This window comes from Pseudodesulfovibrio thermohalotolerans (assembly GCF_021353295.2).
Lineage (GTDB): Bacteria > Desulfobacterota > Desulfovibrionia > Desulfovibrionales > Desulfovibrionaceae > Pseudodesulfovibrio > Pseudodesulfovibrio thermohalotolerans.
Map to the genome: position 1 here is coordinate 3,774,055 of NZ_CP120635.1, position 57,336 is coordinate 3,831,390.

Consider the following 57,336-nt stretch of genomic DNA (forward strand, 5'->3'; position numbering starts at 1 on the left):
TTCTTGCTCATGGCTCCACCCCCGGGAGGTTTTCATTGCGTCATTCAAAGTGATGACAGAGCGCGGCTTGCCGGTCAAGACCCGTATTGTCCGGGCCTTACGGCCGAATGCGGGGTGACATCCAAAGGAATATGGCGGTATGGTGCGGCCGGAAGGTCCTGAACCCACGGCTCGGCCACAGACACGGGAGTTCTCATGGCAACCACCGAACATCCAACCGGCAAGCGGTTGGCGGCTCTTTCCCTGGCCGCCATGGGCGTGGTCTTCGGCGATATCGGCACCAGCCCCCTGTACGCCCTGCGCGAATGCTTTCACGGCGAATACGGCATCGCGGTCAGCCCGGAGAATGTGCTGGGCGTCCTGTCCCTGATCTTCTGGACCCTGATGCTCATCGTGTCCTTCAAGTATCTGACCATGGTCCTGCGCGCCGACCACGATGGGGAAGGCGGGGTTCTCGCCCTGACCACCCTTGTCCGGCCGCGCCGGGAGCACATGACCAGACGGGCATGGTTCCTGGTCGTGATCGGGCTGTTCGCGGCCTGCCTGCTCTACGGCGACGGCATGATAACCCCGGCTATTTCGGTCCTGAGCGCGGTGGAGGGACTGGGGCTCGTCACGCCCCTGTTCAAACCGTATGTCCTGCACATCACCCTGACCATTCTTATAGGCCTGTTTTTGTTGCAGCACCACGGCACCGCCCGTGTCGGCACCCTGTTCGGGCCGGTCATCCTGGCCTGGATGACCTGTCTGGCCCTTATCGGTCTGAATCAGGTGGTCCGGAATCCCGGCGTGCTCGTCGCCGTTTCTCCCTGGCACGGTCTGCATTTCCTCCTGGCAAACAAGCTCCACGGGTTCGTTGTTCTGGGCGCGGTTTTTCTGGTGGCCACCGGAGCCGAGGCCATCTATGCGGACCTGGGCCACTTCGGCCGCCGCCCCATCCGGCTGACCTGGTTCCTCGTGGCCCTGCCCGCCCTGCTGCTCAATTATTTCGGGCAGGGGGCGCATCTGCTGGCCGTTCCCGGGGACGCCTACCATCCGTTTTACGCCATTGTGCCGCAATGGGGGATCATTCCCATGGTAGGGCTCGCAACTATGGCCACCATCGTGGCCTCTCAGGCGGTCATCACCGGGGCCTTTTCCCTGACTTCGCAGGCGGTGCAGTTGGGCTACCTGCCCAGGCTGCGCGTCGAGCACACCTCTGCCTCGCACATGGGCCAGATCTACGTGGCCCCGGTCAACTGGCTGCTCATGATCTGCACCGTGGGCCTGGTCTTGGGGTTCCGGACTTCCAGCAAGCTGGCCGCAGCCTACGGCGTGGCCGTCACGGCCAGTATGCTTGTTACCGCCACCCTGTTTTATTTCGTCATGCGCAATCAATGGAAATGGAAGCTGCCCGTCGTTGTTCTGGTCACGGGACTGTTCCTTACCGTGGACTTCTCCTTTTTCGCCGCCAACATGACCAAGATCACCCATGGCGCGTGGTTTCCGCTGGTCATCGCCCTGCTTATCCTGGGCGTCATGCTTACCTGGGAGCGGGGCGGGGAGATTCTGGCCGAGCGGGCCCGGGGGCTGACCCGGCCCCTGGAAGGATTTTTGTCGGAAATAGCGGACGCGCCGCCCAGGCGCGTTCCGGGTCAGGCCGTGTTCCTGACCCGCAGCCACAATACCGTGCCCGTGGCCATGATTCAGAACCTGCGCCATAACATGGTCCTTCACTCGGAGGTCTATTTCCTCAACATCCGCACCGAGCAGATTCCCCGCGTGCCCAACTTCGAGAAAATCGAGGTGGAGCGGTTCGGCTCGGGCATCCAGCGCGTCATCGCCCATTTCGGTTATATGGAAAGTCCCACTGTGGACGTCATTTTCTCCCTGTGCCGCGACAAGGGGGTGGACCTGGATATCGACAGGGCCAGTTTCTTCCTCGGCCGCGAAAAGCTGACCGTGGGCCCATCGCCAGCCATGAGCCGCTGGCGTTCCAATCTCTACCGCTTTTTGGCCCGAAACGGCATGGACCCGGCCTCCTTCTTCAACATCCCCGCCAACCAGGTCATCGAAGTCGGAGCCCGGCTGGAGATATGACCTGACGTTGGGACGTTTCACGATCCGTTTGACGGCAAAATATGGGAATGGCCCTTCTCTTCGTCCAACCTGCTGAAGGCGGCATAAAAAGTTTGGGAAAATGAGGGGATGGGGGGCCGGGGAAGGCGCGAAAAACAAGAAAGGCGCGCCCCCGTTGCGGGGGCGCGCCTTGTGTCGTTGTATCGGACCGGCGCGGCGTTACATGACGCGGCAGCCGTCTTCGGTGACGAGCACCTGGTATTCCCAGCGGATGCCGCCCCAGCTGGGGTCGTAGAGGCCGGGCTCGACGGTGACGACCATGCCGGGTGCGAGTTCGCCCTGGCCCACTCGGGAGAGGGAGGGCGGCTCGTGGGTTTCCAGGCCGACGCCGTGTCCCAGGCCGTGGGTGAACATGGCTTCCACTCCGTCCTTTTCGAAGACGGCGTAGGCGGCCCTGTAGGCTTCCACGCAGGAGAGGCCCGGACGGATGATGTCGATGGCCGCGGATTGGGCGGCGCGTACCTGGTCCATGGTCTTGCGGAAGCGGTCGGACTGCTTGTCGCCCACCCAGAAGGTCCGGGTCTGGTCGGAGTTGTAGTCGTGCAGCCTGCATCCGGTGTCGATGAGAACCATGTCGTTTTCACGCAGGAGGGTATCGCCGGGGATGCAGTGGGGCAGGGCCGCGTTGGGGCCGACGCCGACGATGGTCGAGAAGGCCAGTCCCTGGGCACCGTGCTCACGGAAGAATTTTTCCACCAGCCAGGCTATTTCCTTTTCGGAGCGGCCGGGGATGAGCTCGCCTTCGATGTATTCGAACAGCTCGTGGTTGAGGCGCATGGAATCGTCCATGCGTCGGATTTCGTCCTCGTCCTTGATGATCCTCAGGGATTCGACGATGTTGTCCGTGGGGATGAGGGCGAATTCCTCGGACAGCTTGTCGTAGTCGAACAGGTGCAGGGCCTTGGGTTCGAAGCCCATGGCGGTTACGCCGCGGCCTTTGAGGAAGTCCGCGACTTCCTTGTGCTTGCGTGCGGCGTAGATGCAGAGTTTGCTCTCGTCCCAGACCTGCCGGGCGGCGTCCAGGTAGCGGGGGTCGGTGAACAGGTAGTCGTCGCCTTCGGTGACCACGAGCCAGCCGGACGATTCGTTGCACTGGGCGTCATGCAGCTCGAAGCCGCTGAGGTAGTACCGATTGGCCGCCAGCGACACGAGCATGGCGGACAGGCCGCGGGCGTGCATTTCGCTCTTGAGGGCCACGCGACGTTTTTCGAAAAAGGATTTGTCCATGATGTCCTAATCCAGTGTGTAGGTTTTCTCGGGAGTGCCGACGACCATACGCTCGGCCCATTCCACGCCCTGCATGACCGAGTGATCCATGTTGGAGACCTCGTATTTCCAGCCGCCGAAGCGGCCGCGGGAGTGGATGCCCAGGGCTTCCAGGCCCGGTTGCAGGATGCGGAGCGCGCCGTCGCGTTCAAGGCACGGCACGGGATAGCCGTAGTCCACGGCGATCTCCCAGCGGGTAAGGATGTCCTTCATCCTTTCCCCGCGCAACAGGGAATTGTTTATCAGACCCTGCACCGTGCGGTCCATTAATTCATGGACGTTTTCCGGCTTGTGCGCGGAGAACGACGTCTCGCACATGAAGGCCGTTTGTTTGCCCGGGCGGGCCGTGTTGTTGGGCGAGTAGTTGTGGAAGTTGGTCACCCGATAGAAGGGCGCGTCATCCTCCGGGAAATACATCCAGCAGCGGGAGTCGGGAGTTGCGTCGGGCTCGGCGTCGAGTCCCACTCCGGCCACGTAGACCGAGTTGTGCGTCAGCCGGTCGGCGGCGTCGGTGAAGGCGTCGGCCGGTTCGGTGAGCCAATCCCTGGCGAGGATGTCCAGGGGCGCGGTGTTGAGCAGGGTTTCGTATTCCACGGTCAACCCCTGTTCCGTGGACGCGGTTTTGGCTCGGGCGTCGATGCGGCTCACGGCCTGGCCGTATTGGATGCGGTCCGCCATGCGGTCGGCCAGCCGCCGGAAAATTTCGCCCGTACCGCCGTGGAGCGGAAATTTGAAGGTGTTGTTCGGCCCCCAGGCCACGTCGTCGCGTTCCAGCACGATGTTGCGCAGGACCGATTTCAGGTCCACGACCGAGACCCGTTCGCCGATCCAGCCGTATTGCATGAGTTCAGGCGGGGTGGCCCAGACCTTGAAATTATACGGGTTCATGAAGTGGCGGGCTATGCCCCGGCCGAACACGGCCTCGATCCACTGGCCGAAGTTGCCGGGCCGGGTCTCCGGCCGGTTGCCCGGCAGCAGGCCCTCCACGCAATCCCACCGGGCCTGCTTGGGCAGATGGCGGATGTTGTTCTGGAACGGATAGGGCACCCAGGTCCCGTTGGAGCGGACCCATGATTCGCGCTGGTGCTCAAGACGCTCGTCGCCGAGCAGCGAATCCATGAGCCGGTCGAAGTAGTCGTAGTGGGAGAAGACCACGTGGCCGCCGATGTCCCAGGTGAAGCCCTTGTGGTCCTTGAAGCTGGCGGCCAGCCCTCCCGCGTAGGCGTTGCGTTCGAGCACGAGGAAGTCGTTCTCGCCGAGTTCCCGGAGCCGGTGGGCCGCGCCCAGGCCCGTGGGGCCCGCGCCGATAATGAGATATTTCGTTTTCACAGTGCGCCTTCTTTCGCGTGAGGAAGTTCTTTCCGGTCGTGGAACCGTATCAAGTTTGGTGCCAGCCCGGGCCCTGCTTGTCAAAACGCCGGGGGAAAAGGAAAGTTGCCGACCGGGTGGATTATGGCCGCCATGGGCGGGTCCCACTTGCCAATCCCGGGGCAGGGGCTTACCTTGAATTCATGACCAGAAAATTCGATCCGGAACTGTTGTATGTGGAATGTCACCGTTGCGGCCAGCCTGTCCTCTGGAAGCGCGGCATGACCACCAAACTCCTCAAACTGGCCAAGATCGATCCGTCCACCCTGGATGAGCGGTGTGTGATTATTTCGGAAGGGTGCCCCAACTGCGTGCCCAACGAGACCACCTTCACCACCCAGGTCATTCGCCTGAACCGGGAAAAGGACGGGCGATCCTCCATGCCGGCCGTGACCAACTAGGACAGGCCGACATACGGCGTGACAAGCGCCTGCATTCCCGGAACCTACCGGGAATGCAGGCGCTTTCGCTTTTTTTCCGTTTTGGCGCAACGCATGGCGCGGCACCGCGCACCCTCCGTTTGCTTTTGCTTGTCATTTGATGCCCTATCAAGGGTCATTCTCTACCGAAGGGGACTCCGCCGGGTGTTTTCGGCCATGAGTTGATATTTATAATAGGCTGTTTTCATGGAATAAAAAAATAGTTCATTGCAGCCCGTCCGCACTCTTCCGCCCCGCCCTTCCGTCAAGCTGTTTTTTTATGCCTCATGGCTCCGCTCGGTACCCGATTTCCTCCCGGCCGGGAAACCGGGGCTATGCTTCTTCGCAATCACGGGGCGGTCCCCCGAAAAACAAGGAGCCGACGACACATGAGCATAGCAACCCCTGCCATCACGAACTTCACGGCGGGCGAGATTTCGCCCCGGCTGGAGGGCCGGACCGATCTGTCCAAGTATTTCAACGGGTGCCGCACCTTGCGGAATTTCCATGTCCATCCCCACGGCGGAGCGTCGCGGCGGCCGGGCTTCCGGTTCGTGGCCGAGTCCCTCAGCCAGGACAAGCCGGTCCTGCTCATCCCCTTCGAGTACAACGCCGAGCAGACCTATATGCTCGAATTTGCCGAGGACCCGTCCGGGCAGGGACTCATGCGCGTCTTTTCCGGCCACGGCATGGTTCTGTCCGACGGAACGCCATACATTCTGGATATTCCTTATACGGCAAACGAGTTCGACAAGCTGCGCTACGCACAGTCGGACAACAAGCTCATACTGGTGCATCCGGACCACCCGCCGCGCGAGATGACCCGCGTGGACCACGCCGAATGGACCATCGAGGCCATGGAATTCCTCGGGCGGCCCGAGGCCTGGAGCGAGGGCGACTATCCTTCCGACGTGTGCTTCTTCGAGCAGCGGCTGGTCCTGGCCTCGACGCGATCCCGCCCGGCCACACTGTGGCTTTCGCGTACCGGCGATTTCCGGGATTTCCGTCTGAAGACCCGCGAAGTGCCCATGAGCGGTTGGCGTGACCTGGAGATCGGGGACGGCAACAGCGACGGGGTGCGCGACGGCAAGGCCGGGGACACCATAACCATTCAGGCCGGTTCCGGCTTCGAGGCGAGGGACGCGCTCAAGGGCCAGCACCCGGACGGTTCCACGCGCTATTACCGCTACAAGGGCGAAAGGAATTTTACGGCCATCACCGCGAAGATATCGGTCGGCTTTGCCGCCGAGCCCTCGGGCAATCAGATCGAGGCGATCTGGAACGGGGAAGGGGAGTTGAACGGCGCGGCCTGGGATTGCTTCGAGGTGGGCGACAGGACCGACGCCCCGGCCGGAGAGGAGCCCCTCGGCGACGACGCCGTGGAGGTCACGTTATCGGGCCGTCAGGCCAACGGCATCGAGTTCATCGTACCCCGGCGCGTCCTTTGGATAGGCACGGCGGGCGGGGAATGGACATTGAGCGCCTCGTCCAGCGACCCGCTGACGCCCGACAACGTCAAGGCCTCCCAGGAAGGGACGAGCGGAGCCTCTTCCACCCGGCCCGAGAGCGTGGGGTTCGCCACCCTGTATATCCAGCGGGCCGGGCGCAAGATTCGCGAGATGTCCTACCGCTTCGAATCGGACGCCTATGTCTCCCGGGACTTGACCCTGCTCTCCGAGCACATCTCCGAGGGGGGGCTGACCCAGCTCGCCTTCGTTCAGGAGCCGGACTCCGTCCTTTACTGCGTGCGCGGGGACGGGGGGATGGTCGCCCTGACCTACGTGCCGGATCAGGAGGTGGCGGCCTGGTCGCGGATCGTCACCGACGGCGTGGTGGAGAAGGCCGCCTCGGTCTACAACGATGCCGACAAGCGCGACGAGCTGTGGATATCCGTGGTCCGCATGGTGAACGGCGAGCCGCGCCGGTTCATCGAGTATCTGGAAGCTCCGTTCGACGGAGACATCAAAAACGCCTTTTTCGTGGACAGCGGGCTGACCTATCGCGGAGAGCCCACGGACACCGTAACCGGCCTTTCCCATCTGGCCGGACGGACCGTTTCCGTGCTGGCGGACGGGGCCGTCCAGGCCGACCGGACCGTGGCCGCGGACGGTTCCCTGACGCTGGATCGGCCCGCTTCGGCCATTCACGTCGGGCTTCCCTATCGTTCCGTGCTCCAGCCCATGCGTTTGGACGCGGGCAGCCAGCGTGGCACCGCGCAGACCAAGAAGAAACGCATCACCAAGGTCGCCGCCCGGTTTTACGAAACCCTCGGCGGACTCATCGGCCCGGACGAGGCGCGTCTGGAGCCGGTCTATTTTCGGTCTCCGTCCACGCCCATGGGGCAGGCGCCGGAGCCGTTCAGCGGCGACAAGATCGTCAATTTCCCCAAGGGATGGGATCGCGACGGGCTGCTCACCATCGTGCAGGAACAGCCCCTGCCCATGTCGGTGCTCATGATCGTGCCCCAACTCGTTATTAATGAATAACCGGGAAAACCATAACCATAAAGAGAGGATAACCATGGGAACCAATGCTTCCACGCAGTCCATGCAGACGCTCCAGCAGGGATTGGACCTGTTCAAGGACGTAACGGACTTCCTGGGCGACCGGACCGCTGAAAAGAGCGGCAATTCGGAGGCGGAAAACCGGGCCGCGCTCATCGAGACGGATGCGGCGGGCGAAGCCCAGGACCTGAGGCGGCGGACCAAGCAGGACGCCGACGAAATCAGGGAAACCCGGGAGCAGGCGCGCGGCGAGGCGGGTGCCCGCTGGGGCGGCTCCAACCTGGCCATGTCCGGGTCAAAGGCGCTCATTCGGGATGCGAAGCGCCTTCAGGACCGGCAGGAAGAGGAGGACGCCCTGTTCGAGGGCGAGATGAACGCCCGGTCAAGGCTGCGCGCCGCAAACAAGCAGGCGAACATGATGCGCATTGCCGACGGAGGGTCGCCTTCGCGGTCCATCTTGTCCCAGGGCTCCAAAATTTACGGGAGGAATTAGCCGTGACCGTTTCATCCACCGAGACAAAAATCCTTTACGCGGGCAACGGCTCCACGGCGGCCTTCGCCATTCCGTTCATGTTCCTGCGCAACGACGACATCGACGTTCTGCTTGTTGACGCCCACGGCGTGGAATGGGTCATGTCCGAGGGCACCGATTACGGCCTCACCGGGGCTGGCGAACAGGCGGGCGGCGTCTGTTCCGTTGTCCAACCGCCCGAGTCCGGCCAGACACTGGTTATCCGCCGTGAGCCGGACATGGTCCAGGAGGTGGACTATGTGGAGAACGACGCCTTTCCCGCGGCCACGCACGAGGCCGCCCTGGACAAGCTGACCATGATTTGCCAGGCCCTGGCCGAAAAGCTGGACCGCGCTCTGACGTTCCGCGTCTCCACCGCCGTGAGCGGCGTCAACCTGCCCAAGCCGGACCCGGATCGGATGCTCGGCTGGAACAGCGCCGGTAGCAACCTTGTAAACAAGGACGTGATGACCCTCGGGGCCATCACCACGCCCGTGCCCATCAGCCAGGGCGGCACCGACGCGGACAATCCCACCGAGGCCCTGTTCAACCTCGGCTTCGGTGCGGCGGGTCTGACCGTGGCCGGGTGCGAGGAGGAGACGGAAATATTGGCCGCCATCGGGGCCGAGCCCGTGGATGCGGAGATTCTCAGGTCCTGCTCGCCGGGGCTGCTCAAGGCCGTGTACGGCGATGAGGCCCAGTCCCACGAAGGCCGAAGCCTCGCCGGGCTGGTCGTGGTCCGCAACCACGTCACCTGGTCCCTGACCGGCGCGAGCCAGTTCAGCGACGTGGTCCTGCCCTATGACGGAACCTATGTCTTCCATGTCTATCCCCTCGGCCATGATCTGGTTCTGGCCGCGAGCTACAAGCTCGACGGGCAGTTGCCGCCCATCAACCCCGCGGCTGGAGAAATCCGTATCGCCGTGGAGCAGTTCAACTCGCGCAAGACCATCGTGTCCCTGCAGAACATGGAGGCGTGACCATGCTGACCCCCAAGGAAACGGGTTCGGGCGGCGGTTTCGCCTATCCGATCCGGTTGGAGCACTCCGCTCTTTGCGAGGCCGGTTTCTCGTCCACAGGCGAACCAGCGGTCAACGCCACCATCGCCCTGGGATGGAAGCCGACCGCCGTGAATGTGGGCAAGCCGCTTTGCGACCCGACCCATCACTATTTGTTGACCATTCGTAAGGAAGGAGACGCGGTTTCGGTACTTAAGCAGGGCGTGGAGCTGGGCGGCTATGCCACGTCGGCCGCCACCTACGCCGAGTTGGTGTCCGAGGCGTTGACCGCCTACGCCGGGACCACGGCCGGGTATTATTCCCGGTTGGCCATTGTCGAGGAACTTAGGGAGCCGTCGGCCTTTTTCAAACAGGTTCCGGCCGCGCCCGGGCTATGGGTCCCCATTGGTATTTCCGGGCTTCCCCTGCATATCTTGCTCGACTTCTCCGACGCGGCGAACCTCGGGCGCGATGCGTCGGGCAACGGCAACGGCTGGACGCTGACGGACGCCGTTCAGTCTCTGGACACCCCGACGAACAACTTCTGCACCCTGAACCCGCTGGACAACGGGACAACGGGCGCGCTGTCGGGCGGCAATCTGACCGCCTCGGGCGACGCCAAGGTCACGCTGCGGCCTGCGTCAGGGAAGTGGTACTACGAAAGGAACGGCGAGGGCGTCTCGTACGATGCCGACGCAAACGGCCGATTTGATCCGGTGCTGACTGCCGGGACCTACAATTTCGGGGCCGCCGCGTGGGAGGGCGCAGGTCCCGTCGACGATGAAAAGCCGCTGTGCGACGCCAGCCTGCCGGAACCGGCCGTTCTCGACACCGGCAAATACCTTGCGACGGTCCTCAGAACCGGCACGGGTACGGAGACGTCCATCGCCCTCGGCTTTCGGCCGGACGCCGTATTCATCAAGGCGCGTTCAACGGCGACGCATCATGCCGTGTTCGACTCGGAACGAGGCGCGGCACGGTATGTGACGCCCGACGTCGCCGCTGTCGAGACTGCGGACGAGCAGTCGCTGATGTCGTTCAATGTTGACGGCTACAACCTCGGCTCTTCCGCTGTGGTTAACGCAGAAGGCGTGGAGTTTCGAGATATCGCGATCAAGGCCAGCCCGAAAATCGGGTTTGATGTCGTCAAGTGGGACGGCGACGGAACCACCGCCAGATTCATTCCCTACGATCTTGGGGGGCGGCCTGCGTCGGTCATCATGATGAAGTGCCCGCAAACAAACGGGGGCTGGAGTGTGTACCACAAGGATCTCGGCCTCGGTAAGTTTGTATGCCTTGACACGAACAACCGCGTCTCAAGCATGGCGAACAGGTTTTACGACGTGTCGGCGGACGGGTTTGTCCCCGAGAACACGCCGACCTACTTCAACAAGGTCGGAGAATCCTACGTCGCCTACTGCTTTGCCGATTCCGACGTGTTTTCCGCGTTTTCCTGGATAGGCAGCGGCGGGGCCAACGGGCCCTACGGCTATACCGGCGGCAAGCCCGAGAACGTGTTCTTCGGCAAGAACGTAAACTATACCGAAAGATCGTGGATTGAATTCAATGCCATTCAGAATCCGGCGAGCGAGCTGAGCACGTATTTGCGGTGGGATGGCTCGAATGCGGAAGCGACCATGTCCAACGTAACCTTGTGGACTACATCCAACGGCTTGAGAGCGAGCGGAACGTCCATAGCCTTGAACGGCTCGGGACATCAGGTGATATATCTCGTTTTTACTACGCAACACAAATACAGGAACGCTTTGTAAGGAGGCGAACAATGTGGAGATACCCGGACGGAACCTATCGGCAGAATCCCCCGGCCAGAGTTGAATACGGCGGCTATATGCGTGACTTCGCGGACCTTGACGCCGCCCGGCGCGACGAGATCGGCTACAATGAAGCCATGCCGCTCAAGCGCGAGCCGTACACGGACTATGAAACCGAGTGGGCCAGGGGCGGGGACCTGATTTACAGGGAGGCGGCCGTGAGCGTGACCGTTGACGAGGCGGCAAAGGCCGAGGCCGAGGCCCTCGAAGTCAGGGCCGAGCGCGACCGGCGGCTGGCCGAAAGCGACTGGACCCAGCTCGCGGACGCGCCCCTGGACGAAGCGGAAAAGAGCGGCTGGGCCGTCTTCCGCCAGGCGTTGCGCGACGTGCCGCAGCAGGGCGGGTTCCCCGGCTCCGTGGAGTGGCCGGAGAGCGTGACGGCCTAGGCGTCGCCAAACCATACACTCGTTCCAGGCATCCCGCCTGGACTTGGGGCGCGTTTCCTTGCGGAGGCGCGCCCTTTTTCTATTCGGCGGTCAGGCGGATGATCTGTTCTCGGAATTCGGGATGGGAGGCGATCAGTTCGCTTCGGCTGCCGTGGGCGTAGTCGACGTATTCGAAACCCGGGGCCACGGTGCAGCCCATGAGGGCGAAGTCCGCGCCCGGCAGCAGGCGCAACCCCTGCCAGGAATTGCGCGGCACAACGATCTGGGGGTGTTGCCCGGCCATGACGTCGTTGCCCAGGACGAGCCGTTGGCCGGACCCGTCCGGGTGGAGCTGGAGCATTTCGCACGGGCCTCCGGCGTAGAAATGGAATATTTCGTCGGATTGGAGCCGATGCATGTGCGAATAGGTGTCGGGCGTGAGCAGATAGTAGATCGCCGTGCCCAAGGCGCGGGGCCCGTCATAGCGGCCCGGCAGAACCTCCCGGGGAAGGCTCTCGTCGGCCCGGTGGGTCTCCAGGAACCAGCCGCCTTCCTCGGGGTGCGGGGTCAGGCCGAGCCGTTCAATGATCTCTCGGGCGTTGGGTGCGCTCATGCCGTCTCCTACCCGTTGTAATGCGGCGGCGGCACGTCGATCGGCCCGCCGTTTTCCATTTCCTCGTCCATGTTGCGGACCTTTTGGGCCAGCCGTTCGACCAGCCGCTTGAGACCGTCGATCTGCTTTTGCTGGTCGAAGATCTGGTCGCTCAGTTTTTCCATGGTCCGGTCCTGGAGGGCTATAAGGCTCTCCAGCCGTTCGATCTTGTCGTCCATGTGATCCTCCTTTGGGGGACCGAGTATGCGTCATGGGCCAGGGGAAGGCAATGGCCGAGGACTTCGGCCGCCCGGCGGGGTCAGCTTCGGTTGGTCAGGTAGACGCCGCTGAGAATCATGCAGCCGCCCACGGCCAGGGAGAGGTGGATGGGTTCATCCAGGAGCAGAAAGCCGGTGATGACCGCAAAGGCCGGGACCATGTTGATGAAGATGCCCGCTCTGGACGCGCCGATGACGTTGATGGCCCGGTAGTACCAGTAATAGGCCAGGGCCGTGGCCAAAAAGCCCAGAAAAACGACGCATCCCCAGTCCACGGGACGGAGACGGACGAGGTCCTCAGCGAGCCCCTGGAACAGGGCGAATGGCAGGAGCATGAGCGTGCCGGTGAAGCTTGACCAGGCCACCGAGGTCAGCGGCGGCAGTCGTTTCATGACGGATCGGCCGCCCAAGGTGTAGGCGGTCCAGCTGGCCACGCACCCGAGAATCATGAAGTCTCCCCGGCTCACGCCTCCGGCCAGAAGGGCGATCGGGTCGCCGTCGGCAATGACTATGGACACGCCAACCAGCGAGAGGATCGCCCCGGCGACGCGCAGCGGGCCGAATTTCTCCCCGTAGAACAGGGCGGAGATGGCGGCGATGCACACCGGAGTGCAGGCCACTATGAGCGCGGCCCGCCCGGCCGGGATGGACTGGAGCCCGGTAAAGAAGAAATGGCTGTAGGCGAACACGCCTGTCGCGCCCAGGAAGGTCACCGGCAGAATCTGGTCGCGCTTGAGCCTCGGCAGTCGCCCGTCGGCCCGCCAGCACATGAACAGCAGAATAAGCGAGGCCAGTCCGAAGCGCAGCACGGCGGCGGTCATGGGATGCACGGACTGGGCCAGGACGCGCCCGGCTACCCAGGTGCCGCCCCAGAGCATCATGCTCAGCACGAGCAGGATGTAGGTGTAGCTCAGAGAGTGTTTCATCGTCGGCAGTGTATACGCCTGATACTTCAAATTATCCACCCCCCGGCCGTGGGGTTCCCCGTCTTGGCCAAAAGGGCGGGAAGCTAGGCGCTGCCGCCTTTTTTCGTCCCGGCGTAAAGCTCGTATTCCAGCAGTCGGCATTCAATTTTCGCGTTCCAGAAGACGCGCCGCCGCCGGGTGCGCAACCCCACGCATTTTGCCAGGTCCATGTTGCCGGTGAAGATGTAGCCGGTCTTGCCGCCGCACCGCTGCTTGAAGAAGTCGCCGATCCCCCGGTACACATCCTTGAGCATGTTCATGTCCCCAAGCCGCTTGCCGTATTCCGGGTTGAGCATGACCACGCCCGGGCCTTCCGGGACCTCGGTTTCAGTGAAGTCGCAGACGGCGAACTCGATGAAGTCGCCCACCCCGGCCAGGCGGGCGTTGTCCCGGGCCGCCTCGATGGCTTCCGGGTCGTGGTCCGTCGCGATGATCCGGCCCTTTATCTCGGGAATCTCCGCGTCTTCGGCCGCGCCGAGCAGTTCGTCCCACGCGTCCGGCTCGTAGCCTTTGATGTGCATGAAGGCGAACTCGTCGCGCAACAGCCCCGGAGCGCCGTTCATGGCCATGAGCGCGGCCTCGATGGGCAGGGTGCCCGAGCCGCACATGGGCGCGATGAAGTGCCCGCCCCGCCGGGCGGTTTCGGGCCAGTTGGAAGCCAGGATGCAGGCCGCGGCCAGGGTCTCCTGCATGGGGGCCTTGTGCGGCCGCTTGCGGTAGCCGCGTCTGGGCAGCGGTTCGCCCGTGGTGTCCAGATAGAGCGTCGCCCGGTTTTCGCGCCAGTGCAGGAACAGGCAGACACCGTGCGTGTCCGGGCCGGAGTCCGGGCGCACCTTGAAAAGTTCCATGAAGCGGTCGGCTACCGCGTCCTTGACCCGCAGTCCGGCGAACCGCGAATCGTTGACCGTGGTGTCGCGGACGGACGCGTCCACCCGGAAATGGCTGTCGACCGGGATGTATTCCTCCCACGGAATGGCCTTGGCTTCGCGATACAGCTCGTCCGCATCAAAGGCGCGGAACCGCTTCAATTCGAAAAGCACCCGGTGGCCCGTGCGAACCCACAGGTTGAGGCTCATGCAGTCGGCCAGGGAGCCTCGAACCTCAACCCCGGCGTCGAGGGGAGTGGATTGTTCGTAGCCCAATCCGGCCAGTTCGGCCTGGAGGTATTCGGGCATGTCCCTGGGGCAGGTGACAAGAATGGGGGCAGTGTCGGAAAATTTTGTCATGATGGTCTCGGACCAGGGCTAGAGAGGGCGCATGTCCCACTCGTCTGCCGGGTCGTCTTCGGGTTGGGGGGTGTCGGACCGCCCGGATGGGCGTCTTTTGTTCACGCCGGGTCGGCTCTGGGTCGGGGACAGGGCGAGGAACAGGGCCAGCCCCGCCACCGCGCCCGTGGACGGCTCGTAGAACAGGGGCGTGGAGACGCCCTGGACAAAAAGAACGGCGGCCAGTCCCGCGCCCATACGCGTCAGCCGCCGGAAAACCAGCGTGAACAGCCCGATCAGGCAGACGGCGGGCAGTACGGCTCCCCAGCCCAGGGTTAGCCGCAGCCAGAAGGACGGCACCTGGGAAAGGTGCGCGCCGAACAGGGTTGGCGACCCCGTGACCCGTTCCCAGACGGGAATCATCTCGGGCGGGAAGGTGAAGGGCAAGGCGTGGTCCAGCGGCAGTCCGGTGAGCAGGATGAGTGGGTTCTGCGCGAACAGGGACAGGGACTTGGCCCAAAGCCAGTAGTCCACGTACCGGCTCAGGTCCGAGGGCGTGATCGGCAGCCGGAAGGTGACGGTCAGGGCCGCGAAGCAGGCCAGGAACACGGAAGTGCGGTACCAGCGTCCCCCCCTGCCGAAACAGAGATATATCCATCCGGCCGCGAACAGCCCGGTGCGTGACAGGGTGGCCAGGATGCCCGCCAGGATCAGCGCGCGGTAGATCGGCGCGCCCTGGTCGGGCTCGTACAGTCCGTTGTCGGCGGGTCCGGGCCGGAGCGAGGCGCACAGACAGATGAGGAGCAGGCCCGCCAGCAGGTCGGCGTTTCCGATCCAGCGCAACGAAGGCGCGGCCCGGTAGATGAACGCCTCCACGCCGAGGTCGAGCGCGCAGAGCAATCCGAGCACCGCGCCGAACCGCTGGAAATCCGCCCGGTCGGGCAGGCCGAAGGTGATGACCCAAAGCCAGCAGAAGCAGAGCATGACGGCCGGGACCAACTCGGGAATTACGGGCGTGATGGCCGCCAGTTGGCGGAGGATGTCCTTGTGATAGAGGACCGCGATGGAGCAGAGGACGGCGAACATGCCCAATTCCAGGAAAAAGCGGGGCCGCAGGCGTTCCCCGGACCGCCGGAAGAGAATGGCGTGCACCGTGCCCAGGGCCGCCAGGAGCAGCCAGGGCAGGAACGGGGAGCTTTCCGGGCCGGGACCGGCGAACCGCGAGAGCAGGGTTCCCAGAGGCACCGCCGCGCAGGCCAACGCCAGGGGCACCGCCGCCAGCCTGGATCGGGTCCGTTTCTTGGGCTGTTCCTGTACCATACGCTCCGTCAGTTACCTTTTTGGGCACGCCAGGTAAAGGCGGCCGAGGCCCCTTCCCTTCGGTTTTTTTCAATGATTTCCAACGACGGCTTTCCCGTGCTTATAAAACCGCCTTATCCCGTCGCTTTTGATTTTTCTAGACAATTTCTTGAAATGATTATGTTATCTCTACTTATGTGGGATGATTTTGTTAACACTTTAATATTTTTTGAAAATATTGTTCATTGAATGGAAATGGTTTAATATTGGCGGGTCTTGCCAATTCCTGGTTGCGCGTAAAGAGACTGGAGAGTCCATGCAAAAGGTCGTGTCCATCCCACTCGTAAAAGCGGTTTTTTTCTGCTTCATGTTGTCCGCCGCCGGACCGCTGTTTGGTTGCGCCGTGGTCGCGCCGCTGTTGAGCGTGGGCGGGCTCGCCTATGCGCCCCTGCAATACGTGTCCACCGCCTACACCATCGGTTCGTTCTCCTACGAGTATGCGGCCAACGACAAGACGCCCGACGAGGTTATCGAGGGCAACTACCACGCCATCGTCAGCGGCGAGGCATTTGATCTGCCGGACTACCTCCGTCCCGAGATCGCCGGGCCCGTAGCGCCGGTCATGACTGCTGAGGCTGCTCCCTCCGCCGGGAATCCCGCCCTGTCCGAAGAGGCCCGCCGCAAGCGCATCGAAAATCTGCTCGGTCAACGCCGGGTCCAGTTCCAACGTCTGGAACTGCGCCGCATGGCATTCCTGCGCGCCAACCCGAATCCCCAAGACCTGACCTTCAAGACCGCTATGGCCGCCAGCCCCGATCTGGTCCAGGCCGCCGAGTCCGAAGTCTCGCTGGATTGATGGCGCAGGCCTGCGCGGTCGTGGCCTTTGGCCTGAGCGCTGCCCGAAACCGCCGAAGCGTCCTTTGAAAAGGCGCGCCGGACTCTCTGAAACTTTTTCAGTCGTCTTCAGCGAAGTGGTTTTGCCGTGGCTCGTTTGGTTTTTTTCCCCTTCCTTTAGTCCCTATTTGGCCTGAACGGTCAGTATTTCCTCCCAGACCGTGGTGTACCGGGGCGAGCGCATTTCGCGTTTCATTCGCCATTTTTGTTTGATGCCCGAGGCCGCGAAGGACACGGTGTCGCGTTCCCATCGCGTGTTGACGTCGTCCACGGCGCGCATGAGCGGGCCGTCGTGCGGCCGGTGCGCAGGGGGCAGGGCGAGGAGGTTGAGCCAGCGGCCTCGTTTGCCCTTCCGCTTCCCTCCGAAGTAGCTTTCATCGACTTCAAATTCGCCAAAGTCCATCCCTTCACAGGCCTTTTCTTCGGCTATGATTTCCCTGAGCCGGTGAAAGTAAAAAGCGGCTGTTTTGACGTTCACCCCAACCAGATCAGCAGCACAGCGGGCAGTGGTGCCAGCCACGAAATGCTCGATCAGACGGAGCTGCTTGTTCTGACTCAAGCGACTTTTTCGCATTGCCATACCGATAACCCAGAGGAGTTATCTGGTACAGCCCCAAACACTATGAAAAATGAACGTTGTCTTTCTCTTCAAAAAAAACGCGAATCGGACGGGGAAAACGGCGGAAGGCGTCGCGCGAAGAGGCGCATTGTCCGGTCCGTTTTTCCCGCCCGATTCGCACATCGGCACGGCAATAGTCGTTCGGTCCCGACTTTTCAGCCGCACCTACCCGAGCGAAGCGAGGGCAATGGGGGTGCAGGGGGCTTTGCTCCCTGCCGGGTCTAGGGCAGCGCCCTGGTCTCTCCGAAGGAGACCGCCGGTAGGCCCGCCGGAGGCATGCATTCTTCCTCCGTCTGCGTCCGGGCCTGCGCCTACGCTCCCGGCGACCTCTCTTCCCAGTCCGGCATTCTCAACACGGCGTAGAAGCCGTTCGACAAATGCCCGTGCATGGTGTCGTAGACAGCCTCTTCAAACACAAGGGTATGGAAGTCGAAAAAAAGCGCCTCCATATGATCCCGGTCGTGATGGCGAAGTGTGCCGCCGTCATCCACGTCGAAAATGCCATAGATGCCGTATTTTTCCTGACCAAGCTGGTATCGGTCGAGGTTGCGGCGGTCGCGGTTGAGCAGGAAGTCATTGACGTACAGCACACCACCGGGCCTGAGGACACGCTTCAGCTCAAGGAGAGCGCCTGCCTGGGCGGCGGTATCCGGCATACAGGTGAAAACCGCGAGCATGACGGCGGCGTCAAAGCTGTTGTCGGCGTAAGGCAGGGGGCCGCCCGGATAGGCGGCCAAATCAAGCCCCGGATGTTCCTCGCGGCCGCGCCGGACAAGCGGCTCGGAAAAATCGATCCCGGTCAGGGCGGTGTAACCCGCCTCGGCCAATTGGGCCATGACACGGCCATAACCGCAGCCGAAATCCAGGATGCGAGCGTTCCGGTCGGGAACATACTCGGTGAACACATCGAGTTGAAACGGAGTGGTGAAGTGCTTGGCCGCACATTTGTCGGTCCAATAACGTCTAGGGTCCGGGATGGGAAAACTCCTTGCTAAAGGGTCAGCCGGACGGTGTAGAGATTGCGCCCGCGCTGGACGCGCATCATGACCGTCTTCTGCATTCGATTTCGCAGAAAGGCGTTGAGCAGGTCCGCGCCCGTTGCCAGGCTGCGGTTGCCGATCTGGTGGATGATGTCGCCCTGCTTGAGACCGAGCTTGGCGGCGGCGGAACCGGGAACCACGCCGGTCACTGCCGCGCCGGGTCCGGAGGCCCTGTCCGCAAGACCGAAGCCCCAGCGGCTGCGCACGAGGTCCAGGGCCATGTCCTTGTCAAGAACCTGGGGCCTGAGGTCGAGGCGGCTCCGCTTCCCGTCGCGCAGGACATCCAGGACGACGGATTCGGATTTGGTCACATTGCCCAGCCGGTTCAGGTAGTCGCTCTTGTTGGCGACTATCCGGCCGTTGAAGCCCAGAACAACATCGCCGGGCTTGAGGGACGCTGCCGCCGCCGGGGTGCCGGGATGGACCTCGGTGACAAGCATTCCGTTGAGATTCTTGAGGTCGAAATAACGGGCGACGGCCTGGTCCACATCCTGGCCGAACAGGCCGAGCCAGATGGGCGACACGTGACCGGAGTCGAGCAGCTCGGCGATGACGTGCTTGGCCTTGTTGATGGGAATGGCGAAACCGATGCCCTCGGCCCGGGCCTGGATGGCCGTATTGATGCCGACGAGTTCGCCGTTGATGTTCAGGAGCGGACCGCCGGAGTTGCCGGGATTGATGGCCGCGTCCGTCTGGATAAAGCTGCCGAAAGCCCCGCCGCGTGTCTTCATGGGCCGGTTCAGAGCGGAGACCACGCCCGTGGTCACGGTGTTGGAATAGCCGAAGGGGTTGCCGATGGCGATGACGGTCTCGCCGATGTAGATGCCATCCGAGTCGCCCATGGAGACCTGGGGCAACCCTCCGCCGTCCTCAAGCTTGAGCACGGCCAGGTCGAAGTCGGAGTCCGAGCCAACCAGATCGGCCTTGAACTCGCGGCCGTCCTTGAGGCGAACCGCAATTTCCCCGCCCGAGGCAACGACATGAGCGTTGGTCAGAACCAGCCCCTTTTCACCGTCGATGATTACGCCCGAGCCGAGGCTTCGGGACTGGCGCGGCTGCTGTCCGTAGAACTCGTTGAAGAATTGATCGAAAAATGGATCGCCGAAAGGCGAACGCCCTCCGCCTCGGGCAACGGAGGTGACAGTGATGTTGACCACCGAGGGGCTGACGGCCTGAACGGCGCGGACCACGGGGGTACGGCGGTCCGCGGAAAAGGCCGGAACCGAGACGAAAACGAAAAAGAGAAGGAAAAGCGGAAAAAGGGAAAGATATCGCTTCATGCTACCTGCCTTGGGCCATCTCCCGAAGGCGCGCGATGCGGTCCTCGATGGGAGGGTGGGTGGCGAACAGGGATGCCGCCCTGCGGCCGCTGAACGGGTTGACGATAAACAGATTCTCCGTGACCGGATTGCCCTGGAGCGGCACCTGCTTCGAGGCGGCGTCGAGCTTGGCCAGCGCATCGGCCAGATCGTTCGGGTTGGAAAGCTTCGCACCCGTGGAATCGGCCAGGTATTCGCGGGACCGGGAAATGGCCATCTGGATCAGGGTGGCGGCGACAGGCGCGAGAAAGGCCATGGCCAAAGCAGCCAGCGGGTTGCCCCCTTCGTCATCACGGGAACCGCCGCCGAAAATGGCCGTCCACTGGAGGATGTTGGCGATGAACACGATGGCCCCGGCCAAAACCGCGGCAATGGTCTGGATGAGGATGTCGCGGTTGACGATGTGCCCGAGTTCGTGGGCGAGCACGCCCTTGAGTTCGTCGGGGTCGAGGATATTGACGATGCCACGGGTCACGGCGACCACGGCGTTCTGCGGGTTGCGGCCCGTGGCGAACGCGTTGGGCGCGTCCTGGGGAACGAGCACGATACGGGGTTTGGGGATGCCCGCGGCCCGGGCCATCTCCTCAACCACCCGATGGATGTGCGGGGCGTCGCCGGGCGACAGGGGCTGCGCCTTGTACATGCGCAGGACGATCTTGTCCGAATACCAATAACTGCCCACGTTCATGAGCATGGCGAAGCCGAACGCCAGGAACAGGCCCGCACGGCCGCCCAGGGCCCCGCCCAGGGCCATCAGCAGGCCGGTCAGCAGGCTCAGGAGCAGCAGGGTTTTTATCTGGCTGGTCATAATGGTTCTCTCCTCCGACATCGATCATGGTTGCGAATTACAATAGATAGGAATTCGGCCACAAAGGTCAAGCCTTTGCGACTCCCCGCGCGGACGAGACCGCCGATCCCGTTATTTATTGTTATGGTACTGAGAAAAAACGCAGATACAGTTTGCCCACCCGGCAAAATCGTTATACTACGATAGGGCAATGGCCCACTGTAGAATCCGCGAGGTCGAGACCATGAAAGCATGTAATTCCGAGGGCGGCGCGCCCAAAACAACCGAAATTTCCACCGTCGGCGTCGCCAAGATAGCCAATCCCATCAAATTCGGCCGCTTTGTCGAAGAAGACAACGCCGTGCTGGTGAACATCACCCGCCGTAGCGTGGAAGGGACCGCCAAGAGCCGCAAAAAGCCCGAGCACATCTATTTCGAACCCGCCGGTCCCAGGGACAAGATATACTACGACCCGAGCAAGACCAAGTGCGCGATTGTCACCTGCGGCGGCCTGTGCCCCGGCCTGAACGACGTCATCCGGGCCATCGTCATGGCCGCCCACCACGAATACAAGGTCCCGTCCGTGCTCGGCATCCAGTACGGCCTGGCCGGATTCGTGCCCGAGCAGGGCTACGACGTCATCGAGCTGACCCCGGACTTCGTCTCGCGCATCCACGAGTTCGGCGGCACGGTGCTGGGCTCCTCGCGCGGACCCCAGGACCCCGAGGTCATCGTGGACGCGCTGGAGCGCATGAATGTCTCCATCCTTTTCATGATCGGCGGCGACGGGACCATGCGCGCGGCCTCCAAGGTAGTTGCCGAAATCGGGAAGCGCGGGTTGTCCATCTCCGTGGTCGGCCTGCCGAAGACCATCGACAACGACATCAACTACGTCTCCCCCTCCTTCGGCTTCGATACCTCGGTGGAAACCGCGGCCATGGCCATCAAGGGGGCGCACGTTGAGGCCACGGGCGCGCCATGGGGCATCGGCCTGGTCAAGGTCATGGGCCGCAGCGCGGGCTTCATCGCGGCCCAGAGCGCCCTGTCCTGCCAGGAGGTGAATTTCTGCCTCATCCCCGAGGAGCCGTTCGACATCCACGGCGAAAACGGTTTCCTGGCGGCCCTGGACGGTCGCATGAAACAGCGCGGCAACGCGGTCATCGTGGTTGCGGAGGGCGCCGGGCAGGACCTGCTGGAGGCAACCGGCAAGGAAGACGCCTCGGGCAACGTCCAGTTGAGCGACATCGCTTCCCTGCTCAAGAAGGAAATCCACGAACATTTCGCGAAACAGGGTATCGAGACGACGCTCAAGTACATCGACCCGAGCTACATCATTCGTTCGGTCCCGGCCAACGCCAACGACCGCATCTACTGCTCGTTCCTGGGCATCCACGCCGTGCATGCGGGCATGTCCGGCCGAACCGGCCTGGTCATCTCGCGCTGGAACGGCCGCTACGTGCACATTCCCATGAGCGTGGTCATCAAGGGCAAGAAGAGCATCAACACCTGTTCGAACTACTGGCGGGCCGTGCTCGAATCCACGGGACAGCCCGTTTCCATGAAAAACGGTTAATGTGAACAATAATTATTCTTGATTTGTTCAGTTGACGGTTGTATGCATCTTTGAATGTTGATAATTATCGGTTCGAGGTATGACCTGGCAATATCCACAAGGGGGTTTGTATGGATGTGCTGATGCTTTCACGGTTGCAATTCGCCGCAGCCACCATGTTTCACTTCATTTTCGTGCCGCTGACGTTGGGACTGTCCGTCCTCATCGCGTGCATGGAAACGGCCTATGTGCGCACCGGCAACGAGACGTACAGGAAAATGGCCAAATTCTGGGGAAAACTCTTCCTGGTGAACTTCGCATTGGGCGTGGTCACCGGCATCACTCTGGAATTCCAGTTCGGAACCAACTGGTCCCGATACTCCGCCTACGTGGGCGACATCTTCGGCTCGCTGCTGGCCATCGAGGCCACCGCCGCGTTCTTCCTTGAGTCCACCTTCATCGGCGTCTGGCACTTCGGCTGGGACAAGCTCTCGCCCAAGGCCCACGCCATCGTGGCCTGGCTCGTTGCGGGCGCGTCCAACCTGTCCGCCATCTGGATTCTCATCGCCAACGGCTTCATGCAGAATCCCGTGGGCTACACCCTGCGCAACGGACGGGCCGAGTTGACCGACTTCTTCGCGGTCATCACCAACAAGTACGCGTGGCTCGAATTCTTCCATGTGATCCCGGCTTCCCTGCTCCTGGCCGGCTTCTTCATCGTCGGCATCTCCGCGTGGCACCTGATGCGCAAGAGCCACACCGACTTCTTCCAGAAATCCTTCAACATTGGTATCAGCGTGGCCCTGGTCTTCGCCCTGTTCACCGCGGCCGAAGGCCACATCCACGGCAACAACCTGTCCGACACACAGCCCGCCAAGCTGGCGGCCATGGAATCCCATTGGGAAACCCAACGGCAGGCGCCCATGTATCTCCTGCTCATCCCGGGCGAGGACGGCAACGTGTTCGAAGCCCTGCCCCTGCCCGGCGTGCTAAGTTTCCTGGCCTACAACGACTTCAACGCCGAAGTGACGGGACTGAGCGACATTCCCAAGGAAGACCGGCCGCCCGTGGTCCTGTCCTTCCTCTCCTTCCGGCTGATGGTCGGCCTGGGCACCCTGTTCATCATGGTTGCCGCCTTCGGCTTCCTGATGCGCAACAGGCTGGACAAGTTCCCGATGTTCCTCAAGGTCCTGCCCTACTGCATCCCGCTGCCCTACCTCGCGATTTGGGCCGGTTGGACCCTCACCGAGGTAGGCCGCCAGCCGTGGATCGTGTACGGGCTCATGCGCACCTCGGACGCGGTCTCTCCGGTGGGTACCGCCGAAGTCGGGTTCACACTCGTGCTCATGACCCTGCTCTACGCCCTGCTCGGCGCAATCGGCATCTGGCTGATGGTCAAGCTGGCCAAGAAGGGTCCCGAGGACCACTCGCCCATCCAGGTCTAACTTCAGCGAATAAAGGAGAAAATCTATGGAAACTTTGATGGAAACCGGTTCGCTGCACTATTACCTGGCGATGATCTGGTTCATCCTCTGGGGCGTGCTCTGGGCCGTCTACTTCATCCTCGACGGCTTCGACCTGGGCGTGGGCACCCTGATGCCCTTTCTGGCCCGGACCGAAACCGAGAAACGGGCCATTCTGAACTCCACCGGCCCCTTCTGGGACGGCAACGAGGTGTGGCTCATCGCGGCCGGCGGCGTGACCTTCGCCGCCTTCCCCTACGCCTACGCGCAAATGTTCAGCGGCCTGTACCTGGCGCTCATGCTGCTCCTCTTTACCCTGATCGTGCGCGGCGTGTCCTTCGAGTTCCGCTCCAAGGTGGAAAGCCCCGCCTGGAAGAAAATATGGGACACCGCCCACGCGCTGTGCTCCTTCCTGCCCGCCCTGCTCCTGGGCGTGGCCTTCGGAAACATCTTCCAGGGCATCCCGCTCGACGAGACCGGGTTCTCCCAGGCCGGCCTGCTCGGCCTGCTCAACCCCTACGGTATCTCGGGCGGCATCCTGTTCGTGACCATCTTCATGATGCACGGGGCGTTGTGGCTGTGCATCCGGACCACCGGCGAGCTCAAGCAGCGCGCTGAAAACATGGCCACCAAGCTGTGGCCCGGCGTGGTCATCCTGACCGTCCTGTTCCTGGCCTACACCGCCGTGTCCACGCAGTTGTTCAGCAACTATATGGTCTACCCGGTGCTCTTCGTCATCCTGCTGCTCCCCGTGGCCGGACTGGTGCTCATGCGCACCTACCTCGGCGCGGGCCGATACTGGATGGCCTGGGCCTCCAGTTGCCTGTACATCGGCGGCACGGCCCTGTTCGGCGTGATCGGCATCTTCCCGGCCATCATCCCGTCCAACCCCAATCCGGCCAACAGCCTGACCATCATGAATTCCGCGTCCAGCCCCCTGACGCTCCAAATCATGCTCGGCGTGGCCGTTGTCTTCGTGCCCCTCGTCATCGGCTACCAGTTCTGGGTCTACAAGCACTTCGCCACGGCCATGACCGAGGACGACCTGCACTACTAGGAAGCACCCCTTCCCCGACCGAAAGACCGCCCGGTCCGGCAACCCGCCGGACCGGGCTTTTTCGCGTCCGCCTCCGGCCCCTCTTCCGCGAACTCATTCATCTTGAAAACGGATAGGGAAGCCGCCTTCGGCGGAATGGACGGAAGACTTCGCCTCCGGCGGCCAAAGGGGCGAGCCCCCTTTGGAAACCCTCTGTCGCCGTCGGCGAAGGACTTCCTCCAACCAAAGCCGCAGGGGCTCGGCTTTTCGCTTCTCTTCCCAAGCGGTGGAAACCTTCTCGCGTTTTTTAGCCTCTTTTTGTTTTGTCAAGATTGACATTTTGTTTATTTTTGTCGAAAATGTTTTATCTAGATCAACACAAAGGGTTTTCACATGGCTTCTTGTCTCTATGCGGACCTTCCGGCCGGAAGTTGGGTCAGGTCGGTGGCCCGGCCGGATTTCGGTTCCCGCCGGATTCCCGTCGCCCGCCGAGGAATATCTGGAAAAACGGCTGGACCTGAACGAACACCTGGTGGCGCGGCCGGAGGCGACCTACTTCGTGCGCGTTTCCGGCGACTCCATGATCGGCGCGGGCATCCACCACGGCGACCTCCTGGTGGTGGACCGCTCGGTGGACCCCAGAACCGGCAACGTAATCATAGCCCTCGTTGACGGCGAATTCACGGTGAAACAACTGCGTCGGACGCCGCTGGGCCTGGAGCTTGCCCCGGAGAACCCGGAATACACGGCCATTCCCCTCACCGACGACACGGACTTCCTCGTGTGGGGCGTGGTCCTCCATGTGGTGCACAAGGTATAACAACCATCAGAGGAAGAGCCCGCAGCCGGACTGTCCCGGTTTCGCGGCAAAGACCGGCGGGGAGGGCGGCAGCGCCACCGCAAACCCAAAAAACCAAAGGCCGGGACATTTCATGCCCAAAAGCTACGCCCTGATCGACTGCAACAATTTCTACGCGTCCTGCGAGCGGGCGTTCCGGCCGGAGATGGCTGAACGGCCCGTGGTGGTTCTGCCAAACAACGACGGCTGCGTGATCGCGCGGTCAGGAGAGGCGAAAGCCCTGGGCATCGCCATGGGCACGCCGTACTTCAAGTGCCGGAGAATGCTCGAACGGAACGGAGTGGCGGTGTTTTCCTCCAACTACGCGCTGTACGGCGACATGTCGGCGCGGGTGATGCGAATTCTGTCGCGGTTCTGCCCGGAAGTGGAGGTCTATTCCATCGATGAGGCGTTCTACGACCTGACCGGCGTGCCGGGCGGGGCAACGACGTATGCGCGCCGGTTGCGGGCCACGGTGCTGGCCTGGACCGGCATCCCGGTTTCCGTGGGCATTGCCCGGACAAAGACCCTGGCCAAGCTCGCCAACCGGTTCGCCAAGGAACAGGCGCGGAGCCGGGGCGTGTTCGACCTCGACGCCAGCCCGGCCCCGGACCGCGTGTTCGGATGGACCGACATCGGCGACGTGTGGGGCATCGGCCCCCGGCACGCCAAACGGCTGCGGGCCATGGGTGTGGACAATGCCCTCAAGTTCCGGGACCTGAAACGGGACTGGGGGCAAAAAAAGAGGGGCTGACATAGATAACTATGCTGTGTTGTGACTTTTTATCCATTTTTTCAGGGTAGATAGCTGTTCTTTTGGAGAGCCGTAATTAAACCTGAATTCGCACTCTTTCAAATACAACCAAAAATGATCTCGAGGTATGCCATTGTATTTCCTCAAGTGACGCTTGGCTTGATTCCAAAAGTTCTCGATGCCATTGATGTGGTTGTGACCATCGACATACTTCTTCAAGTGATTAATTCGATAGTGTTTAAATGCAGATACATCGAGTACCTTGTAAGACGACACCCCATCCGTATACACAACGCTATCTGGATGCACTTGGGAGTCGATGATTTCCTTCAAGGTCTTTGATTTTGTGTTGGGCAAAATTTGCGCATGGACTCTTCCATTGCGCTTAAGGACACCAAACACGGCGACCTTTCCCGCAGCACCTCGGCCACGAATGCCGCGCCTGTAACCTCCAAAATAGCTTTCATCCACTTCGACCTCACCGGAAAACATATCCACTGAGGGCGTCTGCTCTGCTATAATATTCCGTAACCTAAGGTAAAAGCTTATAGCAGTGTTGCGGTTAACGCCGACCAACTTACTGGCAGTTCGGGCTGGGGTACCAGCAACGAAATGCTCAATGAGTCGACCGGAAGTGCGCCAGATAAACGCGATCTCTTAAACCTCATGGTTTCCCCTAATACGGAGAGAGATCTCTATGTCAGCCCCAAAAGTTTAGGAGAGTCCAGAGAACCCTTTTCAAAGGGTTCTCTGGCGGGGCCCGGGGCAGCGCCCTGCCTTCTTCCCGACACCCGGTCGAGATCCAAAAAAAAGGGCTGCTCAATGCGAGCAGCCCTTTTGTGTCGGTAATCCGAAGCCTTGCTATTGCAGGATATCGGGCCTGGCGATGTCGACCTTGGCGTTCTTGCTGAGGTCGTCCATGAAGGCGGCGAGGGTTTCGCTGCGGTAGTTCTGGCTCGCCTGGTCCATCCAGAATTGCTTCTGTTCCTTCCAGGTCTTGTCCGGGGACGGGATGCGCTCGTTGAGGCGGGCCACGACGGCGCCGCCGTTGGGCATGGTGTAGACGAGCTTGAGCCAGTTGTCGCCCTTGGCCTCGAAGGCTCCCTTGGCCAGCGGTTGGCTCTGGCCTAGCTCGGCGATGTTGCCCTGGCGGTTGAAGGGCTTGCTGGTCTTGATGCGCGAGGCGTATTTCGCGGCGGCGGCCTTGGCGTTGGGGCCGGTCAGCTCGGCGAGGATCTTTTCGGCCTCTTTCTGTGCCAGCTCCGCGCCCTTGCGGCTCTTGAGGGTGTCGATGATGGTCGGGCGGACCAGGTCGAGGGCCATGACAGAAGCCGGGATGTCCTCGATCTTTTCCACGAGCATGTAGCCGCCGTTGATGGACACGGGGCTCTTGTACGCTTCGCCCGGGGCGAGGTCTGCCACCGCCTTGGCGGCGTCGGCGGACATGCCGAAGGTCTGGGCCAGGAACTGCGCGGGCATGGGATCGGTGGCGACGGCCTCGATGCCGAGCTCGGCGGCGATGTCGTTCAGGCTCATGCCGGAGACGAGCCGGTCGGTGGCCTGATCGAGCAGTTCGTTGACCTTGTCGGAACCCTTTTCCTGGGCCAGACGGGTCTTGATCTCGTCCTTGGCCTCTTCAAGGGTCTTGGTGGTCCCTTCCTTTTTGTCCTCGACCTTGATGATGTGCCAGCCGAAGCGGGTCTGGACCGGCTTGGAGACGTCGCCCTTGCCCAGGGCGAAGGCCGCGTCCTCGAACGCCGGAACCATGGAACCCTTGCCGAACCAGCCCAGGTCGCCGCCATTGGAGGCGCTGGGGCCGTCGGAGTTGTCCACGGCGAGCTTGGCGAAGTCCGCGCCAGCCTTGGCTTCCTCGTAAATCTTGTCGATGCGCGCCTTGGCCTTTTCCTTGTCGGCGTCGGAGTCGGAGCTCTTGACCGCGACCAGGATGTGGCGGGCGTGGATTTGTTCGGGCTCCTGCAGGGAGTCCTTGTTGGCTTCGAAGTAGGCCTTGATCTCATCGTCGGTGACGGTCTGGAATCTGGCCAGGTTCTCCGGGGTGAAGGTGAGGGTCCGCAGCGAGGTCTGGGCCGGGATTTTGAAGCGGTCCTGGTTCTCGTCGTAGTAGGCCTTCACTTCGGCCGCGTCGACATGCACCTGATTACGGAAGTCGACGGGCAGGGTCTCGATGTAGTCGATGCGCACCTGCTCGGCGATCCAGTCGAAGAGCTGGCGGGCCTGGGCCTCGGATACGTCGGCCGAGGCGGCCACGGCGTCCTTGACCTTCTGCATGGTCAGATCGCGGCGGTAGCTCTTTTCGAACTCGGCCGGGGTCATGCGGATTTCCCTGAGTGCCGCCTGGTAGCGGTCGTTGCTGAATACGCCCTTGGCGTCCTTGAAGGCGGGCACGGCGGCGATGCCGGCGGCCACTTCCTTGTCGGAAGCGCGGATGCCGAGCTTCTCGGCCTCGCCGAGGAGCAGCTTCTGGCTTATGAGTTCGCCAAGGACCATCTGCTTGAATTCGGGCGACCGAAGCTGCCCGGCGGGCAGATCGGGATTCGAACGGCGGAGGTTTTCCGATGCGCGCATGAACATCGATTCGTATTCGGCCCTGGATATGGCCTGCCCGTTGACCGTGGCCACGGTCGGGTCGCCCGAGTTGTCCAGCCCGGACATGCCGAAGGCGAAGACGAAGACGATGATGATGATGGCGAAGAGTATCTTGACGATCCAGCCGGACGCGTTTTCGCGCATTATTTCTAACATTTTTGCTCCGATAGCTATGATGAACGGGGTGTCTCCCCCATATGGGGAGACACCGTCGTGCCGGTCTTAGGACTTGCCCTCCCGAACGGCGTTCAGGAGACCACCTGCCTGGATAATCTGTAGTTCCTTTTCGGTCAAATCATTTGTGACCGCAACGGTTGCGCCGGAACCGGAGACCATGTTCACGGTTCCGCCGGGGGTGATTTCCGAGGCCGGGATGGTCAGGTCGGCTCCTTCGTCCATGCGGTCGTAGTCTGCGGGGTCGACCAGAAGCAGGGGCAGGATGCCGAAGTTGATGAGGTTGGCGCGGTGGATGCGGGCCAGGGACTTGACCACGACGGCCTTGACGCCCAGGTGGCGAGGGCCCAGGGCCGCATGTTCGCGGCTGGAGCCCTGTCCGTAGTTCTCGCCGCCCAGGATGATGCCCTTGCCGTGTTCCTTCATGCGGCCCACGAATCCTTCGTCCACGCGGGAGAAGATGTACTGGCTGATGGCCGGAATGTTGGAGCGTAGCGCGGTGATCTGCGCGCCAGCGGGCAGGATATGGTCGGTGGTGATGTTGTCGTCGACCTTGAGCAGAATCTTGGCTTCAATGGTCTCGGGCAGCTTGTCGAAGTCTTCCAGGGCCACGATGTTGGGGCCGCGCAGGACTTCGACGGACGAGCCGTCCTCGGGCGGGAAGACGAACAGGCCGCGGATGGACGGGACGTCCTCCGGCAGGGCGACGCGCTCGGGCGCGGGGCCCCAGGTGGCCGGGTCGGTGAATTCGCCGTCCAGGGCGAGACGGGCCGCGGTCTGGGCGGAGACCAGGAATATCTGGCCGTCCTGGGTGCCGGAGCGGCCCTCGAAGTTGCGGTTGAAGGTGCGCACGGACACGCCTGCCGACACCGGGGAGCCGCCCATGCCGATGCACGGGCCGCAGGAACATTCGAGCAGGCGCGCGCCCGCATCCAGCAGCGGTTCGATGAGCCCTTCGCGGGCGAGCATCTTCATGACTTGCTTGGAGCCGGGGGAGATGAGCAGATCGGTCTCGGGCGGGGTCATTCTGCCGCTCAGAATCTGGGCGGTGTTCTTGAGGTCCGAGTAGGACGAGTTGGTGCAGGAGCCGATGGCTACCTGATCGATCTTCTTGCCCGCCAATTCCTTTACCTTGCACACCTGGTCCGGCATGTGCGGCTGGGCCACCATGGGCTCCAGCTCGGACAGGTTGATCTCGACGACCTCGTCGTATTCTGCGTCCGGGTCGGCCACGAGTTCGATCCAGTCGTGGGCGCGGCCCATCTTGGTCAGGAAGTCGCGGGTGGTCTCGTCGGACGGGAAGATGGAAGTGGTCGCGCCCAGTTCGGCGCCCATGTTGGTGATGGTCGCGCGGTCGGGCACGGACAGGGAGGCCACGCCGGGACCGGCGTATTCGAAGACCTTGCCCACGCCGCCCTTGACGGTCAGGCGGCGCAGCAGTTCGAGAATGACGTCCTTGCCCTGGGCCCAGCCGGTCAGTTCGCCGGTCAGCTCGACCTTGACCACCTTGGGCATGGGGATGAAGTACGGTTCGCCCGCCATGGCCAGCGCCACGGAGAGGCCGCCCGCGCCCATGGCCATGGCTCCGATGCCGCCCGCGGTGGGGGTGTGGGAGTCCGAGCCGATGAGGGTCGCGCCGGGCTTGGCGAAGTTTTCCAGGTGCAACTGGTGGCAGATGCCGGTGCCGGCGGGCGAGAATACCGCGCCGGACTTGGCGGCCACGGTGCGCAGGAAACGATGGTCGTCGGGGTTGCGGAAGCCCATCTGCAGGGTGTTGTGGTCAACGTAGCTCACGGACAGGTCCGTGCGGACCCTGCCGATGCCGATGGCCTCGTATTGCAGCCATGCCATGGTGCCGGTGGCGTCCTGAGTCAGGGTCTGGTCTATGCGCAGGCCCACCTCTTCGCCGGGAACCATGTTGCCGGAAACGAGGTGCTTCTCGATGATCTTGCGGGTGATGTTCTTGCCCATGCTCTCTCTCCTGGAATACGGGGGTCTCTCTCTCGATGCCGTCCGGGTGCGGTCGTTCCGGATTATTATCCTCCAGGCCGCGCCCCGGACAGGGTGGTCCTTGTCGTAAAATGAAGCGGGGCTCAGAAAAGGAAGCCGTTCTTGAGGCCCTCGGAGGGCTCCAGCTCCTCGATACCGAGCTTGATCCTGTTTATCTTGTTGGTGCGGAACTGGATCTCCACGTCGAGGCGCAGCTTTTTCTGCTGCATTTGGAAGATTTCCTCGTGGCGGTATACGCCCTTGGCCGGATCTTCCTCTTCGCGAAGCCGCCGTACGGCCTGTTTTGTCTTTTCCAGGTCCAGACTCAGTTCCGCCACCTCCGCCTCAAGGACGTTGACGTCATCGCTGAGCCGTTTCTCACCGGATTTTGATTCTTCTTCTTGTGTCATCCTTCTTCTCGCGTTCCGGTTTGGGTTTCATCTTGCCCGTGGGCAGGGAGTTATAGAAGTTCCAGAACTCGGGCCAGGTGGCGGTCACCTCGCCGTGGTTTTCGAGGACGATGCCGGGCACGGCGAAGGAGGCCAGGGCGCAGCCCATGGACCAGATCGGGTCGGGGCTGAACCAGGTGCCGTCCCAGCGCGGATTGCCGGATTTGAGCTCGATGACGTCGCCGTCGATTTCGTAGCTCGCGCCCATGCGGTCCAGAAGCTCGATGGCCACGTCGTTGTTCGCGCCGGACAGGCGGGCGTGGCCCGCCTTGAGCGCCAGGGCCAGGGCCATGGGCATGAAGTCGGAGGATGCGCCCAAGGTGATGGCCGGGGCTTCGGGCAGTTCGCCTTCCATGGAGGCCACCACGTTCTCGGTGGCCTTGTCGATGCGCAGGCCGAGCGCCTTGAGCTGCTCCAGCACCCGTTCGGCCTGTTCGCCGGCGGGCCATGCGCCCTCCACGTTTATCCGGCCGCCGCACAGCAGGGGCAGGGCCAGGAGCATGGCGTTCAGGGGTACGGAAAGGGGCAGTTGCGGCTTCGGGTCGATGGACGGGACGCCGTCGGACACGGTTACGGAATCCTTGCCGAGCTTGGCCTTGATGCCGCAGGCGTCGAGCACGGATACGGCTTCGGCCACGCGGTCGCGGGCCTCGGAGGTGAGCCCCTTGATGGTCAGTCCGCCGGGATAGGACCAGGCGGCCAGGGTCAGGGCGGCTGCGAAATCAGGGTCGATGAAGCCGGGCAGGCTCACTTCCGCGTCCATGGCTCCGCCGCACTCCAGGCGGACCGGCAGGCCCGGGTTGTTCGGGTTCATGGGTACGACCCGCGCGCCCAGGGACGGCAGCACCTTGTTCAGCGACGAGGCGTCCAGGAGTTGCAGGGAGGGCTTGCCCGTGAACTTGCACCGCCCGGCGTGGCCCAGGGCCAGGCAGAGCAGCATATAGAAATTGAACTTGTCTTCGCCCACAAAGGCCATGCTGCCTTCGAACTGGAGGGTCCGGCCGCCGTCGTTGCGGATGAAGTCATCGTCCCAATGGATGGGCGCGCCCACCTGCTTGAGGGCCTTGGCCAGGTCCTTGTTCGGGGCGTTCATGGTCACCGGGGCCAGGGTGACGGAGGCTCCCGCGCTCGCGGCCATGGCCAGCATCATGCGGGTGAAGCGGAACGAGCGGGGGCCGGTGATGCCCGCCGAGATGGGTTCCACGCGCGGGGCGAGCTTGTAGCCTTCGCCCTCGAACTTCTTGCGCGCGTCGGCCAGGGAGAACTGGTTGAGCAGGGTGAAAAGCTGCTTGGACAGCTTGGCGTCGAGGCCGAGACGGCCGGATGCCCTGTCGAAGGAGCCGCGCAGCAGCTTCTCCAGCTTGGGGTCGACCAGGGACTTCTGGCGGGATTTGCGCCATGCCCCTTCCTTGCGGATGAGGAACGCGCGTTTTTCCAGCAGATGCAGGATCTGGTCGTCGATGTCGGAAATATCGTTGTAGCGGCGGCCGGTGACCTCGTCGGACTTGGACGGGCCGTCTTCGTCTCGGGCGGGCGCTTCCGGCCTGCGGCCGAAGAAATCGCGGTCGTTGCGCTTGTTGAACTTGCGCGGGCCGCGGCGTTCGTCGCGTCGCGGTCGGTTCATGTCTTTGCGGGGGGATTCGTTTGCGGCGCCCTGTTCGGCGTCCTTGCGGGGACGGTCCTCGAAGGGACCGTCATCTTTGCGGATCTTGATCATCGTCTTTCCGTCTTCCTTATTTGTGATATGGTTCCCTGTGAAAGGGAAAGGCTTCTCTAGCCTGAAAACGCGCGATTTGCAAGGCCCGGCGCGCTGTCCGCCCCGATGGGAGGGCGTCGCATCCGTGCTGGACATGACGCGGCGCAACAGGCAGATTGTATAGAGTCGGTTCTCTATTTCGGACCCGGACCGGCGCGATCATGCGAAACACCGTAATTCTCTGGAGGTTGAAACCATGAAGAAAGTTTTGATAGCCGCGTTGATGGCCTGCTTTCTGGCCGCCGGATACGGCTGCGCCACCAAGGCCCAGCAGGGCGCGGCCGTTGGCGGCCTGGCTGGCGCGACCATCGGCTCGCTGACGTTCAAGGACAAGCTCCTCGGGGCGGTCGTTGGAGCGGGCGTGGGCACGCTGTTCGGCTATATCGTGGGCAATGAATGGGACAAGTACGACGAGGCGCAGGTCCAGAAGACCCTGGAGACCGGCAGGTCCAACCAGGCCAGCGTCTGGACCAATCCCGACACCGGGGCGAACTACTCGGCGACCCCGAGTCCTCCCTATGTGGCGGAAAACAAGGTCTACCGCGATGTGTATATCAAGGACGAAAAGGATGGCGACACGATCATGGCCAAGGCCTGGCGCGACGATGACGGAGTCTGGCATCTGAAGCAGTAGCCGTCCGAGATAAATGGACAACGAACAGGGGCTGCCCACGGGGCGGCCCTTTTTTTCGCGTGGAACCGACGCGGCCCCGCGCCATTGGCCGAAAAAGAGGGGGGCCGGCGGAAACCGACCCCCCCTGAACGGCCGGCATAACCGGCCCGCTTATGTATCAGATTACTTCATGTCCTGACCGGAAGCGGCCTTCTGCATCTTGACCTCGACCTTTTCGGTGAGGTTCTCGTAGTAGTCGCGGAGGATGACCAGGACTTCGTCACGGCCAAAGTGATCCGGAACCTCGGCGCCTTCGGACAGTGCCTTGCGGAGCTTGGTGCCGGACAGGATGACGCGGTCTTCCTTGGTGTGCGGGCAGGTGCGCATGGAGGCCATGCCGTCGCACTTGTAGCAGTAGAAGGTCCAGTCGATGTTCATCGGCTGGCAAAGCAGGGCCTTGCCGGGTTCGGGGCAGGCTTCGTTGACGTAGGGGATCTTCTTGAAGATGTCCTGGGCCTCGAACAGGCCGTAGAAGTCGCCGACGCCGGCATGGTCGCGGCCGATGAGCATGTTGTTGATGCCGTAGTTCTGGCGGAAGGTGGCGTGCATCAGGCCTTCACGCGGACCTGCGTAACGCATGTCGAGCGGGTAACCGGCGTTGATGACGTTCTCGGGCACGAAGTAGTTGTCGATCAGGGTCTGGATGCACTTGATGCGGACTTCACCCGGGATGTCGCCCGGCTTCAGGTTGCCGATGAGGGAGTGGATGACCACGCCGTCGCAAACTTCGATGGCGATCTTGGCCAGGAATTCATGGGAGCGGTGCATGGGGTTGCGCAGCTGCAGGGCGGCAACCTTGGACCAACCGCGCTTTTCCATCTCGGCGCGAATCTGAGCGGGGGTCTGGTAGACGCCCGGGTAACGCTTGGCGTAGTCGCCCTCGGACAGGACCTTGACGGGACCGGCCAGGTTGTACTTGCCCTGAGCCATGACCATCTGGACGCCGGGGTGGTCTTCCATGGCGACTTCCCAGAACTTGTCGTCAGCGGAATCTTCGCCGTGGCCCTTGTAGACCAACTCGCATTCCCACTTCTTGTCGGCTTCGGTCATCTCGTACTTTTCTTCGATCTTCATGGTCGCGTAGACCACGCCGTCCTTGGCCTTCAGGGCCACTTCGTCACCGACTTTGACGTCTTCGTCGTCAGTGTCGAGAGTGATGGGGATGGGCCAGAAGGTTCCATCGGCCATCAGGAACTTTTCGCAGACGCCGGCCCAGTCAGCCTTCTTCATGAAGCCGTTCAGCGGAGAGAAGCCGCCGATGCCCATCATGATCAGGTCGCCCTTGGCGCGATCGGAAATATCGAGGGTCTTCAGGCCTTCGGCTTTTTTGATTTCAGCTTCGAGCTCTGCGCCTTCGAGCAGACAGCAAACGAGACCTTTTCCACCGTGGGGTGCTACGAGGTTAGACATTTAAGCCTCCTAAGTTTTTAGTCAGTGATTCCATAGCCTTCATTCATGGCGTGCCGCCTTGGCCGCTTGCAAGACCATGAGTAATTCCCATTTAGAGGGTCCGCCTTTATTGGCTGTTTGTGAAAGTCGTGTCAAGCTGTTTTTTCTGCCCGTACTGCAACAATTTGCCGCCGGAAGGGGGTTGAGGACGCCGGGTAGACCTTCTCGGGAAAAAGTCTAGAAAAAATGGGTTTTTTCTCCGTATTTTTCTCCTGTTATTTCAGCATGTTGATTTGTCGCTATAATATTACCGGATAAATTTAAAAAAGGCTTGCAATTCTTTGTTTGTTTAAACTAAAAACGGTAAGGGTTTCAATAGTCGTTTTTTTGCGGCCCGCTTTGCGCTGGCGGTACGTGTGAATGCTTGCCGGGCGGGCGTTTCCCGGCAACAAGTCCAAACCCCGAGCTTTGGTGACATTATACGCTTGTTCAAAAATTCACTTTCACGTTGACAAGGGTGTTGCGTCTTGCTACTCCCAAATTCCGCCCGGTTAAAAAGGGCGTCGATTTTCGTTTAGGTAGAGGATGTCGGTTATCATGAATAATAAAACCCTATTTAGGAGGAGAAGTTATGCCGACCTTTGTTAACCCGGAAAAATGTGACGGCTGCAAGGGTGGCGAAAAGACCGCTTGCATGTACATTTGCCCTAACGATCTGATGATCCTGGATCCCGCCGAAATGAAGGCCTACAACCAGGAACCGTCCGCTTGCTGGGAATGTTACTCCTGCGTGAAAATTTGCCCCCAGGGCGCTATTGAAGCCCGTCCGTACGCCGACTTCGCCCCTATGGGTGGTACCTCCATCCCGATGCGTTCCGCTGAAGACATCATGTGGACCATCAAATTCCGTAATGGCAGCGTGAAGCGCTTCAAGTTCCCCATCCGCACCACTGCTGAAGGTTCCATCAAGCCCTTCGACGGCAAGCCCGAACCTGGCGATCTGGACTCCGAGCTCCTGTTCACCGAGACCGCGCTGGTTGATCCGAAGACCGCCGTCATGGAAGAGGCCTCCGTCACTGACGCCGACCTGAAGAAAGAGTGGAAGCTGGAAGACTACGCCAGCCTGGTCTAGTCCCGGTTTGCGAGATCTTGTCTAATTTAGACTACTTGAATCACTTCAAATATTAGGAGAAAAACTATGCCTCTGCTTCCTATCAAAGAAGCCTCCAAGGGTGTTGCTCTCGCCGAGCCGGAAATCATCGAACAGCACGTTGATATCCTGTTGGTCGGCGGCGGCATGGGTTGCTGCGGTGCCGCCTTCGAGGCCGTCCGCTGGGCCGACAAAGTAGATCCTTCCCTGTCGATCATGCTTTGCGACAAGGCCGCTCTGGAGCGTTCCGGCGCTGTTGCTCAGGGCCTGTCCGCCATCAACACCTACTGCGGTGAGAACGATGTCGACGATTACGTCCGCATGGTCCGCACCGACCTCATGGGCATCGTCCGCGAAGACCTGATCTTCGACCTGGGCCGTCACGTTGACGACTCCGTCCACCTGTTTGAAGAATGGGGCCTCCCCGTTTGGGTCAAGAAAGACGGCAAGAACCTCGACGGCGCCAAAGCCAAGGCCGAAGGCCTCGCCATCCGCGACGGCGCTGCTCCGGTCCGTTCCGGCCGCTGGCAGATCATGATCAACGGTGAGTCCTACAAGTGCATCGTCGCCGAGGCCGCGAAGAACGCCCTGGGCGAGGACCGCTACGTCGAGCGTGTCTTCATCGTTAAGATGCTCCTGGACGCCAACGAGCCCAACCGCATCGCCGGTGCCGTCGGCTTCTCCACCCGTGAAAACAAAGTTTACGTCTACACCTGCAACGCCGCTGTCGTGGCTTGCGGCGGCGCCGTCAACGTCTACCGCCCCCGCTCCACCGGTGAGGGCATGGGCCGCGCCTGGTACCCGGTCTGGAACGCTGGTTCCACCTACACCATGTGTGCTCAGGTCGGCGCTGAAATGACCATGATGGAAAACCGCTTCGTCCCCGCCCGCTTCAAGGACGGTTACGGCCCGGTCGGCGCTTGGTTCCTGCTCTTCAAGGCCAAAGCCACCAACTACAAGGGTGAGGACTACTGCGAGACCAACCGCGCCATGCTGAAGCCTTACGAGGATCGCGGCTACGCCAAGGGTCACATCATCCCCACCTGCCTGCGTAACCACATGATGCTCCGTGAAATGCGTGAAGGCCGCGGCCCGATCTTCATGGACACCAAGACCGCCCTGCTGAACACCGTCAACGGCGACCTGTCCGGTCCCGAGTGGAAGCACCTCGAGTCCGAGGCTTGGGAAGACTTCCTCGACATGTGCGTCGGCCAGGCCAACCTGTGGGCCGCCACCAACTGCGCTCCCGAGGATCGCGGTTCCGAGATCATGCCCACCGAGCCGTACCTCCTGGGCTCCCACTCCGGTTGCTGCGGCATCTGGGTTTCCGGTCCGGACGAGGCTTGGGTTCCCGAGTCCTACAAGGTCAAGGCCGACAACGGCAAAGTGTACAACCGTATGACCTCCGTCAACGGCCTGTTCACCTGCGCTGACGGCGTTGGCGCCTCCGGCCACAAGTTCTCCTCCGGTTCCCACGCTGAAGGCCGCATCGTCGGTAAGCAGCTGGTGCGCTGGTGCGTGGACCACAAGGACTTCAAGCCCGCGCTGAAGGAAACCGCCGCCGACATGGCCAAGGAAATCTACCAGCCCTGGTACACCTACGAAGAGAACAAGACCGGTTCCACCGATCCCGTCGTGAACCCGGCCTACATCACCCCGCACAACTTCATGATGCGCCTCATCAAGTGCACCGATGAATACGGCGGTGGCGTTGGTACTCTGTACATGACCTCCAAGGCTCTGCTGAACACCGGCTTCTGGCTGCTCGGCATGATGGAAGAAGACTCCAAGAAGCTCGCCGCTCGCGACCTGCACGAGCTGATGCGCTGCTGGGAGCAGTTCCACCGCCTGTGGACCGTCCGCCTGCACATGCAGCACATCGAGTTCCGCGAAGAATCCCGTTACCCGGGCTTCTACTACCGCGGCGACTTCATGGGCCTGGATGACTCCAAGTGGAAGTGCTTCTGTAACTCCACTTACGATCCCGCCACTGGCGTGACCACCGTCTTCAAGAAGCCCTACGTCAAGATCATCCCCGACGCCTAAGCTTAGGTAATGATCACCCCGAGAGCGCGGGTCCCCGGACCCGCGCTCTCTTAAGAATCCGGGGCTAAAATGGTCTGAATCCGGGCCGGGAAAACCGCTCCCGGTCCGGGTTTAGGCCATTTTGTGGCTTGAGCCTAACTTTATTCGGGAGGAGTTAAGAGAATGTCGAATAATAGTATTCTCGTAGTAGGCGGAGGGTTCGCAGGAATCACCGCCGCCCTCGAAGCCGCCGAAATCGGCTACGAGGTGTACATCGTTGAAACCAATCCCTACCTGGGCGGACGGGTAGCGCAGCTGAATCAGTATTTCCCCAAGCTGTGCCCTCCTTCCTGTGGTCTTGAGATTCAGTTCCAGCGCATAAAAAATAACCCCAACGTCAAGGTCATCACCATGGCCGACGTCACGTCCGTTTCCGGCTCGGCCGGCAACTACGACGTGCAGATCACGCAGCGGCCCCGCTACGTGAACGAAAAATGTACCGCCTGCGGCGATTGCGAGAAGGCCACCAAAAGCATGGTCAGCTCGGAGTTCGATTTCGGCACCGGGACCCGCGGCCTGGCGTACAAGACCCATCCTTTCATGTTCCCCATGCGTTACGTCGTGGACGCCGAGAACGCGTCCGAGACCGAGCTGGCCGCCATCAAGAACGCCTGCCCGTATGACGCCGTCGATCTCGACGACGCGCCCAAGACCATCGACCTGGCCGTCGGCGCCATCGTCGTGGCCACCGGCTGGAAGCCTTATGACGTCGCCAACCTGACCAACCTGGGCGGGGGCAAGCTGAAGAACGTTGTCACCAACATGCAGTTCGAGCGTATGTGCGCTCCCAACGGCCCGACCGTCGGCAAGATCAAGCGTCCCTCCGATGGAGCCGAGCCGCAGAAGATCGCCTTCGTGCAGTGTGCCGGTTCCCGTGACCAGAATCACCTGAACTACTGTTCGTACATTTGCTGCATGGCTTCCCTCAAGCACGTCCGCTATGTCCGGGAGCGTTCCGACGCGAGCGCAACGATCTACTACATCGACCTGCGCACCCCCGGCCGCTACGACAAGTTCAAGACCCTCACCGAGGCTGACGACAAGCTTAGCCTGGTCAAGGGCAAGGTGGCCGCCATTGTCGAAGACCGCGACGGCAACCCCATCGTCACCGTGGAAAACGCGCTGACCGGCATCAAGACCGACGAAAAGTACGACATGGTAGTGCTCGCCACCGGTATGCAGCCCAGCTGCGCCGGACTGCGCGTCCCGGCCGGATCGATCGACGGTGACGGTTTTGTCATCGACGGCGAGGGCATCATCGCCGCCGGTTGCGCCAAGCAGCCGCTCGACGTCATGAAGACCGCCCAGTCCGGCACCGCTGCCGCGATGAAGGCGATTCAAACCGTGGTAGGGAGGTAACCAATGGCTGAAAAGCTTGGAGTATATATTTGTGGAGGCTGCGACATCGGGGCCAATCTCGATGTCGAAGGACTGGCTCAGTTCTGCGCCAACGGCAAACACTCCTCCGCCGTTGTCGCGGCCAAGTCCAATCCGGTGCTGTGCAGCCCCGAGGGCAAGGCCATGATTGAGGCCGACATAGCTGAACACGGACTGGACGGCGTGGTCTGCTGCGCCTGTTCGCCCCGCGCCAAGTGGGACGTGTTCAAGTTCGGCGACGCCGTTCAGGTGGAGCGCGTCAACCTGCGCGAACACTGCGTCTGGTCCTACGAGGAAGATCCGAAGTTCCCCGGCCAGATGGAAGTCATCGCCAAAGACTATTGCAATATGGGAGTCACCAAGCTGATAAACAGCCGGATTCCCCAGCCCGAACTGCCCGACGCCTACAAGACCGTGCTGGTCGTCGGCGGCGGTTTCACCGGCCTGAACGCGGCGCTCAACGCCGCCAGCCTGGGGTACGAGGTGGTTCTGGTCGAGAAGGCCGACAAGCTGGGCGGCAAGGCCGCGACCATGTACAAGTCCTTCCCGCTGGGCGCACCTTATTCCCAGCGCGAGCAGCAGATTCATATCGATGAACTGATCGCCAAGGTCGAGAGCAACGACAAGATATCCGTCATCACCGGTGCCACCCTGGATTCCCTGGCCGGCGCTCCGGCCCAGTACAAGGCCACCATCGCCGGCAAGGAATACGAGATCGGCGCGGTCGTCATGGCCACCGGCTGGGTTCCCGGCAAGGGCGAGTTCCTGGCTCCGCTCGGTTACGGCTCCATCAAGAACGTGGTCACCGCCGCCGAGTTCGAGGCCATGGCCGCCAACGGCGGCATCAAGACCGCCGACGGCCGGACCCCGTCCTCCGTGGCCTTCATCGTGGACACCTCCCTGCTGACCAAGGATGTCTCCTACGGTCCCTGCGGCGAAGCCTGCGAGGAAGAGCTGCCCTGCGACGAGAACACCGATGAGGGCGCTTGCGAAGACTTCGTCTACGAAGACAAGGAATCCGCCAAGCACCTGGCATACTCTTCCGAGCTGACCTCCCTGGTGGCGTTGAAGCACGCCAACTACGTTCGCGAGCTCGCCCCCGACGCCGTGGCCTACGTGATCTACGATCACATGATGGTTCCCGGCATCAACGAGAAATACTACCAGGCCGCTCAGGACGATCCGGGTGTCATGCTGACCAAGGGCACCGTCACCGGAGTCGCCGAGGCCGGTTCCGCCGTGATCGTCAAGGCCAAAGACACCTTGATCGGCCAGGACGTCGAGCTGGTTGCCGACATGGTCGTGGTTCCCACCGCCATCGTCCCGACCACCGCCGCCAACCCGACCATGAACTTCGTCTACCGGCAGGGCCCGGCCTTCCCGGACCTCGAACTGTTCGACGGATTCGCGGATTCCAACTACATCTGCTTCCCGTATGAAACCCGCCGCACGGGCGTCTATGCCGCCGGTTGCGTGCGCCAGCCCATGGGATTGGGCCTCGCTGCCGAGGATGCGGCCGGTGCCGCCCTCAAGGCGATCCAATGCATCGAGTCCGCCAACCGCGGCGTGTCCGTGCATCCCCGGTCCGGCGACCTGAGCTTCCCCGAGTTCAACTTCACCCGCTGCACTCAGTGTAAGCGTTGCACCGAGGAATGCCCCTTCGGCGCGCTGGACGACGACGAGAAGGGCACTCCGATGCCCAACCCGACCCGTTGCCGCCGTTGCGGTACCTGCATGGGTGCCTGCCCGGAACGCGTCATCAGCTTCGCCAACTACGGCATCAGCCAGATCGGCCAGGCCATCAAGGAAGTGAAGGTTCCCGACACCCTGGACGAGGGCGGTCCCCGCATCATCGTTCTGGCCTGCGAGAACGACGCCTACCCGGCCCTGGATATGGCTGCCATGCGCGGCAAGTCCTGGTCCCCGTATGTTCGTTTCCTGCCTGTGCGCTGCCTCGGCTCGGTCAACGCCATCTGGGTCGCCGACGCCATGTCCAAGGGTATTGACGGCGTGATGTTGCTTGGCTGCAAGTACGGCGACGACTACCAGTGCCACTTCGTCAAGGGTTCCGAACTGTGCAACCGCCGCAAGGAGAACATCGCCGAGTCCCTGGGACGCCTCGGTGTCGAGCCTGAACGCGTCGAACAGTACGAGATCTCCATCGACATGTACGACAAGGTACCTGAACTGATCGACGAGTTCGTCAACAACATCACCACCAACTTCGGCCCCAACCCGTTCAAGGGTTACTAGGAGGTACGGCATGTCAAATACCGTCAAGGTACAACCGGACCTTAAGTTCGTAAAAGAGTTGCAGGCAGTAGGCGGCGACTCTCTGAAGAAGTGCTACCAGTGCGCCACCTGCTCGGTGGTCTGTCCCCTGTCCCCCGCCGACAGCCCGTATCCCCGCAAGGAGATGGTCTGGGCCCAGTGGGGTCTCAAGGACCGCCTGGTCAATGATATCGACATCTGGCTGTGTCACAACTGCGGCACCTGCTCCGACCTGTGCCCCCGCGGCGCCAAGCCGGGCGACCTGTTGTCCGCTCTGCGCAACATGGCCTATCGCAACCTGGCTCCGCTGCCGATCATCGGCAAATTGATGTCCAGCTCCAGCGGCATCCTGCCTCTGGCGGCCGTTCCGGCGATCATCTACGGAATCATCTGGATCATCATGGCCAGCGTCACCGGCTCCATGTTCCCCACCTTCGAGTGGGACGCGGCCAACCACGCATGGAAAGCCGTTGAGGACGGCGCGGTCGTCTTCGGCGGCCTGTTCCCCGGCGACTACACCATCGACCCGATCTTCATCCTGGTCTCCCTGTTCATGCTCTGGGGCTTCTACGCGGGCGTCCGGAACATGCTCAAGGCCTTCGATTCGCAGCCCAAGACCTTTATCGTGGGCCGCAAGGATGAGCCGAGCTTCATCGCTTGCCTGATCGACACCGTCAAATACGAGATCCTTCAGCATACCCAGTTCCTGGATTGCAGTGACGAGGAATCCGACGAACTCGACGTGCGGCGCGCCATCGGCCACCGCGGTCTCATGTTCGGCTTCATCGCGCTCATGATCGTCACCGGCGTCGTCGCCGGCGGCCATTGGGGCGGCTGGTTCTTCCGCCAGATCGGCATGGAAGGCCTGGGCGACATCCTGGCCTCCATCGGCCATACGCCGATGCCGCTGTGGTCCCCGATCAAGCTCCTGGCCTTCGTCGGTGCCGGACTCGGCATCTACGGCCTCATCGCCGTGACCAAGCGCCGGGTGAACCTGGACCAGGCCAAGCAGTCCTCCAGTTGGTATGACTGGTACCTGCTGGCCCTGATCTGGACCATCTTCCTGACTGGTATCGGTGCTCTGGTGTTCCGCCTCCTGGGCGTGGGCCTGCTGGCCTACCCGATTTACTACGTGCATCTGATCGGCGTGTTCATGATGCTCGCGTACCTGCCGTGGTCCAAGCTGGGCCACCTGGTCTACCGTACCGTGGCCCTGTCCTATGCCAAGAAGATTGGCCGCATCCCCATGGGCGCCGACAAATAGTCGCCTGGGTGAACATAAAAAAGAAGCTTACTTAGTTAAGGAGGCATCAAATGGCTGAAGCTAAGGTATTCCCCATGAACGCTTTCGTGTCTGTTCTGCGCGGCGAGGCCGCCGACCAGACTCAGCTCGATATGCTGGCTTACATCACCCAGGCTGAAACTCTGGACGCCGACGTCGCCCCCGTGGCGCAGGCTTTGTCCAAGGCCTGGATTTATGAACAGGAACCCGGCCTGACCTCTTACGCCGAAGGCGACATCTCCAAGCTCGGCAGCCAGGTCAAGATCGAGGCTCTGCCCGAGGCCGAGGCTGTTCGCGCCAAGGCCGTCCTGGACATCCTGGCCGGTCTGAAGGAAGAGAACGCCGCTCTCAAGGCCCAGGTCGCGACGCTGGAAGCCGAGAAAAAGGAACTGGCCGACAAGATCGGTCCCATGGAAGCCAAGATCAAGACCATCGACGCGCAGAACGCCGCCGGTGAGCAGAAGGTTTCCGTGGCCTCCAACAAGCTCGATGAGATGACCAAGAAGCTCAACGACCTCATGGCCGAAGTGGAAAAGGTCAAGAGCCAGGGCGTCGTGGTCGCCGGTGTTGCCGGTGAAGCTGGTGCCGCCGAGGAAGGCGGCATGGCCGCAGGACCCGAGGTCGGCGGCGAGCCCGAGGCTGATTTCGGTCTTGGCGGAGACGCGTTCGGCGGCGACTGGTAGTCCCGGACCATCCGACGAAAAAACAAGACCCCGCGCGATTTCGCGCGGGGTCTTTTTTTGCGCCGTCGATCCGGGAGCGGCAGCTTGGGATAGCGGGCCGTCTGCACATTTTTCGACCCACTTTCCCAAGCCTCGATACGTCGAGAGCCGCTGTTTGGGGGCTGCGCTCCCAAAGACGCTCCAGACGGCTGAACGGCCCGTTAGGTTGGTTTTGTTTCTTAGAATCAATGAGTTCAGGGGAAGGAGCGGGCATCGGCTCGAATTGTGTTCCCAGGTGTGTCAAAAATCGCTGTTCGGTGGTTCAGGCCTTCAAAAATGATCCAGACGGCTGAAATCCCGGTCCTGATTTTCTTTGATGAGGCGGAAGAGGGCAAGCTATGGGCTGATGGCTTGCGGAATCCCATATCGAAACGAAAAACCCGAAATGCAACGTCCGCCGAAGGCGGCAGAAAAATTTGGGAAAAGGAGAGGATAGGGGGCTAGGGGAAGGGAGGGAAAGAAGGTTCATTCCGGGTACATAGGTAACACATTAGTCCGGGAACATGGGTAACACTTTGGGCATGGAAGCCTGGAGGTGCACATGCCCTGGAAAGAGGTGAAACCTATGGATGCGAGATGGAATTTTGTCATGGAGGCGATCCTGCGGGGTGAGCCTATGGTGTCCCTGTGCCGGAAGTATGGAATCATCCGGAAGACGGGATACAAGTGGCTGAACAGATACTATAAATACGGAGCGCACGGGTTCTGCGGGCTGAGCCGAGGGCCGCGCCGGTGTCCAAGACACCCATCGAAATGCGCGAGGCCATTGTCGCGCTGCGCAAGGCGAATCCCGGCCAAGGTCCCCGCAAGATCGCCGGGGAATTCCGTGCCAGGGGCCTTAAGGCCCCCTCTCCCTGCACCATTGCCGTCATCCTGAAAGAGGAAGGGCTGACGCGGCAAAGGAGGAAACGCAACGCTTGTTTCCGCCAATGGCCAGGGCAATTGACCGTCCCTGACCATCCCAATCATGTTTGGACCGTGGATTACAAGGGCTGGTTCCGAAGGATGCATCGCTCTTTGAAACGAGAATCCCGCAAGGGCTGGAATATGCGCCAGCAGACACGGCTTATGCGCTCCTGGCGTAGGATTTACAACCATCGGCGCGGTCACGAGGCGCTTGGCATGGCCGTGCCCGCCAGCCGATACGCCCGGTCAGTCCGGCAGTGTCCCCCTATCATTCCAGATTTTCAATATGATGCGGACGTCGTTGTCAGGCGTGTCAAACGCAGCGGGGAAATCTTGTGGGCCGGGAAAATGCGGTACATCAACCAGGGGGTGCGCGGTTGCACGGTAGGGCTGCTGGAAAACCAAAATCGCGATATGAATGTTTACGCCGGATCGGTCCTGCTGGGGTCTTGAAAAGGGACGGCTCTGGGGGCCTGATCAGGCCCCCAGAGCCGAAACAGGGACAGTAAAAGTGTTACCTATGTTCCCGAACAGAAGTGTTACCCTTGTTCCTGGTTGCACAAAGCCTTTTTTTTCAAAGGGTTTTCCTTCCCCTTTCCCCGGCCGCGGGGACATCCTACACGTCGATTTCGACGCCGATGGGGCAATGGTCGGACCCAAGGATATCGGGTTCGATCCAGGCACGGACGACGCGATCCCTGAGTTCCTCGGAGACGAAGAAGTAGTCGATGCGCCACCCGGCGTTGTTCTTGCGTGCATTGAAGCGATAGGACCACCAGGAGTAGTGGTGCGGGCCGTCTTCGAACAGACGGAAGGTGTCCACGTATCCGGCGTCGATGAACTTGTCGATCCAGGCGCGTTCCTCGGGCAGGAAGCCGGAGCGTTCGCTGTTGGCCTTGGGATTCTTGAGGTCGATTTCCCTGTGGGCGGTATTGAAGTCGCCGCCGACCACGATGGGCTTGGACTTCCGCAGGCTTTCGGCGTGATCGAGGAAGGCGTCGTAAAAGCCCATCTTGAAGTCCAGCCGCTCGTCGGACATCTGCCCGTTGGGGAAATAGATGTTGAAGAGGTGGAAGTCCGGATATTCGAGATGGAGCACCCGGCCCTCGTCGCGGAAACGGTCATCGGGCAGGCCGGTGTCCCAGCCCAGGGGCTCGGGATTGGCGAAGCACGCCACGCCGGAATAGCCCTTCTTTTTCTTGGACCAGTTCCAGTAGTGGTTGGAAAAGGAGTCGGGTTCGCGCTCCTCGGCGGCGAGTTGGTCGGGCTGAACCTTGGTCTCCTGAAGCATGACCACATCCCCGCCGCAGCCGTCCAGCCAGTCGCGAAAGTCCTTTTTGAGCACGGCCCGGTAGCCGTTGACATTCCATGAATAGATAATCATCGCGTCTCCTGAAAAAAAAGGAGGGGGGAACCGGCTCGGGCCGATTCCCCCTTCATGCCGCGTGTGCGGCGAAAACTAGTGCTCGTTGGGGGTGCTGATCTTGATCATGACCAGTGCGGCGATGGTCAGGAACAGTCCCAGGAAAAACCAGAAAAAACCCATCATGTTCGCATCCTCCACGTATTTAAACCATTGTGCCTACGCCCATAACAGAAACTCCGGCGGATGGAAAGGGACAGCGGCCCGGAAAGGACTTCCCGGGCCGCCTGTTTTCGATCCCGCAAAAATGGCTACGGTTCAATGGTCGAGCCGAGCGCCTTGAGGAACTCGCGCATCCATTCGGGATGGGCGGGCCAGGCCGGGGCAGTGACGATATTGCCGTCGGCGCAGGCGTTGGAGGCCGTGGCGTTGACTTCGCACCAGGTGGCCCCGGCCGCGTCGATGTCCGGTTTGACCGCGGGATAGGCGGTGCAGGTCCTGCCCTGGATGACGTCTGCCGCGGTGAGCAGTTGCGGCCCGTGGCAGATGGCCGCGATGGGCTTGCCCGCCTCGGCGAAGTGGCGCACGCATTCGATGACGTCCGGGTTGAGACGCAGGTATTCAGGAGCGCGTCCGCCGGGAAGGACCAGGGCGTCGTACTCCTCGGCCCGGATATCCTCGAAAGCGGCGGTGATGCCGAAATTGTGGCCCGGTTTTTCGGAATAGGTCTGGTGCCCCTCGAAATCATGCACGGCGGTCGCCACGGTTTCGCCCGCCTTCTTGCCGGGGCATACGGCGTCGACATGGTGGCCGACCATCAGGAGCATCTGAAAGGGAACCATGGCTTCGTAGTCTTCGACGAAGTCGCCGACCAGCATCAGTATTTTCTTGGCTGCCATTTGCTTCCTCCAAGGTAGAGTTTTTCGGATTGTAAAAATCATATCCCTCCCCGGTTTTTTGTCAACACGGTCTGGTGACAATCCGCGCCCCTTGCCGTAGAACCGGCGCATGAGCCGATTCGACGCCATCATTCTCGGAGCCGGGGCCTCGGGCCTGTGGTGCGCCATGACCGCCGGAGCGCGGGGGCGCAACGTGGCCGTGATCGACCACGGCACCAAGGCCGCGCGCAAGGTGCGCATTTCCGGCGGAGGCAAGTGCAACTTCACCAACCTGAACGTTTCGCCCGCCCACTACCTCTGCGCCAACCCACATTTCGTCAAATCCGCCCTGGCCCGGCTCTCGCCGTGGGACGTTGTCGGGTTCCTGGGCGATCACGGAATAAGCTTCGAGGAGCGCGACCACGGCCAGCTCTTCACTTTGGAAGGCGCGGGCCGGGTGGCGGGCGCGCTGCTCGACCGCTGCGCGCGCACAGGCGCGGCCATGCTGACCGGGCAGGACGTCGGCAAGGTCTCCGGCACGGGACCGTTCACGGTGGATGTCGGCGGCTCGACCGTAACGGGCGACAGGCTTGTCCTGGCGCTGGGCGGCCCGTCCTGGCCGCAGGCCGGGGCCACGGACTTCGGTTTCCGGCTGGCCGAACAGTTCGGGCTTGCGCTCGTCCCGCCCCGTCCCGGCCTGGTTCCGCTGGTCTTTCCGAAACGGCTTCGTCCGATGTGCGCCGAGATGGCGGGCAACGCCCTGCCCGCAACGGTCGAGACCGGCTCCGCACGCTTCACCGATCCCCTGCTTTTCACCCACCGGGGCGTATCCGGCCCGGCCGCGCTTCAGGCGTCCAACTATTGGCGCGAGCACCAGCCCGTGACCATCGATTTTCTGCCCGGCCAGAGGCTGGAGGACGTTATCGCGGAACACCGCGCCTCCAACCGGCAGTTGCGCAACCTGCTCGCCCGCATCCTGCCCAAACGGCTGCCGGGCCTGCTTCTGGACGCGGCCCTGGCCGGAACCGAAGTCAGCCAGTTGTCCAAAGCGGGGATCGAAACAGCGTGCGAGCGAATTCACCGCTTCACTTTCACGCCGTCCGAAACCGAGGGCTATGCCAAGGCCGAAGTCACCGTGGGCGGCGCGGCCACGGACCGCATCTCCTCGAAGACCATGGAATGCCGCGATGTGCCGGGCCTGTTCGTCATCGGCGAGACCCTGGACGTGACCGGCCACCTGGGCGGGTTCAACCTGCACTGGGCGTTCGCGTCGGGACAGGCCTGCGGCGAAGCGCTCTGATCCGGCGGCGCGGACGAAAAAACCCCGCCGCTTTCGCGACGGGGCTTCCGCATTTTCTGTCCGGCCCGTTTATGCCCGGGCCTTATCCCAAAAATCCGGCCACTGCTCCAACAGCTTCTTCATGGCCTTGCCGCGATGGGAACGGCCGTTCTTCACGGCGGGGTCCAGCTCGGCCACATGGCAGCCGAACTCGGGGTCGATGACGATGACGTCGTAGCCGAAACCGCCCGCGCCCTTGTAGCCGTGGCCGACCACGATCTCGTATGCGCCGTCCGCGCTGATTTCCGCGCCGTTGGGAGCGGACGCGGCCATGACGCAACGGTAGCGGCCCGTGCGCCTGTCGTCGGGCACGTCCTTCAACTCGGCCAGCATCTTCTCGTTATTGTCGTGATCGTCGTGCTGTTCGCCCGCGAAACGCGCGGAATAGACGCCGGGGCGGCCGTCCAGCGCATCGATCTCGATGCCGGAATCGTCGGCCACGGCCACCAGGCCGGTGATCGCGGCCACGGCGCGCGCCTTGATGAAGGCGTTCTCCAGAAAGGTCTCGCCGGTCTCGGGGATGTCGCCGATCTCCGGAAACTCGGCCAGACTCTTGACCGCCACCCCGAAGGGTTCGAGCATGACGGAAAGCTCCCTGATCTTGCCCTTGTTGTTGGTCGCCAGAACGATGGTGTCCATAAAATATCTCCCTGAGGTGGTTTGCTTCAGGGGGCTGAACCTACGCGGACTTGGCCGAATCTTCAACCGCCAGGATGGGCGGCAGGAAGAGCGTCACCTTGGTGCCGATCCCTTCCATGGACGTCAGATCGACCCGTCCGCCCAGTTCGCCCACGATCTTGTGTATCTGGGCGAGGCCGAGGCCGACGTTCTTGTCCTTGGTGGAGAAGAACGGACTGAATATCTTATCGCGTATTTCCAAGGGGATGCCCGTGCCGGTGTCCTCCACGGTGAGCATGGCCATGTCGTGGTTCATGGAGGTGGTCACGTAGAGCTTGCCGCTGGCGGGCATGGCCTCAAGGGCGTTCTTGACCAGGTTGATGAGACACTGCTTGATAAGGTCCGGGTTGGCGTGCACCTTTGCCATGCCCTCGTCCAGGGAAATATACGGTTCCACGCTCTGGTTGGAGCAGGGCAGTTGCATGACGTCCATGGCGGCACGGACCATCTCGTTCAGGTCCACCTCGGCCACCTCGGCCTCGGTGGGCCGGGCGAAATTGAGCAGGCTGCGCAGGACCTCGTCCAGCCGCCTGGATTCGTCCAGGATGATGGACAGCTTCTCCCGCGCCTTATCGTCCACGCCCCGACTGCGCATCAGCGAATTGGCGAAACCGCTGATGGAAAAAAGCGGGTTGCGGATTTCGTGGGCCATGTAGGTGGACAGCTCGCCCACCGAGGCCAGCCGCTCGGCCTGTTGCAGGCGGTTCTCCATGGACCGCCGCTGGGTGATGTCCCGGCGCACGGCCACCACATGGTTCACTGCGCCGTCCTCGTCCGCGACCGGGCTGGTGTAGATTCGGAAATACTGCATCCGCCCGTCGCCGCCCACCAGGCTGGTGGTGGTCTCGGCCGGAGTGCGGGTCTTCAGGGTCTTGAGGAAGGGGTCCTCCCACTCCTCGCATTCCCCCTCGACGGTTCTGGTGAAAATCTCGCAGTAATGCCTGCCCACCAGGACCTTCTTGGGCAATCCGGAACGGTTCAGCACGGTCTGGTTCATGTCGAGCACCATGCCGTCCCGATCCAGGAAGAGAATCTCCTGGTCCATCTGGTCCACAATGGTCTTGAGCATGTTCTGGGTGTGCAGCAGGTCCACCTTGCAGGCCACCCACATCTGATTGGAGGTCAGCAGCCTGATGAAGAAGCGGGCCGCACCGCGTTCCACCAGGGTGACGGAAGGGGGCAGGAAATTGCGCAATTCGTGCACCAGGCCCGGACGGCCCGTGGCCTCGATGACCATGTTGATCTCGGGGTGACTCCCGAGCATGGCCTTGTAGCCCGCATAGGTGGGGACCACCCGGCCCGCGTCGCTCGCCTCGGGAAGCACGGACTCGCCGGGCAAGGCCACGGCCACCACGCCGATCTCCTTGAGGATATCGTCGTTGCTCCGATCCTTGAACATCTCCCAGAAGGCAAGCAGGGCGGGAATGTCGCCGATCACTCCGATGACATACCGCTTGTCGTCCAGTTCGGAACCCTCGAACATTTGACCTCCTCCCCATTCCTGTGCTCATGTGGCGCGCGCCAAGGCTGGACTTTGCCACGCCACAAGATTACCCCATTCAGGAAATGTTATCAAAGGAAATGACATGGCGAAAACAGCAGGAACTCCCGTGAGAACATACACCATCAGCCTGGGCTGCCCCAAAAACCGGGTGGACACCGAGCGGTTGCTCGGCGCGCTCGGCTCAAACATGGTCCCGGCCGATTCCGTGGCCGACGCCGACCTGGTGCTCATCAACACCTGCGGCTTCATCCAGCCCGCCATCGAGGAATCCGTGGCCACTATCCTGGACGCCGTCGGCGAGGCGGCGGACACCATGGAAGGGACAGGGCGCAAGCCGCTGATCTGCGTGGCAGGCTGTCTGGTCTCGCGCTACGGCCAGGACCTCAAGGACGAGCTGCCCGAAGTGGACCTGTGGCTGAACACCGAGGAGATCGAGCAGTGGCCCGCCATGGCCGCCAGCGCCCTGCGGGCCGACCTTCCCGGCGACACGCCGCGCAATCTTTCCACCGGCCCGGCCTATGCCTACCTCAAGGTTTCGGAAGGATGCTCGCACAACTGCCGGTTCTGCACCATCCCGTCCATCCGAGGCCCGCACCGGAGCTGGCCAGTCGATTTCCTGCTGAACGAGGCGCGGCTTCTGGCCGACCAGGCCCCCGAACTCATCGTGGTGGGCCAGGACTCCACGGCCTACGGCTCGGACCTCGGCCAGGGCAACGACCTGCCCGCCCTGGTCAAGGGGCTGGCCGCCATCCCGTCCCTGCAATGGCTGCGCATCATGTACCTTTACCCCGCCGGGCTGACCGAATCCCTGCTCGGCCTGTTGCGCGACACGGGCGCGCCGTTCCTGCCCTACTTCGACATTCCCCTTCAGCACGCCCACCCCGACGTGCTCGGCTCCATGGGACGCCCCTTTGCCCGCAACCCGGAGAAGGTCATCGAACGGGTCCGCCGCTTCTTCCCCGAGGCCGCCCTGCGCACCACCTTCATCGTGGGGTACCCCGGCGAGACCGAGGCGCATTTCCAGACCCTCAAGGACTTCGTCCGCCGCACCCGCTTCCACCATCTCGGGGTTTTCCCCTACTGGGCCGAGGACGGCACCCCGGCGGCGGCCATGGACAATCAGGTCCCGGACGAGATCAAGCTGGCCCGGCGCGACGAGCTCATGGCCATTCAGGCCGAGATCAGCGCCGAGATCATGGCCGGATACGTCGGCGAGACCTTGCCCGTGGTCATCGAACGGGAATCCGACGAATGGCCCGGCCTGTATGTCGGCAGAGCGTGGTTTCAGGCCCCCGAAGTGGACGGCGTGACGTATGTGGCCGCGCCCCCCGACGAGCCTCTGGAACTCGGCTCCATCGTCGAGGTCGAGATCGATAAGGCCGAGACCTACGATCTGTCCGGACTGGTCTAGCCGCTCCCGCCTTGGGCGAGGATAGATATTCTCAATGGCAAATGGCCCGATAATGCGCATTATTTGTTTGTTACAACTCTGCGTCCAAGCTATCGTTTTATCCATTTGTCCAGAACGGCTGTCCGTCAGCCCATTCCCTCAAGCCAGCAGGAGTCGCACAATGAAACGTCTTTCCATTTTTCTCTGTCTTGCCCTGTTCAGCCTCGCGTTCGGCATCCAGGCCGCCAACGCCGACGGCCTGGACGCCTTCAAGAGCAAGGAAGGCACCATTTCCATCGCGGGCGGCACGGCCCATATCCCCGTCATGAAGGACGCCGCCAAGGCGATCATGAGCGCCAACCCGGCGATCAGGATCACCATCGCGGGAGGCGGCTCCGGCGTGGGCATCCAGAAGGTGGGCGAAGGGCTCGTGAACATCGGCAACTCCGGCCGCAAGGCCAGCGAGGCCGAAGTGTCCAAGTACGGCCTCGTCATGTTTCCCTTTGCCGTGGACGGCGTCGCCACGGTGATTCACGCCGACAACCCGGTCCAGGCTCTGACCGGCGATCAGGTCCGGGCCATCTTCGCCGGGGAAATCACCAACTGGAAGGAAGTGGGCGGCAACGACGGAGCCATCAACGTCTACGCCCGCGATGAATCCAGCGGCACCCGCGCGGTCTACTGGAAAAAACTCCTGAACAAGGGCACCGTCGTGGCCTCGGCCAACGTGGTCCCCTCCAACGGCGCCATGAAGCTGGCCGTATCCAAGGACCCCAACGCCATCGGCTACGTGTCCATCGGCCATCTTGACGGCAGCGTGAAGGCCCCCGACCTCGACGGCGTCCAGGTGAACCAGGAAGCCGCCAAGAGCGGCCAGTATCCCGTGGTTCGCAAGCTCTACATGAACACCAAGGGCGAGCCCGAGGGCATCGTGAAGAGCTTTGTCGAATACATCACCGGTCCTGACTGCGTCGAGTTCATCAAGGCCGCAGGCTACATCCCTTTCTAACCAATTGAACGGGTGAGGCGGTCCGCGTAGGGCCGCCTCACCCCGTTTTCGTCCATGTATCGCACAGCAGACAGAAGAGCCGGTTCCCTCTGGCTCCTGGCCTGCCGCTCTTCGGCGGCCGTCACGGGTGCGGCTGTCCTGGCCATCCTTCTTTTTCTGCTCTGGTTCAGCCTGCCGCTTCTCGACGCCGACACGCTGTCGAAGCTGCTGTCCTGGGACTGGCGGCCGTTCCATGGCGGATTCGGCATCCTGCCCATGGTCGCAGGTTCGCTCCTGCTCTCCCTGTCCGCGCTCCTGCTCGCCTTTCCCGTATCCGTCGGAATATGCTGCTTTGCGCACGGCATGGGGCCGTCCGGCCCGGCCGCGTGTCTGCTGCGGCTCGTGAAATTCATGACCAGCGTGCCCACCGTGGTCTATGGGTTCGTCGGCGTGTTCGTCCTCGTCCCGCTTCTGCGGGAGGCGTTCCGGAGCGGAAGCGGATTTTGCTGGCTGGCGGCGGCGGTGGGCCTGGCCGTCCTCATCCTGCCGACCATCGTGCTCATGCTGCACAGCCAGTTCATGCTCATCGAACCGCAGGTAAAGCTTACGGCCACGGCCCTGGGCATGAGTCCGGCGCAACGCCTTCTCCACCTGGTCATGCCCAACTCGGGCAGGGGCTTCGCGGCCGCCCTCGTGCTCGGGTTCGGGCGCGCCCTCGGCGACACCATGATCCCGCTCATGCTTGCGGGCAACGCGGCGCAGGTTCCCGGCTCCCTGCTCGAATCCCTCCGGGCCATGACGGCGCACATCGCGCTGGTGGTCGCGACGGACAGCCAGAGTCTCGCCTATCTCTCCCTCTTCGCCTGCGGGCTCATCCTGTTTCTGAGCACCACCCTGGTCAATCTCGGTCTGCAACTGCTTAAACGGCCCGAAGAGGACAAAGGATGAAGACCGGATACCGCCTCTTCTCCCTCTTCTGCTGGGCCTGCGCCCTGCTGCCCGTGGTCGGGGTGTTCGGCCTCGTCGTCTTTCTCCTGAAGCAGGGCTGGGGCGGACTCGGCCTGGAACTGTTTTTCGGCGACACCCCGCCGTTGGACGCCATATTCCGGTTCGCGCCCGTGTGGGACGGCATCTGGCCCGCCTGCTTCGGGACGCTGGCCGTCACCGGGCTGGCCGCACTCACGGCCATCCCCCTCGGATTGTTCTGCGGCATTTACCTGAACGAATTCCCACGCGGCCGCCTCTCCGGCATCCTGGATTTCTGCGTGAACCTACTGGCGGGAATGCCTTCCATCATCATGGGACTGTTCGGGTTCGCGCTCATCCTCTTTCTGCGCCACACGCTGGTTCCCGACGCGGGCACCGGCCTGTTGCTTTCTGGATTCTGCATGGGCCTGCTGGTCCTGCCCTATATGATAAAGTCCACCCAGTCCTCGCTGGGCGGCCTTCCCGAAGACCTCCGGCTCATGGGAACCGGGCTCGGCTTCTCCAAAAGCCAGACGATCCGCCACATCCTGCTGCCGTCCGCGGGCAGGGGAATCATGAGCGGGGTGGTCCTTTCCATAGGCCGGGCGGCGGAAGACACCGCCGTCATCATGCTCACCGGGGCCGTGGCCAACGCAGGGCTTCCGCGAGGGCTCTTCGACAACTATGAGGCGCTGCCTTTCTTCATCTACACGGTGGCCGCCGAATATCAGTCGCCGGAGGAACTGCAACACGGATTCGGCGCGGCGCTGGTGCTGCTTACCATGACCATGGGACTGTTCCTGGCCGCGCACGGACTGCACCACGCAATGGAGAAACGATGGAAACGGGGATGAACACGGTTATTTCGATCCGGGACCTCACGGTCTCCTTCAAGGACAAGAAAGCCCTGTCCGATGTGAGCTTCGACGTCATGCCGAACGAACTGACCGTGTTGGTCGGCCGCTCGGGATCGGGGAAATCCACACTGCTCAGAGCCGTGAACAGACTCAACGAATGTTTCGAGGGATGCGAAACCAGCGGCGGCATATCCGTCCGCCTGGGCGGGGAAACGCTGGACGTCTATGCCTCCGAGACCGACCCGGAACGGCTTCGCAGCCGTGTGGGCATGGTTTTTCAGTCGCCCAACGTCCTGCCCATCTCCATTGAACGGAACCTGCTCCTGCCGCAAAAACTGGTGCGCGGCATTGGCGGGGCCAGAGCGCGTGAAGTCATGGAGCGGGTGCTGGAAGACGTCGGATTGCTCGACGAGGTGAAGGACCGGCTCAAACAGCCTGCGGGCACCCTGTCCGGCGGCCAGCAACAACGGCTGTGCCTTGCACGGACCATGGCCCTGGAGCCGGAGATTCTCCTGCTCGACGAACCCACGGCGTCGGTGGACTACAAGTCCGTGGAGCATATCGAACAACTGCTCCTGCGGCTCGCGCCGACGCTGCCCATGCTGGTGGTCTCCCACAGCCTGGACCAGACGCGAACGCTGGCCGACCGGGTCATTCTCATGCGGGAAGGAAGAGTGGCCGGGACATGGAGCCGTACCGACCATGATGCGGAAACAGCGTTCGACGAGCTGCTTTCCACGACGTTTTAAGGCTGCGCCCGGACAGCCTTTCCTGTTGCCGGGCGCACCGTGTGAAACGTCTTATTCGGGTTTGACCACTTCGAGGCCCCCCATGTAGGGACGCAACGCCTCGGGAATGACCAGCGAGCCGTCGGCCTGCTGGTAGTTCTCCAGAACGGCCACGAGGCAACGCCCCACGGCCAGGCCGGAGCCGTTGAGGGTGTGGGGATACAGCTTCTTCTTGGAGTCCTTGGGCTGGAACCGGATGTTGGCCCGGCGCGCCTGGAAGTCCTCGCAGTTGGAGCAGGAGGAAATCTCACGGTACTTGCCCTGGCCGGGCAGCCAGACCTCGATGTCGTAGGTCTTGGCCGCGGAAAAGCCTATGTCGCCGGTGCACAGGACGATGGTGCGATAGTGCAGTCCGAGCAGCTCCAGGATGCGCTCGGCGGAGCGGGTCATCTTCTCCAGCGCCTCGTACGAGTGGTCCGGATGGGCGAAGTTGACCATCTCCACCTTGTAGAACTGGTGCTGGCGGATGAGCCCCTTGGTGTCCTTGCCGTAGGAACCGGCCTCGGAACGGAAGCACGGGGTCTGGGCGCAGAACTTGACCGGCAGCTTTTCCTCGGGGATGACCTCGTCGGCAAAGATGTTGGTCAGCGGCACCTCGGCCGTGGGAATGAGGTAGAACTCGCGCTCGTCGGTGAGCTTGAACAGGTCCTCCTCGAACTTGGGCAACTGGCCCGTGCCGGTCATGGTCTTCTTGTTGACTATGAACGGAGGCAGAACCTCGGTGTAGCCGTGCTCGCCGGTCTGGGTGTCCAGCATGAGCTGCGCCAGGGCGCGTTCGAGCCGGGCGCACCAGCCGAAGCTGACGGAAAATCTGGCCCCGGCCAGCTTGGCCGCACACTCGAAGTCCAGGCCGCCAAGGGCGGTCCCTATCTCCCAATGCTCTCTGGGCTCGAAATCCATGACCGGCTTCTCGCCCCAGTAGCGCAGGACCGGGTTGTCCTCCTCGCCCGCGCCCTCGGGCACGGATTCGTGGGGGATGTTGGGCACGGACATCATCCAGTCGCGCTCGGCTTTCTCCACTTTGGCCAGATCCCTGTCGAGTTCCTTGGTGCGCTCGGCGACCTTGCCCATCTTGGCCAGCAGGTCCGAGGCGTCCTCGCCCGCCTTCTTGCGCTTGGCAATTTCGGGGCCGACGGCGTTCTTCTCGGCCTTGAGGGATTCCACCTCGCCGACAAGTTGCTTCCGCCGGTCGTCCAGGTCGGTGAATTCGCTCACGTCTATCTTGGAATGACGTTTCTCAAGGGCCTGGCGGACCTGGGCCGGGTTCTTCTGCATCAGTTTGAGATCAAGCATGGCAAAAATATCTCCTCAATGGCTTAGATATCGGGTGTATCCTAGGCCACGGCTTCTTTCAAGGCGGCCAGGACTTGGTCCCGGTCCAATTCCGTGGTGTCGATGACGATCGCGTCGTCCGCAGGCTTGAGCGGAGCAACGGGTCGATTGCGGTCCTGAGCGTCGCGTTTCGCGATCTGCTCCCTCAACTCGTCGAGGTCGGCGGGCTTGCCCATCCGTTCAAGCTGGAGGAAGCGACGCTGGGCGCGCTCCTCCACGGAGGCGTCCAGGAAAAACTTGTGCGGGGCGCCGGGAAAGACAACGGTGCCCATGTCGCGACCTTCGGCGACCAGGGAGAACCGCTCCCCCAACGCCTGCTGGGCCTTTTTCAAAAAGTTCCGAACCACCGGCAGGGTGGCGATGTTCGAGGCCCACATGCCCACTTCCTCGGTGCGAATCTC

49 protein-coding genes and 4 pseudogenes (2 of these 53 cut by a window edge) are annotated in these 57,336 nt (G+C 62.1%); 28 read left to right on the forward strand and 25 right to left on the reverse strand.

Annotated features, from left to right (window positions below; all coding sequences use genetic code 11):
• Nucleotides 1-11, reverse strand: partial view of a hypothetical protein gene (locus LF599_RS17725; RefSeq protein ID WP_279521740.1) — the 5' end (the start) only. The gene continues 232 nt to the left of window position 1, outside the view; only the first 11 of its 243 coding nucleotides appear in the window; it begins with the start codon at nt 9-11; its stop codon lies off the left edge, out of view.
• Nucleotides 12-195: 184 nt separating this feature from the next.
• On the opposite strand from LF599_RS17725, the gene LF599_RS17730 reads away from it, so the two are divergent.
• A complete protein-coding gene (locus LF599_RS17730) occupies nt 196-2,079 on the forward strand; it encodes a potassium transporter Kup (protein ID WP_279521741.1) in 1,884 nt (627 codons plus the stop codon).
• A 198-nt stretch (nt 2,080-2,277) separates the two neighbouring features.
• On the opposite strand, the gene LF599_RS17735 is transcribed toward LF599_RS17730, so the two are convergent.
• Nucleotides 2,278-3,345: a M24 family metallopeptidase gene (locus tag LF599_RS17735; RefSeq protein WP_279521742.1), complete on the reverse strand. Its 1,068-nt coding sequence runs from the start codon at nt 3,343-3,345 to the stop codon at nt 2,278-2,280.
• A gap of 6 nt (nt 3,346-3,351) precedes the next feature.
• The gene (locus LF599_RS17740) at nt 3,352-4,713 is read right to left on the reverse strand and encodes a protoporphyrinogen/coproporphyrinogen oxidase (RefSeq protein WP_279521743.1); all 1,362 of its coding nucleotides are present in this window, start codon (nt 4,711-4,713) and stop codon (nt 3,352-3,354) included.
• A gap of 182 nt (nt 4,714-4,895) precedes the next feature.
• On the opposite strand from LF599_RS17740, the gene LF599_RS17745 reads away from it, so the two are divergent.
• From LF599_RS17745 to LF599_RS17770, 6 genes are all read left to right on the forward strand, one after another.
• Nucleotides 4,896-5,153, forward strand: a complete 258-nt coding sequence (locus LF599_RS17745; protein WP_269940393.1) for a hypothetical protein — start codon at nt 4,896-4,898, stop codon at nt 5,151-5,153.
• Between the two features lie 407 nt (nt 5,154-5,560).
• The gene (locus tag LF599_RS17750; protein ID WP_279521744.1) at nt 5,561-7,657 is read left to right on the forward strand and encodes a hypothetical protein; all 2,097 of its coding nucleotides are present in this window, start codon (nt 5,561-5,563) and stop codon (nt 7,655-7,657) included.
• A 34-nt stretch (nt 7,658-7,691) separates the two neighbouring features.
• Complete coding sequence (locus LF599_RS17755; protein ID WP_269940391.1) at nt 7,692-8,168, forward strand: hypothetical protein; 477 nt, start codon at nt 7,692-7,694, stop codon at nt 8,166-8,168.
• Between the two features lie 2 nt (nt 8,169-8,170).
• Complete coding sequence (locus LF599_RS17760; RefSeq protein WP_279521745.1) at nt 8,171-9,166, forward strand: phage tail fiber protein; 996 nt, start codon at nt 8,171-8,173, stop codon at nt 9,164-9,166.
• 2 nt (nt 9,167-9,168) lie between these two features.
• Entirely contained in the window at nt 9,169-10,956 is a 1,788-nt protein-coding gene (locus LF599_RS17765; protein WP_279521746.1) for a DUF7483 domain-containing protein, read from the forward strand.
• A gap of 11 nt (nt 10,957-10,967) precedes the next feature.
• The gene (locus tag LF599_RS17770; protein WP_269940386.1) at nt 10,968-11,402 is read left to right on the forward strand and encodes a tail fiber assembly protein; all 435 of its coding nucleotides are present in this window, start codon (nt 10,968-10,970) and stop codon (nt 11,400-11,402) included.
• A gap of 79 nt (nt 11,403-11,481) precedes the next feature.
• On the opposite strand, the gene LF599_RS17775 is transcribed toward LF599_RS17770, so the two are convergent.
• The 5 genes from LF599_RS17775 to LF599_RS17795 form a co-directional block, all read right to left on the reverse strand.
• Entirely contained in the window at nt 11,482-11,994 is a 513-nt protein-coding gene (locus LF599_RS17775) for a cupin domain-containing protein (RefSeq protein ID WP_279521747.1), read from the reverse strand.
• Nucleotides 11,995-12,002: 8 nt separating this feature from the next.
• Nucleotides 12,003-12,212 carry a SlyX family protein gene (locus LF599_RS17780; RefSeq protein WP_269940384.1) on the reverse strand — a complete coding sequence of 70 codons (210 nt, stop codon included), beginning with the start codon at nt 12,210-12,212 and terminating at the stop codon, nt 12,003-12,005.
• Between the two features lie 80 nt (nt 12,213-12,292).
• The gene (locus LF599_RS17785) at nt 12,293-13,177 is read right to left on the reverse strand and encodes a DMT family transporter (protein ID WP_279521748.1); all 885 of its coding nucleotides are present in this window, start codon (nt 13,175-13,177) and stop codon (nt 12,293-12,295) included.
• An 83-nt stretch (nt 13,178-13,260) separates the two neighbouring features.
• Nucleotides 13,261-14,442, reverse strand: coding sequence for a THUMP domain-containing class I SAM-dependent RNA methyltransferase (locus LF599_RS17790; protein ID WP_279521749.1), 1,182 nt, complete (start codon nt 14,440-14,442; stop codon nt 13,261-13,263).
• Between the two features lie 18 nt (nt 14,443-14,460).
• Nucleotides 14,461-15,741: a hypothetical protein gene (locus LF599_RS17795; RefSeq protein WP_279521750.1), complete on the reverse strand. Its 1,281-nt coding sequence runs from the start codon at nt 15,739-15,741 to the stop codon at nt 14,461-14,463.
• A 295-nt stretch (nt 15,742-16,036) separates the two neighbouring features.
• Here LF599_RS17795 and LF599_RS17800 point away from each other — a divergent pair, with 295 nt between their 5' ends.
• A complete protein-coding gene (locus LF599_RS17800) occupies nt 16,037-16,576 on the forward strand; it encodes a hypothetical protein (protein ID WP_279521751.1) in 540 nt (179 codons plus the stop codon).
• A gap of 162 nt (nt 16,577-16,738) precedes the next feature.
• Here LF599_RS17800 and LF599_RS17805 read toward each other — a convergent pair whose 3' ends face one another.
• From LF599_RS17805 to LF599_RS17825, 5 genes and pseudogenes are all read right to left on the reverse strand, one after another.
• Nucleotides 16,739-16,894, reverse strand: coding sequence for a DUF4113 domain-containing protein (locus LF599_RS17805; protein ID WP_269941065.1), 156 nt, complete (start codon nt 16,892-16,894; stop codon nt 16,739-16,741).
• 54 nt (nt 16,895-16,948) lie between these two features.
• A pseudogene (locus LF599_RS17810) lies at nt 16,949-17,188 on the reverse strand (IS1595 family transposase); the annotation flags it as partial.
• Nucleotides 17,189-17,544: 356 nt separating this feature from the next.
• Nucleotides 17,545-18,138: a class I SAM-dependent methyltransferase gene (locus LF599_RS17815; RefSeq protein WP_279521752.1), complete on the reverse strand. Its 594-nt coding sequence runs from the start codon at nt 18,136-18,138 to the stop codon at nt 17,545-17,547.
• An 86-nt stretch (nt 18,139-18,224) separates the two neighbouring features.
• Nucleotides 18,225-19,553 carry a trypsin-like peptidase domain-containing protein gene (locus LF599_RS17820; RefSeq protein WP_279521753.1) on the reverse strand — a complete coding sequence of 443 codons (1,329 nt, stop codon included), beginning with the start codon at nt 19,551-19,553 and terminating at the stop codon, nt 18,225-18,227.
• Nucleotide 19,554: 1 nt separating this feature from the next.
• Nucleotides 19,555-20,400, reverse strand: coding sequence for a zinc metalloprotease HtpX (locus tag LF599_RS17825; protein ID WP_269940378.1), 846 nt, complete (start codon nt 20,398-20,400; stop codon nt 19,555-19,557).
• A gap of 223 nt (nt 20,401-20,623) precedes the next feature.
• Between LF599_RS17825 and LF599_RS17830 the strand changes: the two genes are divergently transcribed.
• From LF599_RS17830 to LF599_RS17850, 5 genes are all read left to right on the forward strand, one after another.
• On the forward strand, nt 20,624-21,952 hold the full coding sequence (locus LF599_RS17830; RefSeq protein WP_279523121.1) for an ATP-dependent 6-phosphofructokinase: 1,329 nt from the start codon (nt 20,624-20,626) through the stop codon (nt 21,950-21,952).
• Nucleotides 21,953-22,062: 110 nt separating this feature from the next.
• Nucleotides 22,063-23,376 (forward strand): cytochrome ubiquinol oxidase subunit I, encoded by a 1,314-nt coding sequence (locus LF599_RS17835; RefSeq protein ID WP_269940376.1) that lies wholly within the window; start codon nt 22,063-22,065, stop codon nt 23,374-23,376.
• Nucleotides 23,377-23,401: 25 nt separating this feature from the next.
• Entirely contained in the window at nt 23,402-24,451 is a 1,050-nt protein-coding gene (gene cydB, locus LF599_RS17840; RefSeq protein ID WP_279521754.1) for a cytochrome d ubiquinol oxidase subunit II, read from the forward strand.
• 388 nt (nt 24,452-24,839) lie between these two features.
• Nucleotides 24,840-25,250 carry a LexA family protein gene (locus LF599_RS17845; RefSeq protein ID WP_269940375.1) on the forward strand — a complete coding sequence of 137 codons (411 nt, stop codon included), beginning with the start codon at nt 24,840-24,842 and terminating at the stop codon, nt 25,248-25,250.
• 112 nt (nt 25,251-25,362) lie between these two features.
• Nucleotides 25,363-26,022: a Y-family DNA polymerase gene (locus tag LF599_RS17850; RefSeq protein ID WP_319023424.1), complete on the forward strand. Its 660-nt coding sequence runs from the start codon at nt 25,363-25,365 to the stop codon at nt 26,020-26,022.
• Between the two features lie 9 nt (nt 26,023-26,031).
• Here LF599_RS17850 and LF599_RS17855 read toward each other — a convergent pair.
• From LF599_RS17855 to LF599_RS17875, 5 genes and pseudogenes are all read right to left on the reverse strand, one after another.
• Nucleotides 26,032-26,690, reverse strand: a pseudogene (locus LF599_RS17855) (IS1595 family transposase).
• A 193-nt stretch (nt 26,691-26,883) separates the two neighbouring features.
• Complete coding sequence (locus LF599_RS17860; RefSeq protein ID WP_279521755.1) at nt 26,884-28,785, reverse strand: SurA N-terminal domain-containing protein; 1,902 nt, start codon at nt 28,783-28,785, stop codon at nt 26,884-26,886.
• 66 nt (nt 28,786-28,851) lie between these two features.
• Nucleotides 28,852-30,774, reverse strand: coding sequence for an aconitate hydratase (locus LF599_RS17865; protein ID WP_279521756.1), 1,923 nt, complete (start codon nt 30,772-30,774; stop codon nt 28,852-28,854).
• 122 nt (nt 30,775-30,896) lie between these two features.
• Nucleotides 30,897-31,202, reverse strand: a complete 306-nt coding sequence (locus LF599_RS17870) for a hypothetical protein (protein WP_269940371.1) — start codon at nt 31,200-31,202, stop codon at nt 30,897-30,899.
• Nucleotides 31,171-32,958, reverse strand: coding sequence for a chorismate mutase (locus LF599_RS17875; protein WP_279521757.1), 1,788 nt, complete (start codon nt 32,956-32,958; stop codon nt 31,171-31,173). The genes LF599_RS17870 and LF599_RS17875 overlap by 32 nt, the downstream gene beginning before the upstream one ends.
• 235 nt (nt 32,959-33,193) lie before the next feature.
• Here LF599_RS17875 and LF599_RS17880 point away from each other — a divergent pair, with 235 nt between their 5' ends.
• Nucleotides 33,194-33,631 (forward strand): glycine zipper domain-containing protein, encoded by a 438-nt coding sequence (locus LF599_RS17880; protein ID WP_279521758.1) that lies wholly within the window; start codon nt 33,194-33,196, stop codon nt 33,629-33,631.
• Between the two features lie 162 nt (nt 33,632-33,793).
• Here LF599_RS17880 and sat read toward each other — a convergent pair whose 3' ends face one another.
• Entirely contained in the window at nt 33,794-35,080 is a 1,287-nt protein-coding gene (sat, locus tag LF599_RS17885; RefSeq protein ID WP_269940368.1) for a sulfate adenylyltransferase, read from the reverse strand.
• A 610-nt stretch (nt 35,081-35,690) separates the two neighbouring features.
• Between sat and aprB the strand changes: the two genes are divergently transcribed.
• The 8 genes and pseudogenes from aprB to LF599_RS17920 all read left to right on the forward strand — a co-directional run bounded on the left by aprB (nt 35,691) and on the right by LF599_RS17920 (nt 45,305).
• The gene (aprB, locus tag LF599_RS17890; RefSeq protein ID WP_269940367.1) at nt 35,691-36,191 is read left to right on the forward strand and encodes an adenylyl-sulfate reductase subunit beta; all 501 of its coding nucleotides are present in this window, start codon (nt 35,691-35,693) and stop codon (nt 36,189-36,191) included.
• Between the two features lie 66 nt (nt 36,192-36,257).
• Entirely contained in the window at nt 36,258-38,255 is a 1,998-nt protein-coding gene (gene aprA, locus LF599_RS17895; protein WP_279521759.1) for an adenylyl-sulfate reductase subunit alpha, read from the forward strand.
• Between the two features lie 156 nt (nt 38,256-38,411).
• Nucleotides 38,412-39,653: pseudogene (locus LF599_RS17900) on the forward strand (CoB--CoM heterodisulfide reductase iron-sulfur subunit A family protein); the annotation flags it as partial.
• 3 nt (nt 39,654-39,656) lie between these two features.
• Nucleotides 39,657-41,924 (forward strand): FAD-dependent oxidoreductase, encoded by a 2,268-nt coding sequence (locus LF599_RS17905; RefSeq protein WP_269940366.1) that lies wholly within the window; start codon nt 39,657-39,659, stop codon nt 41,922-41,924.
• A 10-nt stretch (nt 41,925-41,934) separates the two neighbouring features.
• Nucleotides 41,935-43,206, forward strand: coding sequence for a quinone-interacting membrane-bound oxidoreductase complex subunit QmoC (gene qmoC, locus LF599_RS17910; protein WP_269940365.1), 1,272 nt, complete (start codon nt 41,935-41,937; stop codon nt 43,204-43,206).
• A gap of 50 nt (nt 43,207-43,256) precedes the next feature.
• A complete protein-coding gene (locus tag LF599_RS17915; protein WP_279521760.1) occupies nt 43,257-43,907 on the forward strand; it encodes a hypothetical protein in 651 nt (216 codons plus the stop codon).
• A gap of 628 nt (nt 43,908-44,535) precedes the next feature.
• Nucleotides 44,536-44,664: pseudogene (locus LF599_RS18365) on the forward strand (helix-turn-helix domain-containing protein); the annotation flags it as partial.
• 14 nt (nt 44,665-44,678) lie between these two features.
• The gene (locus LF599_RS17920) at nt 44,679-45,305 is read left to right on the forward strand and encodes an integrase core domain-containing protein (RefSeq protein WP_279521761.1); all 627 of its coding nucleotides are present in this window, start codon (nt 44,679-44,681) and stop codon (nt 45,303-45,305) included.
• Between the two features lie 163 nt (nt 45,306-45,468).
• On the opposite strand, the gene LF599_RS17925 is transcribed toward LF599_RS17920, so the two are convergent.
• Complete coding sequence (locus tag LF599_RS17925; RefSeq protein WP_279521762.1) at nt 45,469-46,236, reverse strand: exodeoxyribonuclease III; 768 nt, start codon at nt 46,234-46,236, stop codon at nt 45,469-45,471.
• A 290-nt stretch (nt 46,237-46,526) separates the two neighbouring features.
• Nucleotides 46,527-47,114 (reverse strand): DJ-1/PfpI family protein, encoded by a 588-nt coding sequence (locus tag LF599_RS17930; protein ID WP_279521763.1) that lies wholly within the window; start codon nt 47,112-47,114, stop codon nt 46,527-46,529.
• A 109-nt stretch (nt 47,115-47,223) separates the two neighbouring features.
• On the opposite strand from LF599_RS17930, the gene LF599_RS17935 reads away from it, so the two are divergent.
• Nucleotides 47,224-48,393: a BaiN/RdsA family NAD(P)/FAD-dependent oxidoreductase gene (locus LF599_RS17935; protein WP_279521764.1), complete on the forward strand. Its 1,170-nt coding sequence runs from the start codon at nt 47,224-47,226 to the stop codon at nt 48,391-48,393.
• A 69-nt stretch (nt 48,394-48,462) separates the two neighbouring features.
• Here the strand turns inward: LF599_RS17935 and rdgB are convergent, their stop codons facing one another.
• Together rdgB and LF599_RS17945 are read right to left on the reverse strand one after the other, a co-directional pair.
• Nucleotides 48,463-49,071, reverse strand: a complete 609-nt coding sequence (gene rdgB / locus LF599_RS17940; RefSeq protein WP_279521765.1) for an RdgB/HAM1 family non-canonical purine NTP pyrophosphatase — start codon at nt 49,069-49,071, stop codon at nt 48,463-48,465.
• Between the two features lie 40 nt (nt 49,072-49,111).
• Nucleotides 49,112-50,593, reverse strand: coding sequence for a two-component system sensor histidine kinase NtrB (locus LF599_RS17945; RefSeq protein ID WP_279521766.1), 1,482 nt, complete (start codon nt 50,591-50,593; stop codon nt 49,112-49,114).
• Nucleotides 50,594-50,696: 103 nt separating this feature from the next.
• On the opposite strand from LF599_RS17945, the gene rimO reads away from it, so the two are divergent.
• The 5 genes from rimO to LF599_RS17970 all read left to right on the forward strand — a co-directional run bounded on the left by rimO (nt 50,697) and on the right by LF599_RS17970 (nt 55,564).
• Entirely contained in the window at nt 50,697-52,025 is a 1,329-nt protein-coding gene (rimO, locus tag LF599_RS17950; protein ID WP_279521767.1) for a 30S ribosomal protein S12 methylthiotransferase RimO, read from the forward strand.
• A gap of 160 nt (nt 52,026-52,185) precedes the next feature.
• Entirely contained in the window at nt 52,186-53,013 is an 828-nt protein-coding gene (locus tag LF599_RS17955; RefSeq protein WP_279521768.1) for a phosphate ABC transporter substrate-binding protein, read from the forward strand.
• Between the two features lie 54 nt (nt 53,014-53,067).
• Nucleotides 53,068-53,940, forward strand: coding sequence for a PstC family ABC transporter permease (locus tag LF599_RS17960; protein WP_279521769.1), 873 nt, complete (start codon nt 53,068-53,070; stop codon nt 53,938-53,940).
• Nucleotides 53,937-54,812, forward strand: coding sequence for a phosphate ABC transporter permease PstA (gene pstA, locus LF599_RS17965; protein ID WP_279521770.1), 876 nt, complete (start codon nt 53,937-53,939; stop codon nt 54,810-54,812). The genes LF599_RS17960 and pstA overlap by 4 nt, the downstream gene beginning before the upstream one ends.
• A complete protein-coding gene (locus LF599_RS17970; protein ID WP_269940353.1) occupies nt 54,809-55,564 on the forward strand; it encodes a phosphate ABC transporter ATP-binding protein in 756 nt (251 codons plus the stop codon). Before pstA ends, LF599_RS17970 begins: the two co-directional genes overlap by 4 nt.
• A gap of 51 nt (nt 55,565-55,615) precedes the next feature.
• Here the strand turns inward: LF599_RS17970 and serS are convergent, their stop codons facing one another.
• Entirely contained in the window at nt 55,616-56,896 is a 1,281-nt protein-coding gene (gene serS / locus LF599_RS17975; RefSeq protein WP_279521771.1) for a serine--tRNA ligase, read from the reverse strand.
• A gap of 41 nt (nt 56,897-56,937) precedes the next feature.
• A protein-coding gene (cmk, locus tag LF599_RS17980) for a (d)CMP kinase (protein ID WP_279521772.1) crosses the window boundary here: on the reverse strand, nt 56,938-57,336 show its 3' portion. The gene runs 261 nt beyond the window's last position; the window shows 399 of its 660 coding nt (coding positions 262-660); its start codon lies off the right edge, out of view; its stop codon occupies nt 56,938-56,940.

Coding starts and splice junctions, on each gene's coding strand:
- LF599_RS17755 (WP_269940391.1), top strand. CDS start 7,692: ATGGGAACCAATGCTTCCACGCAGTCCATGCAGACGCTCCAGCAGGGA.
- qmoC (WP_269940365.1), top strand. CDS start 41,935: ATGTCAAATACCGTCAAGGTACAACCGGACCTTAAGTTCGTAAAAGAG.
- LF599_RS17930 (WP_279521763.1), bottom strand. CDS start 47,114: ATGGCAGCCAAGAAAATACTGATGCTGGTCGGCGACTTCGTCGAAGAC.
- LF599_RS17830 (WP_279523121.1), top strand. CDS start 20,624: ATGAAAGCATGTAATTCCGAGGGCGGCGCGCCCAAAACAACCGAAATT.
- LF599_RS17935 (WP_279521764.1), top strand. CDS start 47,224: ATGAGCCGATTCGACGCCATCATTCTCGGAGCCGGGGCCTCGGGCCTG.
- LF599_RS17880 (WP_279521758.1), top strand. CDS start 33,194: ATGAAGAAAGTTTTGATAGCCGCGTTGATGGCCTGCTTTCTGGCCGCC.
- LF599_RS17955 (WP_279521768.1), top strand. CDS start 52,186: ATGAAACGTCTTTCCATTTTTCTCTGTCTTGCCCTGTTCAGCCTCGCG.
- LF599_RS17820 (WP_279521753.1), bottom strand. CDS start 19,553: ATGAAGCGATATCTTTCCCTTTTTCCGCTTTTCCTTCTCTTTTTCGTT.
- LF599_RS17865 (WP_279521756.1), bottom strand. CDS start 30,774: ATGGGCAAGAACATCACCCGCAAGATCATCGAGAAGCACCTCGTTTCC.
- LF599_RS17915 (WP_279521760.1), top strand. CDS start 43,257: ATGGCTGAAGCTAAGGTATTCCCCATGAACGCTTTCGTGTCTGTTCTG.
- LF599_RS17730 (WP_279521741.1), top strand. CDS start 196: ATGGCAACCACCGAACATCCAACCGGCAAGCGGTTGGCGGCTCTTTCC.
- aprB (WP_269940367.1), top strand. CDS start 35,691: ATGCCGACCTTTGTTAACCCGGAAAAATGTGACGGCTGCAAGGGTGGC.
- LF599_RS17970 (WP_269940353.1), top strand. CDS start 54,809: ATGAACACGGTTATTTCGATCCGGGACCTCACGGTCTCCTTCAAGGAC.
- LF599_RS17785 (WP_279521748.1), bottom strand. CDS start 13,177: ATGAAACACTCTCTGAGCTACACCTACATCCTGCTCGTGCTGAGCATG.
- cydB (WP_279521754.1), top strand. CDS start 23,402: ATGGAAACTTTGATGGAAACCGGTTCGCTGCACTATTACCTGGCGATG.
- LF599_RS17805 (WP_269941065.1), bottom strand. CDS start 16,894: ATGCGCGCCGTGGACGACGTCAACACGCGATGGGAACGCGACACCGTG.
- LF599_RS17945 (WP_279521766.1), bottom strand. CDS start 50,593: ATGTTCGAGGGTTCCGAACTGGACGACAAGCGGTATGTCATCGGAGTG.
- LF599_RS17925 (WP_279521762.1), bottom strand. CDS start 46,236: ATGATTATCTATTCATGGAATGTCAACGGCTACCGGGCCGTGCTCAAA.
- rimO (WP_279521767.1), top strand. CDS start 50,697: ATGGCGAAAACAGCAGGAACTCCCGTGAGAACATACACCATCAGCCTG.
- LF599_RS17770 (WP_269940386.1), top strand. CDS start 10,968: ATGTGGAGATACCCGGACGGAACCTATCGGCAGAATCCCCCGGCCAGA.
- LF599_RS17875 (WP_279521757.1), bottom strand. CDS start 32,958: ATGATCAAGATCCGCAAAGATGACGGTCCCTTCGAGGACCGTCCCCGC.
- LF599_RS17905 (WP_269940366.1), top strand. CDS start 39,657: ATGGCTGAAAAGCTTGGAGTATATATTTGTGGAGGCTGCGACATCGGG.
- LF599_RS17960 (WP_279521769.1), top strand. CDS start 53,068: ATGTATCGCACAGCAGACAGAAGAGCCGGTTCCCTCTGGCTCCTGGCC.
- LF599_RS17780 (WP_269940384.1), bottom strand. CDS start 12,212: ATGGACGACAAGATCGAACGGCTGGAGAGCCTTATAGCCCTCCAGGAC.
- aprA (WP_279521759.1), top strand. CDS start 36,258: ATGCCTCTGCTTCCTATCAAAGAAGCCTCCAAGGGTGTTGCTCTCGCC.
- LF599_RS17765 (WP_279521746.1), top strand. CDS start 9,169: ATGCTGACCCCCAAGGAAACGGGTTCGGGCGGCGGTTTCGCCTATCCG.
- LF599_RS17825 (WP_269940378.1), bottom strand. CDS start 20,400: ATGACCAGCCAGATAAAAACCCTGCTGCTCCTGAGCCTGCTGACCGGC.
- serS (WP_279521771.1), bottom strand. CDS start 56,896: ATGCTTGATCTCAAACTGATGCAGAAGAACCCGGCCCAGGTCCGCCAG.
- LF599_RS17795 (WP_279521750.1), bottom strand. CDS start 15,741: ATGGTACAGGAACAGCCCAAGAAACGGACCCGATCCAGGCTGGCGGCG.
- LF599_RS17835 (WP_269940376.1), top strand. CDS start 22,063: ATGGATGTGCTGATGCTTTCACGGTTGCAATTCGCCGCAGCCACCATG.
- LF599_RS17745 (WP_269940393.1), top strand. CDS start 4,896: ATGACCAGAAAATTCGATCCGGAACTGTTGTATGTGGAATGTCACCGT.
- LF599_RS17800 (WP_279521751.1), top strand. CDS start 16,037: ATGCAAAAGGTCGTGTCCATCCCACTCGTAAAAGCGGTTTTTTTCTGC.
- LF599_RS17870 (WP_269940371.1), bottom strand. CDS start 31,202: ATGACACAAGAAGAAGAATCAAAATCCGGTGAGAAACGGCTCAGCGAT.
- LF599_RS17790 (WP_279521749.1), bottom strand. CDS start 14,442: ATGACAAAATTTTCCGACACTGCCCCCATTCTTGTCACCTGCCCCAGG.
- pstA (WP_279521770.1), top strand. CDS start 53,937: ATGAAGACCGGATACCGCCTCTTCTCCCTCTTCTGCTGGGCCTGCGCC.
- LF599_RS17750 (WP_279521744.1), top strand. CDS start 5,561: ATGAGCATAGCAACCCCTGCCATCACGAACTTCACGGCGGGCGAGATT.
- LF599_RS17860 (WP_279521755.1), bottom strand. CDS start 28,785: ATGTTAGAAATAATGCGCGAAAACGCGTCCGGCTGGATCGTCAAGATA.
- LF599_RS17850 (WP_319023424.1), top strand. CDS start 25,363: ATGCCCAAAAGCTACGCCCTGATCGACTGCAACAATTTCTACGCGTCC.
- rdgB (WP_279521765.1), bottom strand. CDS start 49,071: ATGGACACCATCGTTCTGGCGACCAACAACAAGGGCAAGATCAGGGAG.
- sat (WP_269940368.1), bottom strand. CDS start 35,080: ATGTCTAACCTCGTAGCACCCCACGGTGGAAAAGGTCTCGTTTGCTGT.
- LF599_RS17775 (WP_279521747.1), bottom strand. CDS start 11,994: ATGAGCGCACCCAACGCCCGAGAGATCATTGAACGGCTCGGCCTGACC.
- LF599_RS17735 (WP_279521742.1), bottom strand. CDS start 3,345: ATGGACAAATCCTTTTTCGAAAAACGTCGCGTGGCCCTCAAGAGCGAA.
- LF599_RS17845 (WP_269940375.1), top strand. CDS start 24,840: ATGCGGACCTTCCGGCCGGAAGTTGGGTCAGGTCGGTGGCCCGGCCGG.